Raw genomic sequence first — 57671 nt, forward strand, 5'->3', positions numbered from 1 at the left:
GACCCGCGAGCAGTTCGGCAAGGTCATCGGCGGCTTCCAGGCGGTCGCCCACCCGCTCGCCGACGGCTACGCGGCCGTGGAGTTCGCGCGGTCGCTCGCCTATCGCGCCGCGTGCGTGCCCGACGACGAGGCCGCCGTGGCCGCCGCCGCGCACGCCGCCACGAGCGCGGCCCTGCTGACGTGCGAGACGGCGATCCAGGTGTGCGGCGGGATGGGCGTCACGTGGGAGTTCCCGCTGCATCGCTGGTACCGCCGGGCGCTGTGGCACGCGGCCTACCAGGCGAGCGGGCCGGACGTGCTCGACATCGTCGCCACCGCCGCGTTGGCCAGGGGGTCGGCGTGACGCTCCGGTTGCACTGGTTCCTGCCGCTGCACGGCGACGGCAAGGAGCTCGCGAAGCGCTCCGACGGCTCCGGTTCGCCGGGCGCGCGGCGCGAGCCCGATCTGGCGTACCTGACCGAGGTCGCGCTGGCCGCCGAGCGGTTCGGGTTCGCCGGGATGCTGACCCCGTTCGGGATGTTCTGCGAGGACCCGTGGGTCATGACGGCCGCCCTGGCGATGGTGACCCGGCGGATCAACTTCCTGGTGGCGCTGCGGCCCGGGCTGGCCTCGCCGGTGCTGGTGGCGCAGGCGGCGGCGACGCTGCAGCGGGTCAGCGGCGGCCGGCTGGAGTTCAACATCGTCACCGGCGGCGACGCGGACGAGCAGCGACGCTACGGCGACCCCGTGGCGTACGCCCAGCGCTACGAGCGCACCGGCGAGTTCCTCGACGTGTTCCACCGGGCCTGGTCCGGCGAGCGCTTCGACTTCCACGGCGCGCACTACGACATCACCGGCGGCATGCTGGCCCGCCCGCACGACCGGCGGCCCCGCATCTACCTCGGCGGCTCGTCGGACGCGGCCCGGGCGATCGCCGCCCGCCACGGCGACGTGCTGCTCAACTGGGGCGAGCCGCCGGCGGCGACCGCGCGGTTCGTCGCGGCGGCCCGGGAGGCGGCGGAGGCGCACGGGCGGCCGCTGGAGACCGGGGTGCGCTTCCACGTCATCGCCCGCGACACCGCCGACGAGGCCTGGTCCGTCGCCCGGCGCCTGCTCGAGACCATGGACCCGGCGCGGATTCGCCAGGCCCAGCAACGGTTCCAGGCGTCGGACTCCGAGGGGCAGCGGCGGATGGCCGCGCTGCACGGCGGCCGGACCGACGAGCTCGAGGTGTACCCGAACGTCTGGGCCGGCTACGGCCTCGTTCGCCCGGGCGTGGGCACCGCGCTGGTCGGCAGCCACGAGGACGTGGCCGACCGGATCGAGGAGTACGCCGCGCTCGGCGTGGACCACCTGATCCTGTCCGCGCAGCCGCACCTCGAAGAGGCGCACGCGTTCGGCGAGGGCGTCCTGCCCCTGCTGCGCAAGCGCGGGGTGGTATGAAGAACGGGCCGGTCCGCTGTGGACCGGCCCGCCTCCCGTTCGCTCAGCCCTCGGCGAGGGTCTTCTGCACGATCTCGCCGATGCGGTTGAAGGTGTCGAACTGGCCGAAGGTCACGTTGTTCTTGCCCACGGCGATCGTCATGCCACTGCCCTTGTCGGCGTACCCCGCGGTGCCGGCGGTCCCCGCCATGCCGAACAGGGTCGGGCTGTTCAGCGGGCCCATGAAGCCGATGTCGTAGCCCAGGCCGCGGGAGGCCGGGAAGCCCATGATCTGGTCCTGGCCGGTCTGCGCCACCGTGGTGATCTCGTCCAGGCGGGCCTTGGAGACGAGCCGGACGCCGTCGACCTCGCCGAGCAGGGCCGCATACATCTTGGCCACGGCGCGGGCGGACATGACGCCGCCGGCCGGGATGTCGGAGGTCAGGATGTCGGTGCGGTTGGCGAACTCCGCGGTCGGCAGCACGGCCGGCGGGGCGGCCTTGAACAGCGGGAACTCGGCGGGCATGCCCGCGCGCATCTGGGCCGCGTACGGCGGCTCGACCGACTTCGCCACGTGCTTGAGCGCGGCCTTCGGCGCACCGAAGAACAGCTCGTCGGCGACGCCGAGCGGGGTGGCGACCTCCTCGTGCAGCACCTCGGAGATCGGCTTGCCGGTGACCCGGCGGACGATCTCGCCGATGATGTAGCCGTAGGAGATGGCGTGGTACCCGGTCGCGGTGCCCGGCTCCCACCACGGCTTCTCGTCGGCGATGATGCCGGTCATCTTCTGCCAGTCGGTGAGGTCCTCGGGCGTGAGGTCGCCGGGGAGCCCCGGGACGCCGGCCGAGTGGGTCAGCGCGTGGCGGACCGTCGCCTTCTCCTTGCCGTGCGCGGCGAACTCCGGCCACACCTCGGCGATGCGGGTGTCGTAGCCGATCGCGCCGCGCTCGGCGAGCACGTGCAGCACCGTGGAGGCCACGCCCTTGGCCACGGACGAGGTGTAGAACAGCGTCTCCGGCGCGACCTGGGCACCGGTGTCGGGGTCGGCCGCGCCGGCGACGGCGTCGACGACCTGCTCGCCCTTGTGGTACACCGCGACCTGGACGCCGACCTCGGCGCCGGAGCCCACGAGATCGTCGAGCGCCTCCTGGACGCGCTGCTGGACCTTGGTCGAGACATCGCTCATGACAGAGTTACCTTCCGTGCGATTGTCTTGCTCTTACTGATCGACCTTTTCGGTGACACTTTCGACGGGCGGGCCCGGCTGGGCGCCGAGCGTTCCGACGGCGCGCAGGCCGAAGAAAACCACCGCCGCGAGAAGTACGAAACCGGCCGTGTTGATGCCGGCCACGACGTTCAGGCCCGTCGTGAAGGCGTCGCGGGCGGCGGTCAGCACCGCGTTCGCGAGGTCGCTGGGCAGCGATCCGGAGACGGCGACCGCCCCGGCCACGCTCTCCCGGGCGGCGTCGGCGGCGGGTGCGGGCAGTCCGGCCGGGAGCGTGTCGTCGATCTGGACGCGGTACACCGCGCTGCCGATGCTGCCCAGGGCGGCGATGCCGAACGCGACACCGAGCTCGCCGCCGGTGCCGGACGTCGACGCCGCGGTGCCGACCTTCTCCGGCGGGACGATGCTGAGCATGATCTGGTTGACCAGGGCGCCGGCCGGGCCCATGCCGAGGAACACGATCGCGAGCGCGATCAGGACGACGGCGAGGGCGGTACCCGGGCCGACCTGGCTCAGCACCAGCTGCCCGACGGCGGCGACGAGCAGGCCGACCGCCAGCACCACGCCCGGCTTGATCTTGCGGGCCAGCTGCGGGGCGAGGTTGATGCCGACGACGAGCGCGATCGCGGGCGGGATGCCCCACAGGCCGGCGGCGAGCGGGGAGAGGCCCTTGACCATCTGCATGTACAGCGAGACGAACAGGCCGGTGCCGGACTGCAGCGCGCCCACCAGCATGCCGGTGACCATGATCGTGGTGAAGGCCTTGTTCGCGAACAGGCCGATGTCGAGCATGGGCACGGGGAGGCGGCGCTGGCGGTACACGAACAGGAAGGCGAAGGCGAGTCCGGCGACCACGGCCAGGATCGGCACCGTCTCCCAGCCGTGCCGGGCGAGCTCCTTGAGCCCGTAGATCACCGGCAGGATGGCCAGCAGGGACAGCACCACGCTGGGCGCGTCGAGCGGCCCCGGCTGCGGGTTCTTCATCTCCGGCAGCACGAACGGGCCGGCGATGAACAGCACCGCCATGAACACGGCGCTGACCAGGAACACCGAGCCCCACCAGAACGCCGACAGCAGCGCGCCGCCGACGGCCGGGCCGAACGCGACGCCGGCCATGAACGCGGTCATCCAGATCGCGATGGCGGTGCCCTGCTGCCGCTGGTCCCGGAACATCATGCTGATCAGGGCCAGCGAGGACGGGGCGAGCGTGGCGCCGGCGATGCCCATGCCGGCCCGGGCGGCGATGAGGATCGCGGGGCTGCCGGCGTACGCGGCCAGCAGGGAGGCCAGCGCGAACACGGCCGCGCCGATGATGAGCAGCTTGCGGCGGCCGATCCGGTCGCCGATCGAGCCCATGGTGATCAGGAAGCCGGCCACCATGAACGGGTAGATGTCGGTGATCCACAGCTGCTCGACGGTCGAGGCGTGCAGATCGGCGACCACGTGGGGCAGGGCGAGGAACAGCACGCTGATGTCGACCGACACCACGAGCGTGGGCAGCGCCAGCACGGCGAGGCCCAGCCACTCGCGACGTCCGGCGCGCGGCGCCACCTCGGCCTCGGCGCTGAGGGTCACGCGGGTGCTCCCTTCGGTCAGCCCGCGGGGCCGCCGGTGAAGTCCGGCAACCCAGCAAGCTTGCTAGAAACAAGTATGGTTCGTCAACTGCAGAAACTACCCCGCCTGGGTGATCTTCCGTGCGGCGAGGTCCTCGAGCGCCGGGACGATCTGCACCGGGGTCGGGTTGCTCGCCCACGCCGCGTGCAGCCGCGCCGCGCCCTCCCGGAAGGCCGGGTCGCCCACCACCTGCTCGATCTGCTTGCGCAGCTGCTCGGGGCTGCTCTCCCGGTGGTTGAGCCGGGCCCCCGCGCCGAAGCCGATCACGTAGTCGGCGGTCGGCGTGGCCTCCAGCTTCTTGGCCGGCAGGGTCCAGCGCACGCCCGGCGCCTCGGGCATCGGGGCGTCCTCGTCGAACCCGAGCGCCATGCCGATCTCGCCGACCGCCGCGACCTCCTCAGCCGGCACGACGACCTTGCGGATGAGGTTGGACTCCTCGGTGTCGCAGACCAGCTGCGGTACCGAATAGGCCGAAGCCGCCGAAAAGGTGCCCATGCCGCCGTGATGGATCAGCGCGGAACACGTGGGCAGCAGGTGGGTCAGCGGCACCCATTCCACGGTGCGCACGTTCGGCGGCGGCTGCAGCCCGGCGAGCTGGGTCGCGTTGAGCGTGGCCACCACCTCGACGTCCAGGCCGTGCAGCGCCTCCATGAGGCGCGGCGTGCGATCCCAGTCGCCGCGGGTGAACCGGCGGGTCGACTCGCCCAGCGTGAACGCGATGCGGGGCTGCCGCGGCGGCTCCGGGCGGCGGTGCAGCCAGGCCTCGAAGTTGCTGCCGCCGGTGTACGGAACCCAGCGCACCGGCACGTGCCCGGCGACCTCGATCGGCAGCCGCATCGGGGCGGGCGTGGGGTCGATGGTGCGCTGGCCGAGCAGCAGCTCGTCGTCGATCGTCACGCCGTAGCGCTCGGCCGCCGGGGCCAGCAGCTCCGCGAGCGGGTTCGCGGCCTTGCCGCTCAGCTTCTGCATGCTCCAGGTGACGTAGTCCAGGCCGAACACGAACCGGGCGTGGGCCGCGCCGGACACGCGGGCCGCGATCGCCCCGCCCGGCATCGTGCCGTCCCAGATCACCAGGTCCGGCTTCCAGTCCTTGGCGAACTGCACGAGGTCGGCGAACTCGGCGCGGTCCAGGCGCACGTAGTCGCCGGCGGCCGCGGTCAGGTACTGGTGGAACACGTACCAGTGCTCGCGCTCCGGCCCCGCGAGCCCCAGCTCGTCGGCGGCCCGCTCGACCTCCTCGGCGCTGCGCGGCGGCGGGGTGTCGCCGGCCAGGCGCACCTCCGGGATGCCGGCGTCGCCCAGCGGCACCGGGGTGAGCCCGGCGGCCGCGATGTCCCCGGCGAACCCGGCGAACGTGGCCAGCCGCACCTCGTGGCCCGCGCTCTGCAGCGCCCACGCGGTCGGCGCGACCGGGTAGAGGTGGGCGCGGGACGGATAGACGGCGAACAGCACCCGCATCGGGACTCCCCCTGCTGGTCTCGGTGGCCGGCGGCAGCGCCACCGGCGTCGCGGCCATCGTCGGGCGGGCGGGCGCGGGGGTGCATCTCCCAGCGTGCGGAGCGCGCCTTTTGGGGGCTTTTACGTCAGCAGTCTGAGATAAGACTTCCGCACATCGGCTGACACATGCTGCGTCCACGACCTCCGCCACCACCGAAGGGGTGACCGGCATGGACCTCAGCAAGACCCTGCCCACCATGGTGCCCTGCCGCATCTGCGGCGGCACCGTGTACGAATGCCTGGACTTCGGCCGCCAGCCGCTGTCCAACGGGTTCCTCAAGCCGGAGGACGTGCCCCACGAGCGCTACTACCGGCTGGCGGTCGGCATCTGCACCTCGTGCACCATGGTGCAGCAGGTGCACGAGGTGCCCCGGCAGCTCATGTTCCACGACGGCTACGTGTACCGCGCGTCGGGCTCGTCGCTGATGCGCAAGCACTTCGAGCACTACGCCGAGCACCTGCTGGCCACGGAGCTCAACGGCGAGGACAAGTTCCTGGTCGAGATCGGCTGCAACGACGGCGTCATGCTCCGGGCGATCCACGAGGCCGGCGTGCGCCACCTCGGCGTCGACCCGTCGGGCGGGGCGGCGCGGGTGGCCGAGGAGAACGGCATCCGGGTCCGCATCGACTTCTTCGAGCGCGCCACCGCCGCCTCCGTGCGCGCCGCCGAGGGCCCCGCCGACGTCATCTTCTCGGCGAACACGATCAGCCACATCCCGTACCTCGACTCGGTCTTCGGCGGCGTCGACGCGCTGCTGGCCCCGGAGGGCGTGTTCATCTTCGAGGACCGCTACCTCGGCGACATCATCGCCCGCACGTACTTCGACCAGATCTACGACGAGCACTTCTACCTCTTCAGCGTGGAGTCGGTGCGGGCCGCGGCCGAGCAGTACGGCTTCCAGCTCGTCGACGCCGAGCACATGCCGGTGCACGGCGGCTCGATCCGCTACACGGTGGCCCGCCCGGGAGTGCGCGAACCCAGCGCGTCGCTGCTGGCGCTGCTGGAGCAGGAGCGGGAGATGCAGCTGGGCCGGCACGAGACGTTCGCCGGGTTCGCCGGCCGCATCAACGGCATCCGCGACGACCTGGTGCGGCTGCTCAAGGAGCTGCACAACGACGGCAAGCGGATCCTCGGCTACGGGGCGACGTCGAAGAGCGCGACGGTGACGATGTTCTGCGGGATCGACTCGGGGCTGGTGCCGTACATCTGCGACACGACCCCGGGCAAGCAGGGCCGCCTGGCGCCGGGCTCGCACATCCCGGTCCGCACCCCGGACGCGTTCCGCGACCCGTACCCGGACTACGCGCTGCTGTTCGCCTGGAACCACGCCGACGAGATCATGGCCAAGGAGCGGACGTTCCGCGAGGCCGGCGGCCGCTGGATCCTCTACGTGCCGGACGTGCACGTGATCTGAGCTCCTGCGCACGGACGAACGAGGGGGACCGCGCCCGGGCGCGGTCCCCCTCGCCGATTTTCCGGCCGGCCGTCGTGCGGGGTCACCGGTCACGCGGCACCGCCAATGGTCGCGAGCCGTCCCCGGGGCGGGCATCTTCGCCGTTGCTGATTGCCGCGGGGGTCCTTCCATCGGGTGCGAAATTGCGCGGTACGATCGACGCCGTTTCCGCCGGACCTACCGGTGAGTTAACATACGGTCCACGCCGCATCAAATGGCATTCCGAAATCGGCGCGGAGCACTTTCGGCGCACTGTTTGGGTATGGTGCAAATCGTGAATGGGTCCAGTCAGAACCGGCGCGAACGACTGCGGGCGTTCACGGTCAAGGAGATCAAAACCGTCGCGACGACGCTGATGACCAGAGGCGGGCCCGACGCCGTGACACTGCGGGCCATCGCCCGGCACATGGGGCTGACCCCGAGCGCGCTGTACGCGTACTACCCGACCCGGGACGCCCTGATCACGGCCCTGACCATCGACGAGAGCCAGGCCATGGTCGACGCCATGGAGACCGCCCGCGACGCGCTGCCGGCCGACGACAAGTCCGGCCGCCTGCAGGCCTGGGTGACCGCGTTCCGCACGTGGGCGATGGCCAACCCGGCCGGGTTCCGGCTGGTGTTCGGCGATCCGATCTCCGGCTACCGGCCGCCCAACGACGGCACCGTCGCGCTGATCGAGAACCGGGCCTGTGCCGGCTTCATCGCGCTGGTCGCGGCGGCGTGGCCGCTCGACGGCGGGCCCGCACCCACCGAGCACGAGTGGACCGACTTCCCGACCGCGCTCGTGCAGGACGTCCGCGCCGCGTTCCCGGCCGTGCCGCCGGCCGCCGCCGCCCTCGCGCTGCGCCAGTGGGCCGCCCTGCACGGACTGCTGGCGCTGGAAATCCGCGGCCGGCTCAGCACGCACACGCGGCGGCCGGAAAAGCTGTACAAGGCGGCGATCATGGAGATGCTCGCGGCCCTGCGGCTGTCGTTATAAGCCGAACCACTGCCTATCGGGCGGGCATCTGTCATCTTTCAGCGTGCGGAGTTCGTCGCATTCACCCCGCGTTGAAACAACGCACGATCGAAGACGCCCCGGCGCATTCGGCGCGGTAAACAATTGGCATGACTGCTCTGCCGATGCGCACCGCGACCCCGCAGGACTGGGACGCCATCGCGCACCTGCTCACCATCAACTACCACAACCCTTCCGGTGAGGAGTTCCGCGAGCAGTTCCGGCCCATCTTCGAAGCCGACCGCTCGCTCGTCATCACCGACGAGGACCTCGTGGTCGGCCACCTCTCCGCGCGCACCCGCGACCTGAGCATCCCCGGCGCCGTCGTGCCGGCCTCGCACTTCACCCTGGCCGCGGTCGCCGCCACGCACCGCCGGCAGGGCCTGCTGACCCGCCTGTTCCGCCAGGAGCTGCGCGACACCCGCACCGCCGGCGAGCCCCTGGCCATCATGTGGCCGAGCGAGGGAAGGATCTATCCGCGGTACGGCTGCGGCATCGCCAGCCAGCGCCTGACCCTCGCCATCGAGAACCACGAACTGAGCCTCCCGGACCGCGAGGTCCCCGGCCGGATGCGCGTCGGCGCCCCGCACGACCTGCTGCCGACCCTGACCAAGGTGTACGACGCCGCCCGCCAGGACCGCCCCGGCTACTCCAGCCGCAGCGCGGTGGACTGGGAGCACGTCCTGGACGACAGCCCGTCCCACCGCGGCGGCGCGGGCGCCCGCCTCTGCGTCGTCCACGAGGTCGACGGCACGGTCGATGGCTACGGTTTGTACCGCACGAGCTTCAACTGGACCCCCACCGGCCCGTCCTGCGAGGCCCGCGTCGACGAGGTGGTCGCCGACTCTCCCGACGCCTACCTGGCGGTCTGGCGCTTCCTGCTCGCGATCGACCTGACCCGCACGGTCCACTACGACTTCGCCGCCGTCGACGAGCCCCTGCTGCACCTGGTCAACGAGCCCAACCGGCTGGGCGCGAGGCTGATCGACGCGCTGTGGGCCCGCATCGTGCACGTGGAGCAGGCGCTGACCGCCCGCCGCTACAGCGCCCCGGTCGACGTGGTCTTCGAGCTCACCGACACCGTCATCGAGGAGAACGCCGGCCGCTGGCGCCTGACGGGTTCGCCGGACGGCGCGGAGTGTGTCGCCACGACGGACCCGGCCGACCTGGCGTGCGACATTCGCGACCTCAGCTCGGTGTACCTGGGCGGGCCGCGGCTGACGGCCTTGGCTGCCGCGGGCCGGGTCCGCGAGCTGCGGCCGGGCACGCTGTTGCCGGCCTCGGACGCGTTCGGCTGGCCGCTGGCCCCGGCGGGCCCGGAAATCTACTGACTTCCATGTGACCGATCAGTCACCTATCCTCGGGCCGATGAGCGACAACCGGGTGTTCCACGCCCTGGCCAACGCCGACCGCCGGCACATCCTGGACCTGCTCCTGGAACGCGACGGGCGGACGGCTTCGGAGCTGGAGCACTATCTGCCGATCAGCCGCTTCGGCGTGCGCAAGCACCTGATGGTCCTGCGCGCGGCGGGCCTGATCACCACCCGCACCCACGGGCGCCGCACCACCCACCACTTGAGCTCGGCCCCGATCGAACTCATCCGCGCCCACTGGCTCGGCAAGTACGTCGGCACCTGAATGGTCCGTTTGGCGACTCAATACCGGCTCGCCGAACCGGTACAGTCGGTCGATCCGATCACGGAACACCCGAATCGGACGGCCGGGACCCGTACCGAGGAGCCGATCATGGGAGCCGACGCGCCGCACTTAGCCGTCGTCGCGAAGCACGACGAGTTCGACCCCGCCGACGAGTTCTGGCTGGACCAGGTCGCCGACCTCTACCAGGACCTGCGCAACGAGATCGACGGCTTCCAGCTCCAGTCGGCCGACACCCCCGGCACCAAGGGCAACGTCGACTCGGTGATCATCGCGCTGGGCTCGGCCGGCGCGTTCTCGGCGGCGGTCACGTGCTTCAAGGCCTGGCTGGCCCGCGACAAGCACCGCCGCATCGTGGTGACGGTCAAGTCCGGCGACCGCGAGGAGCAGGTGACCCTCGACGGTCTCGATGAGGCCGCCATCGCCAAGCTGACCGATGCGGTGGCGGAGCAGATCAGGGACCCGCGGTGGTTCGGTACCGAGCACTCCTGATCGGCAACTCCCGGTACGACGAACTGCGGCCGCTCGGAGGACCTCGCAACGACCTCACGCTGCTCGGCGCGGCCCTGCAGGATGGCGACTTCGGCATGTTCGCCGGTGCCGACGTCATGGTCCGGCCCGAGACGACCATCGCCGACATGCGTGACGCGTTGGAGGGGTTCTTCGCCGACGCGCACCGCGAGGACGTGCTGCTCTTCTACTTCAGCGGCCACGGTAAGATCGATATCCGGCACACGCTGTACCTGTGCGCGCGTGACTCGCGCGTCGGGCGGCTCAACACGACGGCCGTCAGCTCCCGCTGGCTCAACGACCTGATCGAGTCGTCCCCGGCCCGCCAGAAGGCCATCATCCTCGACTGCTGCCACAGTGGGGCCTTCAAGGGCGAGGACATCGCCACCCCTGTCGCCGGCCGCGGCCGATTCGTCATCGCCGGATGCAGCGCCAAGGAACTCGCGGCGGACGCCCTCGAAACCGACCACGCCAGCCCGTTCACGACCTGCCTGGTAGCCGGCCTGCGCGGCGGCGTGACCCGGCCCCGCACCCCCGGGCAGGTCACCATCGAGGAGCTGTACGACTACGTCCACGAGCAGCTCAAGGACCAGCCCGGGCCGACTCCGGAACGCCGTTTCGACGGCGCGGGAAGCCTGCTGATCGCGCGCCGGCCCATCCCCGTCGCGCCGCCGGTCCTGAGCCTGTCCCGCGATCGCATCGACCTCCAGGACATCGACGCGGGTGAGGAACTGCCGCCGGAACGCATCCGCCTCGTCGGCCTGGACGGCGCGACGCACGAGTGGACCGCGACGACCCAGGCGCCGTGGGTCCGGCTGGAATGTCACGACGACTCCTTCGACGTGCATCTCGTCCCGCCGGCGGGGCGGTCGCGCGCCAACGTCGAGGTCTTCGACCGCACCACCGGCAAGTCGCTCGTCGTGCGGATCAGCACGATCGCGACGGCTCCGCCCGCGCCGTCCCCGCCGCCGCACATCGCCGCCGTCACCCTGCCGCCTCTCGTTGTCTGGGCCGACGAGGGCCGGGGTTTCGCGCCGCAGCGGACGACCGACGGGACACCCGCCGCTGCGGAATTCCGGGCCGCCGCGCAGCGCCTCATCGAGGACGAGGTCGTCCAGCCGGCGGTCCGCTCGACCGTCGGCCACCCCGTCTACAGCCTTCGCGTCGTCAAGGTCGGCCGGCGCCCGCACTGGTGCTTCGCGGAGCAAGGACGCGGCGGGCCGTTCGGGGTCGCGGGCACCTGCCGGTTCCAGTTCCTGCCCTACGAGTACGACGCCGGGCGGGCCTGGGCCGAGGGCATCGCCGCGGTGGGTGGCCGCGAACTGCGGGCCGCTCGCACTGACGAGGCGGCCGTTCGCCGACTGTTGACCGGCCTGCTGCTCGGCCAACCCTTGGTAAGGATCCCTGGCTCCCCGGCCGAGGCGGCGGTCACGATCTTCGCCGTGCTGAATGTCCTGCCGCGGACGGTCGCGGCTTCCTACACCTGGTCGACCTGTCCGCTGCAGGAGCCGCGGCCGAAGCTCGTCACGGCCGAGCTGCCGGCCGAGATCCGCATCGGCACGGCCCTCGGAAGGGTCCTCGACCGCGTGCAGTGGTCCCCTCCGCCGAGTGCGGAGGACCTGCGACAGTGCCTTCCGTCGCCGGCCCAGCGCTCGGCGTTCGAGCTGCTCGTGAGCCTGGCAACGCGCCTGGAGGTCGACGCCGACCTGCATGTCTCCGGACCCGAGACGCTGCAGGGCCTGGTCGACTTCGCCGCCGCCGCGAAGGTGTTCCCCACCGTCGAGACCGTGCCCGGCCTGTTGCGCGACCCCGCCGGGCTGCGGCGGCTCGCCGGATCACCGCATCTCGTGCGGGAGTGGGCGATGCGGGACCCGGCGGCCGCCCTGAAGGCGCTGGAGGGAATGCGAGAGCAGCGGGTGCGCCGTGCCATGCTGGACGCACTTGCCGACCGGTTGGCCGACGGGACCCGACTCGCCGGGAGTGAAGCCGCGGCCGCCCTCGTCGACGAGGTCAATACCAAAGGCTACACGTCGGCGGTACGGGAGATCGTCGAAGCCCGCGGTCCCCAGTTCGCCGTGAACGTCCTGGAGCACCTGCGGACCGTCGACCCCGCCACGGCGGCCGGGATGGTCCGCGCGGCCACCGCCGGAGCTGTCCTCGACACGGACGAGCTGCTCCGTCTCGGGCAGCTGCTCGCGGACCGCGCCGACGACAAGGATGCCGGTGCGTGGCTCATGGGCTTCGAGTCCGCCGCGCGTGCGGCCGAGGTCCCGATGGAGGCGGTCCGCCAGGTCCTCTACGGCGCTGTCGCCGCGTTGGTGCAGCGTGGCCAGTCGCCGTTCCTGCGCGACGCCGCGGTCGTCGACATGGTCGCCGGCGCCGCTCGCGTCTCAGGTGAGCAGGGCGAGCCGGTGCCCGCCGCGGTACGGGGCTCGCTCGGGTCGGCCGCGGTGTGGTGGGACCCGCCGGACACCGGCCGGCCGTTGCCGATCGGGCTGTCACCGGGCGCGCGGGCAGTGGTGGCGCTCATGTTCATCGTGCTCGCCACCGTCGTCGCGGTGGCCATCTACAACTCCTCGCACTAGTCATTGCTGCCGGCGGCGGAGCCACCAGAAGCAGGTGGCGGCCAGGGCTCCGGCGAGGGCGAACAGCAGGCCCGTCTCCATCCACTGCAGCGGCCAGTACTGGCCGGCCGGGTGGTAGGTCACCGACTGGTGGAGGTTGTCCCCCGCCAGGCAGGCGCCGATGCGGCCGAAGTCCGGTTCGCCGGTCGAGCCGTCGCCGTCCAGGCCCGGGAAGCAGGCGGCGTGGGCGTCCATGCTGACCGCCTGGCCCGACGCGTTCTGGACGGGTGGGCGGTCGGTCAGCCACGCGCCGCGCGGGGTCGGCAGCGCGAAGTGGTAGTCCGCCCGGGTGCCCGTGTAGCCCTGGAAGCGGGTCGCGGTGGCCTGGTCGATGGCGTAGGTGGTCGTGGTCGCCGGGAGCAGGTGGGGGCGGACGAAGCCGGGCACGAACAGCTGGACGGCCACGAAGACGACGAGCGTGACGGCCATCGCGGGCAGGGTGCGGCGCAGCAGCAGGCCAAGGGTGGCGGCCAAGGCGAACGTAAACGCGGCGTAGCCGAGCGGGACCAGGTCGCGGGTGGCGAAGGTCGTCGCGGGCCAGCGGTTGCCGTTGAGGTCGTCCAGCGGGGCGGCCCACCAGGTCATCAGCCAGCTGAAGACGGCCGCCACGGCGATCGCGGCGGCGCCGACGACCGCGAGCTTCGTGGCGAGCCAGCGGGTGCGGGTCACGGTCTGGCTCCACGCGAGCTGGTGGGTGCCGGTCTCCAGTTCGCGGCCGATCAAGGGGGCGCCCCAGAACATGCCCAGCAGCGCCGGTACCGCCAGCACCAGCACCTGCAGCAGCTCGAACGCGGGCTGGGCGCTGTCGTAGACCTGGGCGACCCTCGACCCCAGCTCGCGGGCGGCGGGGGTGGAGCCGTCGCAGGCGTTTGCCGGGGCGCAGGCGGCCAGGGCGGCGGCCAGCCGGTGGTGCAGCAGCAGTCCGCTGATCAGGAAGCCGGTCGCCGCCGCGGCGGTCAGGGCCAGGACGGTCAGGGCCTGGGTGCGGAACTGCCGCCAGGTCATCCAGATCATCGGGGGCGCTCCATGTAGGTCAGGACGAGGTCTTCCAGGCCGAGCTGTTCGGCGGACCAGTCGCCGGCCGGCAGGTCGCGGCCGGTGCGCACGACGAAGGTGGACTGGCGGTCGGTGTGCTCGGCCGCGATCACCTCGAGGCCCGCGGGCAGGTCGGCCTCCGAGCGGCGGGTGCACACGAGGCGGTGGTGCTGGGCGAGCAGGTCGTCGGTCTCGCCGGTGAGGCGTACCCGGGAGTCGACCAGCACCACCAGGTAGTCGCAGACGCGTTCGAGGTCGGAGACCAGGTGGGAGGAGAGGATGACGCTGGTGCCGTGCTCGGCGACCGACTCCATCAGGTGGCGCAGGAAGTCGCGGCGGGCGAGGGGGTCGAGGCTCGCCACCGGCTCGTCGAGGATGAGCAGTTCGGGGCGCTTGGCCACGGCGACGGTCAGGGCCAGCTGGGCGCGCTGGCCGCCGGAGAGCTTGCCGGCCTTCTGGTTCGGGTTGAGGCCGAGCCGCTCGATGCGGTCGCGGGCCAGGTCCGCGTCCCAGCCGGGGTTCGTCCGGGCGCCGAAGCGCAGGTGGTCGGCGACGGACAGGCTCGCGTAGGTGGGGGTGTCCTGCGCGACGTACCCGACGCGGGCCAGGTGTGCCGTCGTCCCGCTGGGCGCCTCGCCGAGCACCTCGATCCGCCCCGTGGTCGGAGCGAGCATGCCGCAGGCGAGTTTCAGCAGGGTGGTCTTGCCGGCGCCGTTCGGGCCGACCAGGCCGACGACGTGGCCCGGCGGGAGCTCGAGGGTGCAGTCGGACAGCGCCTGGCGCTGCCCGTATCGCTTGCCCAGCGCCTGGGCCTGCAGGATCGCGTTCATTGCTCCTCTTCGGCGCTCGCGCGCAGGGTGTTCTGGAACATCGCCTCGATGCCCGGCTCGGTCAGCCCGGCGGCGCGGGCCTTGGTCAGCCACGCGCGCAGCTCCTGCTGCAGCGGGCCGTGGTCGGTCAGCGACGCCTCGCCGAGCGAGCGGGTGATGAAGGTGCCCACGCCGGGCTTGGCCGAGGCGAGGCCGAGGTGCTCGAGTTCGCGGTACGCCTTGCTCACGGTGTTCGGATTGATCGCCACCCTGGCGACGACCTCCTTGACCGTGGGCAGCTTGTCGCCCTCGGCGAGCAGGCCCAGCAGCAGCGCCTGGCGCACCTGCCGGACGAGCTGCAGGTACGGCGCGATGCCCGAGCGCGGGTCAAGGTGGAACTCGATCACCCGTTATCCCGTTTCACTAGGTTACTAGTGGAACCCTAGTGAAGGGGCGACCCGGCCCGCGTCAAGCCGTGACCGGCGGCACAGGGCGGTGTCGTTCGCGTGTCGCCGCCGTGTCGGTGGCGGCGCGCAGGCTCGCAGGCATGAGCACTCCAGTCACCATCGTCGGCGCGGGACTCGGCGGCCTCACCCTGGCCCGGGTCCTGCACGTGCACGGCATCCCGTCCGTCGTCTACGAGGCCGACGCCTCGCCCACCGCGCGGGCACAGGGCGGATTGATCGACATTCACGAGTACAACGGGCAACCGGCCCTCGAGGCGGCCGGCCTCACGGAGCCGTTCCGGCGGCTCGTGCTCGCCGGGCGGCAGAGCATCCGGGTCGCCGATCGGGACGGCACCGTGCTGCTCGACAAGCCCGACGACGGGTCCGGCGCGAGCCCCGAGGTGCAGCGGGCCGGGTTGCGCGCGATGCTGCTCGACTCGCTGCCGGCCGGGACCGTGCGCTGGGGGCACAAGGTCCGCGAGGTGCGGGCCCTCGGCGGCGGGCGGCACGCGGTGCGCTTCGCCGGCGGCGGCGAGGCCGTCACCGACCTGCTCGTCGGGGCGGACGGCGCCTGGTCGCGGGTCCGGCCGCTGGTGTCGTCCGCCACGCCGTGGTACACCGGGCGCTGCGCGGTCGAGACGTTCCTGTCCGACGGGGATCGCCGGCATCCGGACACGGCGCGGGCGGTCGGTGGCGGGTCGCTGTTCGTGTTCGACCGGGACGAGCCCGGGAAGTGGTTCCTGGCGCACCGGGAGACCGGCGGGAACCTGCGCGCGTACCTGGTGCTGTCCCGGCCCCTGGACTGGTTCGCGACCGCCGACGTCGCCCGCGAGGTGGACGGGTGGGCGCCCGCGATCGCCGCCCTGTTCACCGCGAGCGACACCGCGCCGGTGCGCCGGCCGCAGTACGCGCTGCCGGTCGGGCACCGGTGGGACCGGGTCGCCGGCGTGACGCTGCTCGGGGACGCGGCGCACCTGCAGCCGCCCGACGGGGAAGGGGCGAACCAGGCGATGCTGGACGGGGCCGAGCTCGGAGCGGCGATCGCGGCACATCCGGGGGACGTGGAGGCGGCGCTGGCCGCGTACGAGCCGGCGATGTTCGCGCGCAGCGCCGCCACGGCGGCCGAGGCCGGCGAGCTCAACGAGATCCTGGCGAGCGACGACGCCGTCGACAAGCTGATCGCCGTCCTCACGTCATGATGGGAGCGTGCGGATCACGACGCTCGGCTCCCTGGCGGTCGACGGCCGCCCGGTGCGGGGCGAGCGGCTCGCCGCGCTGATCCGGGCGCTGCTCGACGCCCGGGGGCGCACGGTGTCGCTCGGCGGGCTGGCCGACGCGGTGTGGGCCGGGTCGGAGCCGCCCGAGGACACCGCGGGGGCCGTGCAGGCGCTCGCCGGGCGGGCGCGGCGGCTCGGGCTGGCGGTGGAGGCGGCGCCGGGCGGATATCGGATCCCCCTCGACGCCGTGGAGATCGACGCCGTCATGGTTCGGGAGGCGGCCGATCGGGGCCGCCGGGCGCTGCGGGACGGCGAGGTGGACCGGGCGGGCGCGCTCGCCGCGGAGGCCCGGGCGCTGTTCCCGCCCCGGCCGGAGCTGACCGAGGCGCGGCTCGTCCGGCTGTTCGGCGAGGTCGTGACGTTGCAAGCGGAGGCCGCGCTCGCCGGTGGACGGCCGGCCGAGGAGGGCGACCTGCACCGGCTGGCTTCTTTGGTACCGCCCGATGAACGCGCGGCGGCGCTGCTCGTGCGGGTGCTCGCGGCGCAGGGGCGGGACGGTGAGGCGCTGGAGCTGGTGGAGCGGGTGCGGGGCGGGCTCGCCGAGCGGTACGGCGCGGGCCTCTCCCCCGCACTCGCCGACGCGCACCTGGCCCTGCTGCGCAGACAGTTGCCGGCCGAACGACCGCGGGCCGGCGGAGCCCTTCCCGCCTCGTGGCGGCGGGCGCGGACGCCGCTCGTGGGGCGGGACGCGGACCTGGCCGCGGTCCGGCGGGCGCTGCGGGAGGCGCCGCTCGTCACCGTCGTCGCGACCGGGGGTGCGGGCAAGACCCGGCTCGCCGCCGAGATCGCGCGGGCGGAGAGCGGGAGCCGGCCGGTCCGGGTGGTCGAGCTGGCCGGCGTACGCGCACCCGCCGAGGTGCTCGCCGCGCTGCCCGCCGCCGGGCCCGAGCTCGACGGGCTGCTCGTGCTGGACAACTGCGAGCACGTCCTCGACGCCGCCGCGGGCGGGGTGGCGGCGCTGCTCGATGCGGCGGCGCCCGGGTTCGGGGTGCTGGCCACCAGCCGGGCGCCGCTCGGGCTGGCCGGCGAGGTCGTCCACCGGCTGCCGATGCTCGACGACGACGCCGCGGTGGCGCTGCTCACCGCCAGGGCCGAGGCGGGCGGGGCGGTGATCGAGCGGGGCACTGGACGTACCAGCGCGCTGTGCCGTCGTTTGGACAACCTGCCGCTCGCGCTGGAGCTGGCGGCGGCGCGGCTGCGGCACATGCCGATCGGGGACGTCCTGGGCGGGCTGGACGACCGGTTCGGGCTGCTCGACCACGCGCTGCGCGGGCTGCCCGAGCGGCACGCCGGGCTGTGGGCGATGGTCGACTGGAGCCGGGAGCTGCTCGCGCCGGCCGAACAAGAACTCCTCGAACGGCTGGCCGTCGTCCCGGGGCCGTTCACCGCGGAGCTTGCGGTTGCGCTCGGAGGCCGTCCCAGAAGCCTGGCCGCGCTCGTCGAGCAGTCGCTGCTGCGGATGGAGGACGGGCGGTACCGAATGCTGGAAACCGTCCGCGAGTACGGTGAGGCCCGCCTCGACGCGTCCGGCGGCCGGGACGCCGCGATGGAGGCGCTGGCCGCCTGGGCCGTGCCGCACGCGGTCGCCCTCGCCGGCGGGTTCATGGGGCCGGGCCAGCTCGGCACCCTCGAGCGCACCGCGGCGGAACAGGACACGCTCGTCGCCGCCCTGCGCTGGAGCCTGGAGCGCGGCGACGAACCGGCCGCGGCGGACCTCGCGCTCGCGCTGTTGCAGCTGTGGACCGTGCGCGGGCGGCACGCCGAGGCGACCGCCTGGGCCCGCCGCCTGCTGCACCTCGACGACCCCGGCGCGCGCCGCCGGTCCGCGATCCTGCACGGCGCGGCGAGCGGCCGGCCCCGGCCGCACGCCGACCGGCTCGCGCAGCTGTGCGTGCTGATCGCGCTCAACGCGGGCAGTACCGGGCCGGTCCGCCTCATCGCGCTCGCCCGGCGGGCCCTGCACACGCTGTTCGCCGAGCGGCCGCAGGACGTCTCGCCCCGCCACACGGCGCTCGCGGCGGCGCTGCCCGGACTCGAACACGCCGACCCCGACCGCAGCCTCGCCGACGCCGCGAACCTCGTCGCGCACCCCGACCCGTACGTCCAGGGCATGGGCCACTTCATCCGAGCCGTCCTGACCGAGAGCGCCACCGAGGACGCCGCCGGGGACGCGGTCCTGGCCTATCGGCGGTTCGAGGCGGTCGGCGACCACTGGGGCATGGGCATGGCCGCCCACGCCGCCGGGCACACCACCGGCGGCGGACAATGGCTGCGCCGCAGCGAGCGGCACCTGAACCTGCTCGGCGCCGCCCAGGACGCCCGCGAGACCCGCGTCCTGCTCGACACCCAGCTCGCCCTCGCCGGCGACGAGGCGGCCGAGCGGCGGCTGCTCGGCGTCGACCCCGAGGACGAGGCCGCCGGCCAGGCCGATCTCGGGCTGGCGGAGCTGGCTTGGCGGCGTGGGCGGTACGACGAAGCCCTGGCATTCGCCGACCGGCCCCAGCCGGACCCGGCGCTGCGCATCGCGGCCGCCGTCATCCATTTGTGGGCCGGCGGCGCTGAGGCGGCCGGCGAGCTGCGGCGGGCCAGGGCCGAGGTGCTCGCCGCGCACGACCGGCCGCTGCTGGGCACGTGGGCGATGGGCGGGGCCGAGCTCGCCGCATTCCGGGGCGACGCCGAGACCGCGCGGGAGCTGTGGGCGCTGGGCACCCGGGCCGGCGCCAACGTCAGCCGGTTCTTCCCACCCGGGCGTGGCGAGCGCCTCGCGGCCGTGCTGGGCGATGACCGGCCGGCGCTGCTGGCCAGGGCGGCCACCATGACCGGCGGCACGGTGTACGCCCGGATCGAGGCCCTGATGACCGCGCTCCTCCCATAGCCCGGTGCCGGCCCCCCTTGTCCTTCGCGGAGGCGGCCGCCGAGAGCGCGAGCAGGGCGGCGAACGCGCCGAACAGCGCCGGCCAGTCCCCGGTGCGCAGCCAGAGCGCGGGCCGGCCCACCCACGGCACCCGCAGCCGGGCGAGTCCTTTGACATTCGCCGCCGGTACCGTCGTGCTGTCCTCAACCGCGTTCGCGTCGCCCTTGGTCACCAGCGTGCCGTCAGGATTGCGGCGGACCAGGCGGTGCATGAGCAGGGTGCCGGGGCGGGCCGGGTTCTCCACCACGACCACCTGGCCGGGGCGCAGGTCGGCGGCGCGGGCCGGGGAGGCCACCACCAGGTCGCCCGGATCGATGGCGGGCCGCATGGAGCCGGTCAGCACGACGCTGCTGCGCCACCCGAACAGCGCCGGGGCCAGCGTGGTGAGCAGGAGTGCGGCCAGGCAGGACAGGATCGCCCGCGCGGCCGTGCGCAGCAGTTGGACCATCCATGCCACCATTCGGCAACCGGAACCGCAACCTGAGCCGTCCACGGTTGTCGAATGAAGTCGCTCGCATTGTTCGCGGGACTCTCGGTCGCCGGGGTGCTCATCTGGCAGGCGTCGTTCGCGGCGTTCTCGGCCACCACGACCAACGGGTCCAACACGTGGTCCACCGGGACCGTGTCGTTCGGGGCCAACTCGCCCGCCACCGCCCTGTTCACGGCGTCGGCGGTGAAGCCCGGCAGCACCGGCACCGCCTGCGTGAAGATCACCTACACCGGATCGCTGGCGGCCGTGGTGAAGCTGTACCTCAAGAACGCCGACCTGACCGGGACGCTGGGGCAGTACCTGACGCTGCAGATCAACGAGGGCACCGGCAGCGCCTCCGACTGCTCCGACTTCGTGCAGAGCGCCAACGACTACAACGCCACCGGCCTCGCCGACACCACGAAGACCCTCAGCACGTTCAACACCGCCAGCAACTCCTACGCCACCGGCGTGAGCTCCTGGGCGGCGGCCACGAACGCGACGAAGACCTATCAGTTCAAGTATCAGGTGCAGGACAACAACGCGGCCCAGAACAGTACCGCGTCGGCGACCTTCACCTGGGAGGCGCAGAACACGTAATGCGTCTGCTGCCGTGGTGCGTGCCCGTGCTCGCCGTGCTGTCGCTGGTCGTCCCGGCCGGCGTCGGCGCGGCGTTCACCGACGCCACGACCAGCGCGAACACCCTGTCGGCGGCGGCCTCGTTCGGGAGCTACCCGGCGACCGTGACCGCCGACGCCCCCTACGCCTACCACCGGGCCGAGGACGCCGTGTCGGCCGCGGCGAGCTCGCCGGCGGGGGACGCATCGGGATCGTCGCACCCCGGGACGTACACCGGCGCAACGGCAGGCGCGTCGACGTGGTGGCCGGCCGACGAGAACACCGGCACCACGGCCGGCGACTATTCCGGCGCGGCGAACCAGGCGACCCTCGGCAGCGCCGCGACCTGGGCCACCGGCCGCGACGGGGGGCACTCGGCCCTGTCCTTCGCCGGCAGCGCCGCGACCGGCTACGCCGCGGGCAGCCGGCCCGCCGTGCGGACCAGCCAGGCGTTCACGGTCATGGCCTGGGCCAACCCGCACAACCTGAGCGGCAACCGCGCCGTGCTGAGCCAGCCCGGCACCACCAGCAGCGGCTTCATCCTCAAGTACGACAACACGGCCGCGAAATGGCGCATGCTGCTCACCCGGACCGACGCGACCGGCCCCACCAGCGACTCGGCCAGCTCGACGACCGCGCCCGCCGTCGACACCTGGGTGCACCTGACCGGCGTCTTCACCAATGCGGGAACCATCCAGTTGTACGTCAACGGCGTCCTCGAAGGCAGCTACAGCGGCCACACCAGCGTCTGGGACGCCACCGGGGCGCTGCAGGCCGGGCGCAGCTGGTGGAACGGCGGGTGGACCGACGCGTTCGACGGCCGCGTCGACGACGTGCGCACCTATCGCCGCGCCCTGTCCGCCGCCGAGATCAGGGCGGCCTACGGCACCGGCGAGACCACCCACTGGTCGTTCACCGAGGGCACCGGCACCACCGCGGCCGACTCCGCCGGGGGCGTGACCGCGAACCCGGGCACCCTCGGCGCCGGGGCGAGCTGGACGACTGGTCCGGCCGGATTTGGCGCCGCGGTCACGCTTGACGGAAGTGCCAACGGCAGCGTCACCGGTACCGTGCCCGCCGCCCGCACCGACGCCCCGTTCACGTTCGCCGCGTGGGCCGACCCGGTGTCCACGGCCGCCGGCACGGTCCTGTCGATCGACGGCGGCACCGGCTTCGCGGCCGCGCTGCGGGTCAACGCGGCCGGCCGGTGGTCGTTCGCGGCCACCCAGGCCGACAGCGCGGCGCCCGCGGTCGACGAGGCGACCGGCGGTACACCCGCGGCTTCTACTTGGACGCACCTCGTCGGCGTCTACGACGGCGGTTCGACCCTGACGCTGTACGTCAACGGCGCCCAGGCCGGCACGGCGATCCACACCCTGCGCTGGAACGGCACCGCCGCGCTGCGGGCCGGCCCGTTCACCGGCGGCGTCGACGACGTGCGGGTGTTCGGCCGCGCCCTGGGCGCCGCGGAGGTCGCCGCCCTCTTCGCCGGCACCGGGCCCGACGTGGGCGCGGGCACACCGCCGGACCCGTTCACCGCGGGCCTGCCGGGCGCGCTGCAGGGCGCCCAGGGCGGGCAGACCGCGGCGACGGCGATCGGCCTGCGGGGGATCACGAACCTGTATACGAACGCGGCGGTCACGAACCCGGCCGCCTTCACCGTCGAAGGCTGGTTCCGCACCCGCTCCGGCGGCGCCCTCATCGGCCTGCAGGACGCCCCGACGGGTCCGTCGGCGAGCCGCGACCGCGTGCTGTACGTGGACGCGGGCGGGCGGTTGTCCTTCGGGGCGTACAACGGCGGCAACGTCGTCGTGCGCTCCCCGGCCGGCGCCGTGTACACCGACGGCGCCTGGCACTACGCGGCCGCCTCGCTCGGCCCGGCGGGGATGCGGCTGTACGTCGACGGCGCCCTGGTCGGGTCCTCGGCCAACACCGGCGCCCAGAGCTACACCGGCTACTGGCGCTACGGCGGCTCCGACCTGACCGGCTGGCCCAACCGTCCCGCGAATGACGTTCTCGTGGGTACCCTCGACGAGCTCGCCGTGTACTCCGCCCAGCTCAGCGACCAGCAGGTGGCGTGGCACTACCACGCGAACCACTGACGTGTCTGGTGCGTCGCCGCGCGGACTTCGGCGGACGCGCGTAGCCTCGGTCGCAGGGACGGTCAATTCGGGCGAGGCGGTGATGAGCACGCAGCACGCCTCCGCATCCGCCGCCGGGCGGACCCTGGACCCGCAGCCACGCGGCGCCCACCAGGGTCTGATCGACGCCGAGATGCGCGCCAGCCGCCGTGCGGTGCTCGACGCGTACCGCCAGCGCCTGCTCGTCGACGTCACCACCCTGGCCGCCGCGGACTTCCTGGCCCTGGCCGACCCGCGGACGGTGCACGAGGCCGTCATCCTCGCCGCCGGAACCGTGGCCGACGCGTGCACGCTGCAGCAGTACGATCCGGACATCCGGATGCTGCGCGTGGTCGCCAGCCGCGGTGTCCCGGACGTCCTGCTGCGCCACCTGGCCTCGGCCGACGCCTCCGCCGACGCCGTGGCCCTGGCCGACGAGGGCCCGCCGCTGCCCGCGAACGGCTTCAAGGCCGTCCACGCCCACCCCCTGCGCGGCGACGACAACGAACTGCTGGGCCTGCTGTGGCTGCTCTCGGCCACCGCCGCCAGCCGCCGCGACCAGGAGCGCCTGGCCCGTGCGGCAGCCCGCGCGATGGCCGCGATGGCCGCCCTGCGCCACTCCTCCCCCGCCGCCGCCCCGCCGAGCCCGGCCGCCGCGACGTTCACCGTCCACCGCACGGGCGACGCGGTCACGCTGGCGGTGCACGGGGCGCTGGATTCGGCGACGGTACCGGCCTTCGCCGACCACATCCGCCAGGCCGTCTTCGCCGAGGCCCCGACCCTGCTCATCGACCTGCGCGAGGTCGACCTGCTGGCGGTGGCGGGGGTGCGCGCCCTGCTGGACGCCTCCCGCCTGTGCGCGGCCCGCTCGACGGCGTGCTACCTGGTGGCGGGGGCGGACCACACGGCCCGCACGGTGATCGACCGCCTCGGCGCGACGGCACTGCTGCGCATCGTGGAGGACGCCGCCCTGATCACGCCGGACCGCGCTCCGCGCCGCTGATACGCTTCGCCCAGGACGCCGGCCACCGAGGAGGCAGGGTGGCACGACGATGGTCCCTGGCCGCCATGCTCACGGCCGTGGCGCTGCTGGTCTACCTCATCTCCACCGATCACGTGCCCCGGTCCACGGCTCGTGCCAGTGCCACTGCCGCTGCGTCCGCAGCTTTTGCCGGTGCCACTGCCGCTGCGTCCGCAGCGGCTCACCTGAGCTCCGACCAACTCACCGTGGCTCCCCGCGACCTCGGCCTGCCCGGCGCGGCCGACCTCCCGCTGCCCGCCATCGACCGCATGCCGCTTTCCGGTGTCGCCGCCGTCGCTCCCATCGTCGACGTACCCGTCCCCGACCTCGCGGTGCTTCGCTGCTGATCGGCCGCTTGCCCCCAAGCGTCCCCGTCCGATCCGCACACCCAGAGGTTGATCTTGCTGTCCTTCGCCGTCATCGGGCAGGCCGTGGGCCTGTTCGCCGTCACCAACGTCGACGACATCGTCGTGCTCGCGCTCTTCTTCGCCCAGGGCGCCGGGCACCGCCACGCCGCCCGGACCATCGCCGCCGGCCAGTACCTCGGGTTCGCCGCCATCCTGGGCGTGGCCGTCGCCGCCGCGTTCGGCGCGACCTTCCTGCCGGAGCCGGCCGTCGCCTACCTCGGCCTGCTCCCGCTGGCCCTGGGCATCCGAGCCGCCGTCCAGGCGTGGCGCCACCGCCGCGACGCCGACGAGTCCCCCGATGCGCGCCCCGGCGGCCCGCGCACCCTGGAGGTCGCGGCGGTCACCTTCGCCAACGGCGGCGACAACATCGGCGTGTACGTCCCGGTCTTCGCCACGGCCGGCATCGGCGGCATGAGCGTCTACGTCGTGGTCTTCCTGGCGCTGCTCGCGCTGTGGATCGCGGCCGGGCGGTACTTCGCGACCAGGCCGCTCGTCGCCCGCGCGCTCAGCCGCTGGGGGCACGTCCTGCTGCCGGTGGTACTGATCGGCATCGGCCTGCTGATCCTCGTCGAGGGCGGCGCGTTCGGCCTGTAGCCGCGTTGTTTCGCGCTCAGCGCGAGCCCGGGGTGTAGTAGATCGTGTACCTCCACTTCGCGTCGACGGTCGCCCTGGGCACGCCCAGCTGTGCCGCGATCTCGTCGTGGCACGGCTTCAGGTACGGATCGGAGGTCTTGTCGTCCACGGGTGCGGCCCCGCCGTAGCCGATCGTGACCGCCGCGACGAACTCGGCGGCGTGCGGCCTGTCGCAAGGAGCCGAGGTCAGGCTGTGCACGTCGTCCGGGCGCACCAGCGTGTAGCAGTGCGGCTCCAGCGGCACCTGTCCGGCGGCGTGCGAACCCTGGACCGTGGCCACCGCGATGACGTGGGGCGAGGCATCGGCGATGACCAGCTCGCAGGCGAACCAGCGCGCCCCGGCGTGCCACGCTCCGGCCGCCGGCACGCTCAGCTCGTAGGTGGCACCGCGGCGCCCGAGCGGTACACCCGCGAAGGCCGCGGTCTTCGTCCGGCACTCGGCATCCGCCCCGGCGAACTCCTTCGCCCCGGCGGCCGGCGGCTCGGCGGCGGCGAGGTCGAGCCGGCCGACGGCGGCGACCTCCGACTGGTGCGGCTGCGCGCAGTCGATCCGCACCGCGCCCATGATGGCCATGGCGATCGGATGCACGTAGCACTGCCCGGCCTCGGGCACCGCGCTCACCGCGGACGCGGACGCCGAGGGCGGCGCCGAGGCCGAGGCCGACGGCGCAGAGCGCACCGGGACTGGAGCCGGGCTGGAACAACCACTCACGACGAGCAGGGCGGCGAGGGCGGACGCCGTGCGGTACCGCTGAGGAAGCACCGGCGCACGGTACATGATCTCCGGCGCATCGGGCTGCCGATCCTGGTCGAGGGGCGGCGCGCTCGGGCTGTAGGGTCGTTTTGGCTGGTCACGATATGTCGGGCGCTTCGCTAGCCCGACATATCGGACTTATCGCCTGACGGGGCATATGTGCGAAATGTCGCGGCGCGCCAGCGCCCGACATTTCGTTCGGCCCCAAACGTTATAAGGAGCCGCATGACCGCGCTGTGGGTCACCGACCGGCCGTGGTCGGCGGCCGACACCGAGCGGTACAACTCGGGGAACTTCGACGGCATCAACCTGATGTGCAGCCGGGCCGCCTACAAGGCCGCGAAGGTCGATCTCCGCTTCCTCGCACAGATCGAGCGCCCGATCCGCTCGCTGCACGTCGACGTGCCGATGTACGACGACACCGCCGTCTTCGACCGGCCGGAACTCGAGGAACTGGATCTCCTCACGATCGGCAAGAAGCCGCTGCGGCTCGAGCAACTCCCGAACCTGTGGGGTCTGTCGGTGCGGGCCCGCCCCGGTGTGGAGGAGAGCATCCCCAGCGCGACCGGCCTGACGCAGCTGGGTCTGGTCAACTTCAAGTACGCCGATCTGCGCTGCGTGCAGAGCCTGCCTCGGCTTCGCACGCTGCGGATCCACGCCCGCCGGGCCCGGTTCGCCCTCGACGGTATCGAGGACTGCGGCAGCCTCCGGTCCATCATGTCGCAGGGCGCTACCATCGAGAATCTCGAGCCGCTGGCGAACCTGCCCGAACTCACAGACGCCTTCCTCAGCGGCGTCCCCGGCCAGAGCAGCGCTCGAGAGTGTCGCCATCGGCGAGGACGTGCTCGACCGCGACCTCACGCCACTGATCGAGCTCATCCGCCGGAACGTCCGCGTCGGCCTGTTCGTGGACTACCCCGGGTACACCCACACCAGCAAGCAGATCCAGGACGCCCAGGACTAGTCGCGCGGCCGGCGGCCCAGGCCGGCCTCGCGTGCGGCCACGATCGCCTGGCCGCGCTCGGTCAGGTGCAGCTTCGCCAGGATCGTCGAGACGTTGTTGGCGACCGTCTTCACCGACAGGTACTCCTGCTGCGCGATCTGCGCGTTCGTCAGCCCCGCCGCGATCCCGTTGAGAATCACCCGCTCCCGCGCCGTCAGCTGCGGAAACGCGGCGCGCTCCGGTGGCGGGGGTGCGGCGAAGAACGTGCGCAGGCGCAAGGCCAGGGCGGCGCCGAAGACGGCCTGGCCGGCCCCCGCGGCGCGTACCGCCGTCACGATGTCCGCCCCGCCCGCCCCCTTGAGCAGGTAGCCGACCGCGCCCGCCGCCACCGCCGCGAAGACCATGTCGTCGTGCTCGAACATGGTGAGCACCAGGACCGCGGTGCCGGGGTGGTCGGCGGCGATCCGGCGGGTCGCCTCGATGCCGTGCAGGCCCGGCATCTGCAGGTCCATCAGGACCACCCGGGGGCGCAGCGAGGCCGTCAGCGCGACTGCCTCGGCGCCGTCCACCGCCTCGCCGAGCACCGTGATGTCGTCGGTGGCGGCGAACACGGCCTGCAGGCCCTCGCGGACCATCGGGTGGTCGTCGGCGATCAGGATCGAGATCATGGGGCGGCCACCAGCGGGAGGCGGGCGTGGACGCGGCCGCCGGACGGGCTCGGGCCGGCGGTGAACGAGCCGCCCAGCTCGCCCGCGCGTTCGCGCATGCCCAGCAAACCTACGCCCGGCGTCCAGCCCGTGCCGCCCGGGTCGTCGTCGGTCACCGCCACGGTCAGGCTCGGGCCGCCGACGCGCTCGAAGGCGACCGTGCACGTGCTCGCCCGGGCGTGGCGGACGACGTTGCTGATCGCCTCCACCGCGATGCGGAACGCGGCCACCTCCACCGCGGCGGGCAGGTCGCCGGCGTCGTCGGGAGTCACCGTCACCGTCAGGCCGGTACCCTCCGCGAGCCGCGCCGCGTTCGCCCGCACCGCGCCGACCAGGCCCAGGTCGTCCAGGGCCGGCGGGCGCAGGTCGTAGACGATGCCGCGCAGCTCGTCGAGGGCCCGGGTGGCCACATCACGGGCGCGGGCCAGAATCACGTCACCGGCGGCGGCGGACGGTACCGCGGCAAGGCGAACCCGGGCCGCGTCGACGTTCAGGCCGAACGCGGTGAGCATCGGGCCCAGGCTGTCGTGCAGCTCGCGGCGCAGCCGGCGGCGCTCGTCCTCGCGCGCGGTGACCAGGCGCTGCCGGGACTCGATCAGGTCGGCGGTCAGCGCCTCCGCGTGCACCGCCGCGCCGAGCTGGGCGGCCAGGTCGCCGAGCACGGCGCGGTCGCGGTGGCCGAACTCCGTCTCGCCGGAGCGCGGGAAGGCCAGCAGCTCGCCGACGGGGGCGCCGCGGTAGGTCAGCGGCCAGCGCTGCGGCGAGACGCCGGTCGGGGTGCCGTGGGCGGCGACGAGCTGGCCGTCGCGCTCGATCGCGACGTACGGCAGCCGCAGCGACCGCGCCACCCCGCTCACGGCGGCCGGGAGCACCGTGCCGGGCTCGGCGACGGCGGCCAGGCGGCGGTTGAGGTCGCTCAGCGTCCGGTACGGGTCGCTGCGCCCACCGTAGAAGCGCCGGTCGAGCCAGCGCTGGGTGGCGGTGCGGGCGGGACCGTACGCGATCGCGACCACGAACCCGCCCGCCACGATCCCGGCCCACTGCGACGCGACGGCGGCCCCGAGCGCGGCCACGGCCAGGTAGGCCACGGCGAGCAGGACGGTCACCGCGGCGTACCCGATGGAACGGCGGATGACGGTGTCGATGTCCCACAGGCGGTACAAGAGGATGGGCATGATGAGGGTGGCCACGAAGACCGTGCCGTCGGCGACGAACGCCGCGGACGGCACGAGGTCGAACACGACCAGCGGGAACAGCAGCAGGGCCTGCACGACGCCGACCGCCCGCCACAGCAGCTGCTGACGCTCCACGCCCCGGGCCCGGCGGGCGCGCACGACGATGTGCAGCCCGGCGAGCAGCCCGATCAGCACGACGAGCGGCCCGCCGAGCTGCGCCCAGTTCGCGAGGTGCGCGAGCGCGCCGTCGCCGGTGAGCGGGTTGCGCACGGGCCGCCCGGCCTCCGCCGAGATCGTCTCCGCCGTCCCGGAGCCGAGGAACCCGCCCAGGACCAGGAGCGCCAGCCCGCCGACCATGAGCGCGTTGAGGACGCGCCCGGTGCGCGACCCGATCCGTCCGCCGGGGAACCGGACATTGATCAGCCCTTGTACGGCCACCGCCACGAACTCGAACCCGCCCGTCTCGACCAGCAGCACCGGCCAGTTCCCGCCCCGGCCGTGCAGCAGCGCCCAGCCCCCGGCCCCCTCGGCGGCCGCGCCGACGGCCAGGAGCACCGCCGACGCGCCCAGCAGCCAGCCGAACGGAAGATCGGGGCGCCGGTGGATGAGGAAGGCACCGGCCGGCCCGTACGGGACGAGGTAGGCGACGCAATCGATCATGCTCTCCCGGAACTCGGGCGACGGCACCGGCACGGCGACGAGCGCGACCACGGCGGCGGCGATCCCGAGCGCGGTGACCCCGAGGCAGGCGGCCGCCCAGGCGGTGCGCGACCCGGTGACTGCGCTCATGCCGCTGACGATGCCGGACGGGGTGCGCCGCCCGCAATCGCCGCCGTTCCCGGACCGCCCGGGAGATCGTCCCGCCGACCCGGGAACCGGCCGAGACCGTGGCCTCTGGTCCCGGGAACGGGCCGGCACGGAGCCTGGTCCGGTGCTGGCACGGAAGTCAGTGCCACACGTGGACCAGTACGAATGGATGAACGCCCCCGACACCTCGAAACGGAGTGCCCCATGCGCCGCCTGCTGCCCTTCGCCGCCGCCCTGTTCGCCCTGGCCGCCTGTTCCACGGACCACGCCGCCCTGCCCCTTCCCGCGCCCGCACCGCCGTCGGCCGCCTCGACCTCGGACTCGACCTCGACGTCCGCCGCCGCCCCGGCCCTGGACGACTACAACGGCGACGGCACCCCCGACCCCCTCTGCGCGACCCAGGACTTCGGCGGTGGCCTGGTCCTGAAAATCCCCTGCAGCATCGGTACCGCCCACGAGCCCGAGGAGGGCACCCGCCTGGTGAAGGACTCGCTCTACCGCCTGCCGGGCGTGGACATCGACCTCACCGGCATCTCGGCGGAGATGATCTTCGCCCGCGCCGCGAACACCGACGAGCGCGTGTTCATCCTGGTCTTCAACAGCGACAACCTGTTCGCCACCGGCCACGCCGAGCTCAACGCCCCCGACCAGCTGGACCGCGCGATCGCCGTGCTGAACGCCAAGCTCCCGGGCGGCGCCGTCCAGGTCCGCGGCCACACCGACTCGACCGGCGACGCGGCGGGCAACCAGACCCTCTCCGTCCAGCGCGCCACGACCGTCCAGCAGTACCTGACCGCCCACGGCCTGAAGGCTTCCCGCGTGGACGCGGTCGGCTTCGGCCGCACCCGCCCGCTGGTCGAGGAGACCAATCCGGACGGGAGCGTGAGCCTGAAGGGCCGGGCCTTCAACCGCCGCGTGGAGATCGCGATCCGCCTCCCTCGCAGCTGACATGACCTGCGGCACAATCTATTTGTCCAACAATTGGCTCAATGCTTGACTGGGGCACGTGCCCCGACTGATGCCCAACGTGTCCCTCGCCGAGCAGGTCGCCGACCAGCTGCGCCGCCGCATCGCCGACGGCGAGTTTCCGGTCGGCACCCTGCTGCCCACCGAGCACGAGCTCACCCGCGAGCTCGGGGTCAGCCGCAACAGCGTCCGGGAGGGGCTGCGCTCGCTCGTGCACGCCGGGCTGCTCGGGGCGCGCGCCGGGTACGGCACGTTCGTCGTGGCCACCAGCGACCTGGCGCCCGCCCTGGCGCGGCGGCTCGAGCACGACCGGGCGGACGACGTCGCCGAGGTGCGGCTCCTGCTCGAGCGCGAGGGCGCCCGCCTGGCCGCGAGCAGGGCCACGCCCGAGCAGCGCGGCCGGCTCGGCGAGGCGCTCGCCGCGCGGGCGGCCGCGACCGACGGGGCCTCGTACGCGGCGGCCGACATCGCCTTCCACCGGCTGCTCATGGAGGCCTCCGGCAACGCGCTGCTGGCCGAGCTGTACCGGGGCGCCGGCGGCAACGAGCAGTCGCTGATGCGGCTGAACGCGCCGGGCGTCGACCTGGCCGCGTACGCCGGCGAGCTGCCCGAGATCGACGCCGCGCACGCCGAGATCGTCGCGGCGGTCCAGGCCCGCGACCCCGATGCCGCGGCCGCCGCGGCCGAGCGCATGGCCGTCCTCGCCCACGCCTTCGCCGGGAACGTCGGCCATGACGACCACTGACCGCGCGCCCGCCCCCGTCCGCGGCGCGGCCCGCGCACTCAGCCCGGCGCTGGTGCTGGCCGGGCTGCTGCTCGTGGCCGGCAACCTGCGGGCCGGCATCACGACCGTCGGCCCGGTGCTCGCCGAGCTGCGCGACGACCTCGGGCTGCCCTCGCTGACCGCCTCGGCGCTGATCAGCCTGCCGCTGATCGCGTTCGCGGTGGTGTCCCCGTTCGCGCCCGCGCTGGCCCGCCGGACCGGCATCGAACGGGCCCTCGGCGCCGGCCTCGCCGCGCTGGCCGTCGGCCTGGTCCTGCGCTCGCTGCCGGGTCCGGCGCTGCTGTGGATCGGCACCGCGCTGCTCGGCATCGCCGTCGCGGTGCTCAACGTCGTCCTGCCCGCGCTGGTGAAACGCGACTTCCCGACCCGGATCGGGCAGGTGACCGGCGCCTACTCGGCGGTGCAGTCGGTCTTCGCGGCGACGGCGGCCGGGGTGGCGGTACCGGTGGCGGCATGGACGGCGGCCGGATGGCGACTGCCGCTGGGCATGTGGGCCGGCCTCGCCCTGATCGCGATCGCCGTCCTGGCCCCGCAGCTCGGCCGGCGCACCACCATGCCCGCGGACGTCCCGGTGCACGCGCCGCCGGCCGGGCGCACCCCCTGGCGGACCGCCCTCGGCTGGCAGGTCACCGTCTTCATGGCCCTGCAGTCGACGGGCTACTACATCCTCATCACCTGGCTGCCGTCGATCGAGTCCGCCGCCGGCATCGGCGCTACTGCGGCCGGCGTCCACCAATTGCTGCTCAACGGCTTCGGCATCGCGGGCAGCATCGCCTGCTCGGCGCTGATCGCCCGTTTCCGGGACCAGCGTTTCCTGGGCGTCATGACCCCCGTGTTGTACGGCCTGGCAACCGGCGGCATCCTGCTCGCCCCGCAGTACAGCGCGCTCTGGAGCAGCCTCGCCGGCATCGCGGGCGGCTGCGGCATCGTGCTCGCCCTGTCGTTCTTCGGCCTCCGCACGGCGAACCACACGCAGGCGGCGGCGCTGTCGGGGATGGCGCAGTCGATCGGGTACCTCGTCGCGGCGGCGGGGCCGATCGCGGTCGGCGCCCTGCACGACGCCACCGGCTCCTGGACCCCGGCGCTGGCCGGCATCATCGGGCTGGACGTCGTCCTGGTGGTCTTCGGGTACCTCGCGGGACGGCGCCGGGTCATCGGCTGACCGGTCGCCGGCACCTGTGCGCCGCCTGGACCCGCACCGGCCGTTCCCGCGTAGCGGCACGGGCGAGGACACCAAGTAGGACGAACGCGGCGCCGTACGCGGCCAGCGGCACCACCGGCGCCCCGGTGACCGGCAGCGTGCTGGTGCTCGCCACCTTGACGGCCAGCGTGAGTACGCGCGCGGCGCCGCCGGGCGCGATGCCGGCCAGCGCCAGGGTGTGGTCCCCGGCGTAGCTGTTCGGGATGACCACCTGGAGCTCGGCGTGCCCGTTGCCGTCCGCGGTACCGGTGGCCAGCGCGACCGGCGCCGAGTAGATCGCGATCGTGACCGGCGAGTTCGGCGCGAACCCGTCGCCGCTGACGGTGATCGTCCGCGACTGCCCGGTGGCCGGCCCGCGGCTCAGGGTCCCGTCCCCGGCCGGCACGGTGGCCGGAATCTGCGGGCTGGCGGGCGTCGCGGTGACGGCGGCGCTGGGCGCGGAGGTGCCGGCGGCCCCGGTGGCCGTGACCGTCACGGCGTACGGCGTCCCGTCCGTCAGCCCGCCGATCTCGCACCCGGTCCGCGGCGCCTGCACGGTGCACTGGCGCGCGCCGGGCTGTGCTGTGGCGACATAGCTTTCCGCGTCGGTACCGCCTGAGGCCCACGACACCGCAATCGTCCCCGGCCCGCCCTTCGCCGTCACCCCCGTCGGCGTCATCGGCTTGGACGACGTCGGCGTCGGGGTCGTCGGGGTCGGCGCCGGCGTTGTCGGCGTCGGGGTCGGTGCCGGCGTCGTCGGGGTCGGGGTCGGTGCCGTGGATGCTCTGTTGTAGACGGTGATCTCGTGGATCGAGTAGCCGAGGTCGGTGACGGTGAGCATCACGCCGCCGTCGCGCTCCTCCACGGTCACCGGCACGCTGACCTTCTCGCCGGTCTTCGCGTCGGTGCTCTGCACGTCGAACCCGACCGTGGCCGCCTCGTGCGCGGTGGTCCCGGTCGCGGTGAAGTACGCGGCCGGCATGAAGGCGTTGAACCCGCCCCGCACCGGATTGCCGTCGATGTCGAGGTGGGGATTGCCGAGGTACGGCAGCGACCAGTACGGCTCCGGATAGGTCCCGAACATGATGGTCGTGGGCCGGGCCTGCGCATCGGAGGCGAAGGAGAACCCGTCGAGGGCCGCCCGCTCGGGTGCGTCCCAGGTCGCCATGTCCTGGGTGTTGCCCATGAACCGCATCCCGCTGCCGAGCGCATCGGCCCGCGTGGTGTCGTCCCCGCAGTCCCGCGCCGCCACACACGCGGCCGCCTGGTCGCCGCTGATCCAGTCGATGTGCGTGTTGTGCCCCTCGATGACCAGCTTCCCCGCCGAGCGCGTGAGTTCCAGCCCTTCGGCGAGCGACATGGTGTACCGAGGCTCAAAATCGCCGGTGCGCACGGTGAGCCGGATCAGGCCGTCGCCGTCGTACCCGCTGACCGCCCAGTTGAACGACTTCACCACCCCCGGCAGCGTGGTGACACTGCCGTTGACCTCATGCGCCGGGTCCCCGTTGCCGGGCGTGACCGAGGCGGACTCGATGCAGTAGCGGGCGAGGTCGCTCGTGCAGTAGGGCCAGGCTCCCGCCGGCCAGTCATCAACCGCACTCGACGAAGGCTGGACGCTCGGCGACTCGGACGGTGACGCGGAATCGGAAGCCGCCACGGTGGCCGACGCAGTGGCCGACACGGAGGCCGAGGGGTCCACCGTCGGGTCCACGCCCGGCGCGGCGAAGGCGAGCCCCGGAACAGCGGCCGCGGCGAGGCTCAGTCCGACCAGCAAACGTGCGCGCACAGGCGATCCCTCCCGGGGAGAAAACCGCAAATGCGGCAATACGGGCGATCGTACGCAATCGCCTGCCCCACCCCGGATGAGTTCGGCAAATCCAGCGGTCCGGGTCGTCGTCGGTTCGCGATCGGTCCGGCCGCGGCCGCCCGCTGGGCCCAGGAGCGCGTCGCGGCCGACCTGGAACCCCCGACGCCGTCGCCGGGCGGCTGGCGGCCATCGTCAGCGCGCCGCCCGCTGCTGGACCTGGCCCTGGTGCACGTCGTTGACCCACTCCCAGCCGGCCGGGGCGTTCGGGCCGATGCGCGGGTCGTCCGGGGTGCGGCCGTCGCGCAGGGCGAGGACGTACGCGCGGTCGAGGTCGATGCGGGCCTTGACCTGACCGGGACCGCCGACCGAGCCGTGCCCGGGCACGACGACCTCGGCGCCGCCGGCCGCGCGCTCCAGCAGGTCGAGGGCCGCGAGGTACGCCGCGATCGGGTCGCCCGGGTCCTCCCAGTCCAGCATCGGCGGCAGGACGTCGGAGAGCATGTCGCCGGCGAGGAGTACGCCGCGCTCCTCGATGAACAGTGCCGCATGGCCCTGCGCGTGGGCGCGGTGCTCGAGGATCCGGACCCGCGGGCCGTCCCAGGGGAACTCCGTGGTGCCGGCGGGCAGCGCGGTGATCTCGCCGAGCAGATCGAGCGGCACGTCGTCCTCGATGCCGGTGCCCTCCAGGTGGTCGCGGATGGCGGTCTTCGCGTCCGGGTCGGCCAGCTGCTCGCGGATGGCGGCGGCGCACTCGGCGGTGCCGTAGCGCGGAGCATTGCCGAGGCTCGGGAGCCAGAGCACGTGGTCCCAGTCCGGGTGGGTCGAGAAGCCCGCGACGACGGGCCGGCCCGCCAGGTCGGCCGCGAGGCAGGTGATCTCCTGTTCCACCACGCCGGGGTCGACGAGCAGCACGCCGTCGCGGCCCTGGACGGCGATGCCGTTGCTCTTGATGAACTCGCTCTCGTGGACCAGCACACCGTCCGCGACCTGCGTCAGCACGGGCTCCCCCTCCGAAGTGATTGCGATCTGCAACCACTATAGCCACGTGTCAAGCGGGGCGGCGGGCCGGCGGGATGAGCAGGTCGACGGCGATCGCCACGCGGGCCAGGAACTCCTCCCGAGTGGCGGCCTCCTGCTTGATGCCGATCGCGGTGCTGCGCAGCGTGCGGGCCAGGTCGTCGGCGCGGGCGGACCGACCCGGGCGCTGGGTCGCGATCGCGCTCGTGACCAGGGCCAGGAAGCGCGCGGGGTAGTCGGCGGTCAGGTCGCCCAGCAGGTCCGGGTGGGTGTCGACGAGGGTCGTGACCTCGCGGGCCATCGGGCCGATGTAGCGGCCGGTCCACGCGTCGAAGGCCTCGATCAGCCGGTCGGCCAGCGGGCGGCCCGTGTCGGCCAGGACGCGCTCCGCTGCGGCGAGGTCGCGGTCCAGGGCGTGGATCGCCGCCGCGCGGAAGAGGTTGGGCTTGGAGGTGAACAGGAAGTACAGGCCGGGGCGGGAGATGTCGGCGGCGCGGGCGATGTCGTCCATCGAGGTCTTGCGGTACCCGAACCGCGCGAACGTGCCCAGCGCGACCTCGAGCACATGATCCCGGCGGTCACCCTCGTCGCTCACCGGTCCAGCGTATACCAACTAGACAGACTAAGCCGACTCTGTATAGTCAGGAGCATGGCAGCAGCACACGGCGGCATCACCGCCGACGAGGTCGTCGGCGGGATCGATCTGCGGGGCACGCGCGCGATCGTCACCGGGGCCTCGTCGGGGCTCGGGGTCGAGACGGCGCGGTCCCTCGCGCGGGCCGGGGCCGAGGTCACGCTCGCGGTGCGCGATCCCGGCGCGGGCGCGCGCACGGCGCGGGACATCGCCGCCACGACCGGGAGCCGGGCGCTGCGCGTCGAGGCGATCGATCTGGCCGACCTGGACTCCGTCGCCGCGTTCGCGCAGCGGTGGACCGGGCCGCTGCACCTGCTCATCAACAACGCGGGCGTGGTGGTGCAGGCTCTGCACCGTACGAGAGAAGGCTTTGAACTGCAGTTTGCGACGAACCACCTCGGGCACTTCGCGCTCGCGAACAGGCTGCACGCAAAACTGGCCCACGGAGCGCGGGAGCGGGGCAGCGCGCGGATCGTCGCCGTCAGTTCGACCGCGCACATGCGCTCGCCGGTCGTGTTCGACGACGTCCACTTCTTGCGGCGGGCCTACGATCCGCAGGCCGCCTACGCGCAGTCCAAGACGGCCAACTCGCTGTTCGCGGTCGAGGCGACCCGGCGCTGGGCCGGGGACGGGATCGTGGCCAACGCGGTGAACCCGGGCGGGGTGGCCACCGGGCTGCAGCGCGACTTCTCCCAGCAGCAGAAGGACTCGCTGGCCGCGGCCGAGGCGGCGGGAATCTTCCGGTACAAGACGGCGCAGCAGGGCGCGGCCACCACGCTGGTCGCGGCGGTCGCCCCCGAGTACGCGCACAGCGGCGGGCACTACCTCGACGACTGCCGCGAGGCGCGCACCGTGCCGGACGACGCCGACCTGCTCGGCAACAGCGACGGCGTGAAGGCGTGGGCGCTCGATCCGGTCGCGGCGGCGCGGCTGTGGGACTACAGCGTCAGCAGTACCACCGCGCGCAGCCGGGAGGCCGGGATCGGGCCCTCCTGACGCGAATCGTAGCTCTCGGCAGGGTTGTCGCCCGTCACCACCAGACAGCCCGCCGGCACCGTCGCGTGACCGGCCAGCGCCGCGAAACCCGTCAGCGCATCCGGCACCGGCTCCCCCGCCGTGGCCACGAGCCGCTTCACGAACCACAACCTTCCGGCATTTCCCGGTTGTACCGCTCCAGCCTCCGCCGGCGGCGCCAGCAACACCAGCCGCCCGGTGGCGGCGCGGGTCGTGCGGCGGGCCAGGACCTGGGCGCCGTCGGCGAGGGTGGGCAGCATGCTCGGGCCGTCGATGCGCACCAGCACCAGGTTGCGCCTCGCCCAGAGCAGCGCGGCGAGAGCGACGACCACTATGGACAGAACTATCCACATCGGACTCACGCTCCGGCCGGCTGGTAGCCGGAGGCCTGCAGGGCGAACAGGGTCGCGTACTCGCCGCCCGTGGCCAGCAGCGTGGCGTGGTCGCCGCGCTCGTGGACGGTACCGGCGGACAGGACCACGATGTCGTCGGCCTCGCGGATCGCGTTGAGGCGGTGGGAGATCAGGACGCTGGTCAGGCCCTCGCGTTGCGCGCGCAGGCGGGCGTGCACCTCGTGCTCGGCGGCCGCGTCCAGGCCCGCGCTCGGCTCGTCCAGGATGACCAGGTCGCGGGAGTCGCGCAGGAACGCGCGGGCGATGGCGATGCGCTGGCGCTGGCCGCCGGACGGGTTGACGCCGGTGGTGTCGGTGCCCTTCGCGTCGGGGGCGTTGAAGCGGCGGCCGAGCATCGTGTCGTACCCGTCCGGGAGCCCGTCCAGCAATTGGTGGATGCCGGCCCTTTCGGCCGCGGCGTGGATCCGCGGGCGGTCGTCCAGGGCGGGCAGGTCGCCGACACCGATGTTCTCGGCCGCGCTGAGCTCGTAGTTGACGTAGTCCTGGAAGACCGCGCTGATCCGGGCGCGCAGGTCGGCCGGGTCGAGCTCGCGCAGGTCGACGCCGTCCCAGAGGATCGCGCCGCGGGTCGGGTCGTAGAAGCGGCACAGCAGCTTGACGAGCGTGGACTTGCCGCAGCCGTTGCGGCCGACCAGGGCGGTGGCGCGGCCGGCGGGAATGTGGAGGTCGAGCCCACGCAGTACCCACGGATGGTTCGGCCCGTAACGGAACCACACGTCACGCAGTTCGATGCCGGTGCGCAGCGGTGGGGGTTTTCGTGGAGCAGCCGGGACCGGCAGGTCGGGCGGGTCGGCGAGGACCGACCGGTAACTGTCGAACAGCAGCAGCGCCTGGATCGCCTTGGCCGCCTGGGTGGCCGCGGTCGCGAGGGCGGTCTGCACGCCGAGGACGGCGGCCAGGAACATCGCGATGTCGCCGACGCTGTGCGCGCCCGTGCGGGACTGGGCGGTCACGATCAGCAGGGCGGCCCCGGCGACGACGGCGGCCGTGGTGGCCAGCCCGGCCTGCACGAGCATGGCGCGGCGGTCGGTGGTGTGCTCGGCCGCCTGGGCGGTGCGCCGTTCGCGCAGCATCCGCTCGCGCAGGAAGCCGCCGAGGCGGAACAGCCGGACCTCCTTCGCGGCCTGCTCGGTGGCGAGCATGTCGCGGTAGAACAGCTCGCGGCGCTTGGCCGGGCTGATGTCCCACTCGGTCCAGGCCCGCTCTCGGCCCAGGATCAGCTCGGCGGCGAGCACCGGCAGCCCGGACAGCAGCACGGCGACGGCGACGGCCGGGCTGACCGTCCACAGTGAAGCGACCAGGCCGCCGACGGTGAGCACGGCCCCGAACACGCCGAACGCGCTGTCGATGACCTGGCCGGGGCCGCGGCCGCCGGACTCGTCGGCGAGCATGAGCCGGTCCAGGTACTCCGGGTCCTCGAACCGCGCCACGCCCACGACCCGGTCGACCGCGCGGAACAGCCGGTCCTTGGCCAGCAGGGCGACGGACCGCTCGACGTCGGCCCGCACGTACGCGAGCACCGCCGGTCCGAGCCCGACCAGCACGCCGACGCCGGCCAGCGCGGCCACCGCCCCGGTCCAGCCGGGTCCGGTGGCGCCGCGGGCGATCCCGTCGACGACCGCCCGGGTCAGCAGCGCGGCGGCGACCGGCAGGCCCGCGGTGAGCAGGGTGCCGGCGGTCAGCACGGCGGTCCGGCCGGGCGCCGCGGCCACCGCGAGCCCCACGGCGGCGCGCACGTGGGCGGCGATCCTGCCCGGCGCCAGCCCGAGCCGCTGTGCTCCGCTCATGCCGGTCAGACCAGCGCCGGCTGCTGGTAGTCGTGGCTGGCGATGGTCTGGCCCGGCCCGACGGTGCAGAACGACGGTGTCGCCATCACGTGGAAGGCCCGCGCGACCGGCCCGCGGCGCCGCTCGACGACGGTGCGGACGCCGGGCCCGAACGCCGCGACCATGAGATCGGCCTCCTCGGCCTCGCGGATGACGGCGAGGGTCCGCGCCCGGTCGCCGAGCGCGGTGGCGGCGGCGGTGAACGCGACGACGTGCGACTGGCAGACCTCGCAGTCGGGGTCGAAGAAGCCGATGACGGTACCGTCGGAAAGTTCGTCGCGGGTGAGCATCTCCCCCGCGGTCGTGGTGGCGGCGAAGTCCTCGATCCGCTCGCCGATGTCGGACATCGTCGGCACCCCCCGCTCGAGGGTGGCCAGCCGGGCCTCGCTGCCCGCCACCCGCTTCAGCAGGGCGAAGGTCAGCACGATGTTCAGCGCGACGGCGATCGTGAGCACCACGGTGAGCGTGATGAGCATCGGGACTCTCCTTCGTCGGAGGGGCCGGGCCCGGCGGTGCGCACCGCCGGGCCCGGGTTTCGGGGAAATCGTCAGCAGCAGGGCCGGCGGCCGTCGGCGCCCTTCGCGCTGAGCACGCCGTTGCTGCCGCAGCCGAAGCCGCACGTGCCGCGGACCGGGGTCGCCTTCGCGTCGGCCGTGGGCACGACCAGCTTGAGCAGGCTGTTGGTCAGCTTCTTCATGTCGATCTCCTCCTTGTGGGATGAGCACTCCCCTGCCGGATGGCAGAAGTCTTTGCCGGCGGGATCAGCAGGGTGCGCACGTCGTCCAGCACGGTGACCAGCGCGCCGCCGAGGACTCCGGCGAGCGCGGCGAGCAGCGCCCCGCCCAGCTCCGCGCCGCCGTCCCCGATCCAGGTGACGACGGCCGCGATGGCGGCGATCGCGATCAGCACCAGGTTGCGTCCGATGTGGAACGTCCCCAGCGGCATCGCGCTGTGCCCGAAGCACTGGCACGTCGTCACCGTCCCGCGCCGCACCACGATCCCGATCGCCGCGGCCAGTCCGGCCAGCAGTGCGGCGGCCAGGGCCAGTCCCACGATTCCCGCCATCCGCGCCGGTACCGCCACCAGCGCGACGATCGCCACCTCGCACCCGACGACCAGGGCCGCGACGGGCCGCACGAGCCGCTCCGGCAGGATCCCCATGCGCCGCGTCGAGCGCCGGAACGCCCCGAACGCGCTGCGGCTCCGCAATTTCGTGAACGCCGAGACCGCGAAGACGGTGGCGACGAGCAGCCGGCCGAACAGCGCGACGTACAGCACCCGACCTCCCCGTGAACAGCCGTCCGTCGATGGTGCCGGTGCCGCGTTGGAAATCCGTTAACTTTTTGTTGGATCCCTGCTCACCCACGGTGACGGCACCTCCCGGGCGCCCTTCACTCTCGCCGAGTCGGATCATGTACATCGCCGCCCGCCGGCGATCGATAGGCTCCGGTTCCTGAACGATCTCGTGGCGGTGCCGCGGGCCGAGCGACCGGGGAGCCGCGCCGATGACCTGGACGCTGGAGATCCACCACCTCGACGTCGTCGGCTCCGGTGACGCGACGCTGATCGTGGCCCGGGACGACGGCGTGGGCCACGCGCACGGGCCGTCCATGCGCACCTGCCTCGTCGACGGGGGCCGGGCCACGGCGGGCCCCACGGTGCACGGCTACCTGACCACCACCGCGAATCTCGGCACCGGGCCCGGCCAGCACCCGCTCGACATCATCGTGGTGACGCACTACGACGCGGACCACATGAACGGCGTCCGCAACCTCCTGCAACGCCGCGGCGCCGGGATCTACGACCACACCCTCGTGTTCGACCAGGGCGAGCCGGCCGGGGACGAGAACAGCTACTTCCTCTACGCGGACGCGATCGGTGTCCGGCCCGGACGGGTCCGGGTGACCCGCAACGTCGCCAACGTCCAGCCGCCGGTCAAGGAACGGAAGGGCAAGCTGCTGCGCCCCGGTCCGGTGAACAACGTCCGCATCCAGCCCAGGACGTTCCTCACGCACGGCGCCGTTCCGAACAACCCGGCGGTCAACGCGCCGCCGCCATTGGTGGTGCCGGGCGCCGCCGTGATCAACCCGGCCAACCTGGCCGAATGGTGGCATCCGTACTGGCTGGTCGGCCGGGAGATCCTGTGGACCGGCACCGGCGGGGAGCCGATCAACCAGCCCCGGCCCCACGCGCCCACGATGACGTGCATCGCCGCGAACCGGTTCGTCCGCGAGGACGCCGGCCACTCGCTCTACCGCGCCGTCGCCCCGCTCGGCAACCCCGAGAAGATCAAGAACGAGATGAGCCTGGCCTTCGAGCTGCGGTTCGGCACGTTCCGGTACTACATCGGCGGCGACATCGAAGAAGCCCAGGAACGGACCATCGCCGAATACCTCAACGACCAGAACTCGGTCGCCGGCCGCGTGCACGTCGTGAAGGCGAGCCACCACGGCGCCGACACGGCCTCCACCCGCTCGTTCATCAGGCGGATGCGCCCGGAGGCCGTCATCATCTCCTGCTCGACGAGCAACCAGTACGGGCACCCGGCCCCGCGGACCGCCGCCATCCTGGACGGCTATCCGGACGCCGCCACCCCGCCGCCACCACAGTTCCGGCCGATTCCGAACTATCTGACGGGATACGAGTTCCCGCACGCTCCCGGTGGGCCGAACCACGGGGGCGGAGCCTCCTCCGAGATCGCGGGCGACCCGGTGCCGCTCGTCGGCGCCGTCCAGCGGGGACACGTGCGGCTGGACGTCACCCAGGCCCAATCGCAGTACGACGCCCGGGGCCTGCTCGCGACCACGCTCGTCACCGGGGCCGACCGGACGGCCAACGTCCTCGGTCTCGCGCCGCCCGGCGGGCTGCTGCCGGCGTTGGCCAAGGCGGTGCTCTCGGTCGGCCCGCCCGTCGCCAGGATCACCGCCGTCGTCCAGGCGGCCCTCGGTGTGGCGCCCGGCTTCGGCGCCGCACCGGCGACGATCGCGGCGACCGTCACGGCGGGCACGGCGCCGGGGACGATCGCCGGTGGGATGCCGGCCATCGTCGCGGCCGTCCACGCCGCCGCGATCGGTGCGGCGGCGCCAGTTCCGGCGGCCCAGGCCGCGGTCGTCGCCGTCGCCGCCGGCCTCGCGGGCTCCCTGGGCGGGGTCGTGCACGCGGCGGTGCTGCAGCTGGTCCAGCAGGCGACGCACGCCGCGGCGTTGCTGGGCGGGGCGGGCGCCGGGGCGGCGGCCGCCGCCGGGGTGGCCGCGGCCGCGGCGACGAATGCGGCCACCCCGGCCGCCGGGCGGTTCACCGTCACCTGCTGGATCCGCTACCTGGCGGTTCCAGGAGCCCACACGCAGACGATCTACTGAGGGGCAACGGATGGACATCGCCGGCCTTCCGCTGACCGAACTCAAGACCCGGCTGGAGTCGCAGGTCGCTGCGGGGCGCCTGATCCTGGAGCCGGACACGATCGACGACACCCGGCTGGCCGGCTTCCTGCGCGGCCTGCCCGGCGGACGGCTCGAACTCGCCGCCCCGTCCTTCGCGCTCACCGACACCGCCGTCTGGCCGCAGCGCCTGACCGTCACCGGCCGGGCGAGCGGCGCATGGCCGGTCAGCGCGCTCGGCCCGGACGCGCTCGCGCCCGGCACGGTCACGCTGACCGTCGCGCGGGCCGCGGCCGGCGGCGTCGCCGAGCTGAGCGCCGGCCTCGACGCCGTCCTGCACCTCGGCCCGCTGGCGCTGCCGGTCGCCGGGGAGGTCACCGACGACGGGCTGCGCTGCGGCCTGAGCGCGGACGGTCACCCGCCCCGGAGCCTCGCCGACCTCGTGACGCTGCTCAGCGGCGCGCCCCCGGCCGTCGCCCTGCCCGCCACCGGACCCCTCGCCGCCGCGGTCGGCATCGACGGGCTCGACCTGCTGGTGCACAACGGCCCGGTGACGGTGAGCACCCTGGCGCTGCGGCTGGGCGGGGCCGTCGACTGGGTCGTCGTACCGGACCTGCTCGTCCTGCGCTCCGTCGGCCTCACCCTCAGCCGGACGCACCGGTCGAGCCCGAACGGGCTGTCGTCCGCCTGGTTCGGCGCGCGGTTGCAGGCCGCGCTGACGATCGGGCGCGAGTTCACCGTCGCGGTCGACTTCGGCTCCCCGGGCCCGTGGGAGCTGCGGATCATCCCGGCCGACGGCACCCTGCCGAGCCTGGCCGATGTCGCCGGGTTCGTCGGCGGCGAGGCGTTGCAGGAGGCGGTCCGCACCGGCACCGATGCGGTCGGCCTCGGCGAGATCGGGATCGACGGGGTCGTCATCGGCTTCGACCCGTACGCCATGGCGCTGCGCCACGCCGTGCTGGCCGGCCACGTCACGCTCGCCGGCGTCCGGATCGACGTCAGTGCCGGCCTGCCCGACTTCCGGTTCGGCGGGCGGCTCGCCGACGGCAACAGCATCCGGCTCAGGCACCTGTTCGAGTACTGCTTCGGCACCGCACAGGGCTTCCCCGACATCGTCATCACCGAGCTGGCCCTGAGCGCGCAACCGGACCCGGGGACCTACACGTTCGAGCTGACCGCCGCGGACGACGACCTCACCATCGGCCCGCTCGCGTTGCGCGAACTGAGCCTGACGGTGACCAAGGGGCCGGCCGGCTTCTCCGGCGCGCTCCTGGCCGGCCTCGAACTGGGCGGCGCCGCCCTGCTGATCGAGGCGCGCCGCCCCGAGACGGACGACGTGTGGGTGTTCACCGGCGCCACCAGCCAGCGGCAGAGCATCACGGCCGGCGCGCTGATCGCCGACCTGGCCGGGCGGTTCGGGGCCGTCACCCTGCCGCCCGCCCTGACCGGCCTGCTCGTCGACGAGCTCCTCGTGCGGTTCGACACCGAAGGCAACTTCACCTTCACCGCCGGCATACGGCTGCCGCTCGGCGAGACCGGCGATCTCGGCCTGCGGCTGAACATCGTCGCGGACGGTTCCCCGATCCGGTGCACCGGCACGCTGACGATCGGCGGGATGGTCTGCACCGTGGCGCTCGACGGGCACGGCGACACGCGCATCGAGGCGCACTGGGCGGCCGATCCGCAGCAGCCGCCGCTCTCCCTCAACGACCTGGCCGCGGGTCTGGAGCTGCCGGTACCGCAGCTCCCGCCCGGCCTGGACCTGACCCTGACCGGCGCGAACCTGACCTACGACTCGGCCTCCCGGCGGCTGGTGGTCGCCGCCCGGTCGGCGGCGCACGGCGCGGCGGTCTTCGTCGCGCTGCCCGCCGCGCAGGGTGACGGGACCCGCTACCTGGCCACGGTGTCCGTCGGGGGTTCGGTCGGGCTGTCCGACCTGCCGCTGGTCGGCGGCGCGCTCGGCGGCGACGAGACCTGCGCGGCCGAGCAGCTCCAGGTGGTGCTGTCCGGCGCCCCGATCACCCCGGAGCTGGCGGTCGAGACGAACGACCTCGTGCGGGCCGGCTATCCGCGGTTCCCGGAGCAGGGCACCGGCGCCGCCCTCGCGGTGTCGGTGGTGCTGCGCTTCGGCGCGCAACGCATCCCGATCGCCCTCGGTGCCGCCCCGGCCCCCGGTTCCGGCACCGCGCCGGCCCGGACCGCTTCGACCGTCGGCCCGTCGTCCGGACCCGGCGGGGTGGTCGCCGCGCCGCCGAGCGACCCGGACGGCACGGTGTGGTTCACGGTGCAGAAGGCGTTCGGGCCGCTCACCCTGGCCCGGGTCGGGGCCCGGTTCGCCGACGCGGCCGTGTGGTTCCTGCTCGACGGCTCGCTGGATGCCGAGGGATTCTCGCTGGTCCTGCAGGGCGCGGCGATCGGCGTGCCGGTGACCGACTTCTCGCCGCGGTTCGCGCTGCGCGGCCTGGCCCTGTCCTACGCGAACCCGCCGCTGGCGATCCTCGGCGGCTTCACCGCGGTCCCACCGGCCGACGGTGCCGCGTTCCGCTACGACGGCGGCGCGGCCGTCACCGCGCAGTCCTGGGGCGCCCTGGCCTACGGCTCATACACCGAGGTCGAGGGCCTGCCCTCGATGTTCCTGTTCCTGCGCGCCGGCGCGGCGTTCGGCGGCCCGCCCGCGTTCTCGGTCACCGCACTGGCGGCGGGCTTCGGCTACAACTCCACGATCCGGTTGCCCGAGATGACCGAGGTGGCCGAGTTCCCGTTCGTGGCGGGCCTGGCCGAGGCGGCGGCGGACGGCGGCGCGGCGCAGGCGCTGGCCGCGCTCACCGGCGGCCCGCGGCCGTGGCTGAGCCCCGCGGCCGGACAGACGTGGCTGGCCGCCGGCGTGCGCTTCCACACGTACCGGCAGTTCGACACGACCGCCCTGCTGGCCGTGGAGTTCGGCAACGCCCTGACGGTCCTGCTGCTCGGGGTCACCACGGCCCGGTTCCCGTCGACCGGGGCGGCCCGCCCGTACGCGCAGCTCCAGCTCCAGCTGCGCAGCGTGCTCCGGCCCGGCGAGGGGGTCTTCGCGCTCTCCGCGTCGCTGACCCGCAACTCGTACCTGCTCGACCCGGCGTGCGTGCTCACCGGCGGGTTCGCCTTCTACGCCTGGTTCGGCGAGCACCGCAACGCGGGCGACTTCGCGATCACCGTCGGCGGCTACCACCCGGCGTTCGACGCGCCGGACCACTACCCGGTGGTACCGCGGGTCGGGTTCAGCTGGTCGCTCGACGCGGCCGTACGCATCTCCGGCACCGCCTACTTCGCCCTGACCCCGTCGGCGATCATGGCCGGCGGGACGCTGGACGTGCGGTACCACGACGGCAGCCTGACCGCCTGGTTCACCGCGCAGGCGGACCTGCTGGTCGCGTGGGCCCCGTTCCGGTTCCGGACCAGGGTCGGGGTCAGCGTCGGGATCGAGTACACGGCCAGCCTGCTGTTCACCTCGAAGACCCTGCATCTGGAGGCGGGCGCGCAGCTGGAGCTGTGGGGACCCCCGACCGGCGGCACGGTCACGGTCCGGCTGTGGGTCGTCACGTTCACCGTCGCGTTCGGCGCACCCGGGGAACCGGGCGGGGCGCCGCAGCTGGACTGGGCCGGTTTCCAGGACCTGCTGCCGGCGCCCGCGGCGAGCACGACGTTCGCCGCGACCGCCGGGCTGGCCGCGCCGCAGACCGATCCCGGTGACCCGGCCGGTGCGGCGGAGCCGGTGCCGTGGCCGGTGCGCGCCGACGGCTTCGCCCTGACGCTGCGCAACGCCGTGCCGGTCACCGAGGTGCTGCTCGGCTCCGCCGCGCGCGACGCCGTCCTGGCCGGGCCGGCGGTCGACATCAGGCCGCTGCGCCGGACCGGCCTGACGGTGCGGCAGACGGTGGTCCTGCGGCGCGTCGCCGGCGGTACCGCCGCCGAGATCGACCTGGCCGCGACCGGCTGGCACGCGACCGGCGTCACCGCGGACGTGCCCGCCGCGCTGTGGGGCACCGGCACCGGCGCGACGCTCGACCCGGGCGATGCGCAGCTGGTCCCCGACCGGCTCACCGGCCTGACCCTCACCGCGCCGGCCGCGGTCGCCGGGTGGAGCGGCGGACCCGTCGACGCCGCCGGCACGCTCGGCGTCACACAGGTCCCGGCCGGCGCGGCCCTGCCCCTGAGCACCGCCGCGGAGCCCGTCGGCGCGGTGGCCGCACACGCCGGGGCGGTCGGCGCGATCGCGGCGCAGATTGCCGGCCCGGGCGCCGTGGCGGCGCGCGCCGCCCTGTTCGAGGCCCTCGGCAAGCTCGGCGCGGCACCGCCGGCCAACGGCCCGCTCGACGCCTTCGCCGCGGCCGCCGGGACGCTGTTCACCGACGAGCCGATGCTGACCGGCGCCGCGCCCTGACCGGACCGCGACGCGAGCGGACACCAGCCGCCCCGGTGGACGCCGGGGCGGTACCAGCTGGAGAGGAAAAGTCGATGAGCGAGCCGACGCTGCCGCCAGGCGCTGTGCAGTTCTACGACGGGTTCCGCCCCGGCCTGGAGGCGGGGACCTACGAGCTGACCGCCGTGCAGCGCATCGACGATGTGCCCACCGGCGCCTACTTCGGGCCGCGGACCCAGTCCTTCACCGTCGACGCCCCGCGATTCGTGCTCGACGCCGGCGACGTCGGCGAGGTGTACCCGCCCGCGAACAACTCCGGCGACTTCGGCGCCACGCTGCCCTCGGTCGTGCTCAACCGGCGCACCCTGCCCTGGGAGCGCCGGCTCGGCGACGACCCGGACGCGCCCTGGCTGGCACTGCTGGTGCTGCGGGCGGACGAACTGGGGTCCGGCCCGGCGCTGCACAGCGGTACCGTCGCGCAGTTCCTGGACCGGTCCGACCCGGCGGTGCGCCCACCGGCGATCGCCGCGGACGGCCTGTCCGCGCAGGTGCTCGCCACGGAGATGACCAGCCTGACCCTGCCCCGGCAGCGCTTCACCGCGATCGCACCCACGGCCGGGGAGGCGCGGCTGCTGGCGCACGTGCGGCGTACCGACACCGCGTCGCGCGCGGCCGGCCAGGCGGCCCGCGACGGCTGGCACGCCGTCGTCGTGGCCAACCGCCTGCCGGCCGGCGGTTCGGCCAACCTCGCTTGCCTGGTCTCCCTCGAGGGGCTCGCCGCCTACCTGCCGGGTGCCGGCGGCACTCCCGCGGACGGCGCGGACGTCCGGCTGCGGCTGGCCGTGCTCGCCTCCTGGACGTTCACGTCGAACCCCGCCGCCGGTGGCGACATCGGGCGGCTGCTGGCCGGTCTGGCCCCGGCCGGGCCCACCGCGTTGCTGCCGCTGATTCCGGTGCCGGCGGATGCGGCGCCGTCCGCGGCCCTGAGCCGGCTCCGGCAGGGCTACGCGGCCCTGGACTACCGGCTGCCGACCGGGGAGCGAACCTTCGCCTGGTACCGGGGGCCGTTCACGCCGTACCCCGCGCCGGCGCTGCCCGGACCGGTCGACGGGACGCCGCACTATGCGACCGCCGCCGAGGTGACCATCTACTCGCAGTCCGAGGGCGTCTTCGACGTGTCCTACGCCGCGGCGTTCGAGGCGGGGCGGCTCGCGGCGCTGGCGGACCGGGGGTTCGCGGTGGCCATGGTCAACGCCCGCCGCGCCGCGTTCCAGATCGTGGGTACCCTCCAGGCGCGGGCCGGTTCGCCGTTGTTCGCCGATCTCGCGCCGGCCTCGCCGCCCGCCCCGACACCGCCGGCGGCACCACCACCGGCGACACCACCGGCGACACCACCACCGGCGACACCACCGGCGACACCACCGTCGGCGGCACCGCCGGTGGCCGCCGCGGACCTGCTCGCCGTCCGCAGCCGCGACGTGTTCGCGAGCCTGCTGACCGGCGGCATGGGCGATCGGCTGAACGCGACGCTGTCCAGCGCACCCGCCGTGCCCGCGGCACCCGCGGCGCAGCTGCCCGCCGCGGCGGCCGTCGCGGCGCTCGGACTGCCGCTCCCCGCGCTGTACCTCGAGGGCGCCGCGGACGGCATCGACGGCAGCTACGGCGACGCGGCGGCGCCGCCCGCCGAGGCGGCGAACGAGGCGGCGGAGGTCGTGCCACCGCGGCCGCCGGAGCCGGACCTGCCGGGCGGGTACGTCCCGCGCCGGCCGGGGCGCGGCGGCGGGTTCGATCCGGTCGAGCAGTTGAAGGATCTCCTCTCCCGCGCGGACGTCCAGCAGCTGCTGGCCGAGCACGCCCGCGGCCCGGCCACCGACACGGCCATCGGCTGGCTGGCCGAGCTCGCGCTGCTGCACCGGGTCCCGTTCCACCATCTGATCCCGGACGAGCGCATGCTGCCGGTCGAGTCGCTGCGCTTCTTCTACCTCGACAGCGGCTGGATCGCGGCGCTGATCGACGGGGCGCTGAGCATCGGCGTCGAGGGCAGCCGCGACCTGGAACTGCACCAGGCGATCAGCCGGCCGCTGGTCGAACTCGTCGCCGCGAAGGTCGGCGCGGTGCGCGCGGCCGACCGGGGCCGCCCGGATCTGCGGGTGCCCACCGGTGGCGCCGCACCCGCCGGGATGGGCGCCTCCGCAGCGGCCGCAGCCTCCGCAGCGGCCGGTGCGGCCGGCTCGCCCCAGCGGCGCGCGGGACTGCTGCTGCGCTCGGCCGTGATCGCCGGATGGCCCGGCCTCGCCGTCGAGGGCCGCGCCGGCGGCGAGCCGGTGCCGCTCCTGCGCCTGGACCGGCTCGCCGACACGATCCTGCTCGCGCTGTTCGACGGCGTGCCGGACACGGTGACGCTCACCGAGCCCTGGCACGGCCTGCACTTCGCCTTCGACGCCGACGACGGGGTGGTCCTGCGCCGGCCCGACGGCACCGAGCTCGGCACCCGGTTCCCGGCGCCCGGTCAGCCCGGCCTGCGCACCGCCTTCACCCGGGCCGCCGACGCCTCCGTCGTCCGGGTGCAGGATCTCGCCGAGGCCGTCCACGGACGGCTGCGGGAGGCGATGCCCGGCACCGCGGTACCGATGGGATCTGCGTTGTTCGCCACCGAGATGCTCGCCGCGGCACATCGGCTCACCCTGCACACCACCTCGAACAGCGGGAAGGCGTGAGCGCTGTGTCCGTTGCGCTGTTGGTACCCGTTCAGCTTCAGGCGCTCCTCGTCAACCCGGGCGTGCGGGCCCAGGGTTTCACCCGCTGGGACATGGACTACGCCCAGCTGCCCGGCTTCGGTTCGCCCGAGCCCCGGCCCTTCGCGGAGACCGACGCCGGCTGGGCCGCCCGCCCCGACCGCGACGGCGTCCACCTCCAGTGGGTGCTGCCCGCCGCGCTGCGCACCGGGCGGCACGACCCGGCGGACGGCACGACGACCTATCCGCCGGCGCCGGACCGGTGGCTGGTGACCCGGATCGCGACCCGCCCGGACCAGCCGCCCGGCGTCGCGGACCGGACCCGCGGCTGGGTCGTCGAGAGCGACTACCTCGGCCCCGACGGGGCGTCGCCGTACCTCGACCCGGAGGCACCGACGCCGACCCCGACCCGGATCGGCCGCGTGCACTCCCTCGCCGCCTGGCGCGAGCCGCGCACCCGCCGGGCCCCGTTCCTCACCGCGGTGGCACCCGGAAACATCGCCTTCGCGGCGTACCAGCCGCATGCCGCCGGGGTGTTCTCCCTGCACGACCCGGCGGACGACGTCGAGGACGGCACGATCCTGTCCTATCAGGTCATCGGCTGGTACGCGGACCCCGCCGCCGACGTGCTCGCGCCCGCGCGGCAGGCCGCCGGCCTCGCCGCCCGGCTCGCCGAGCTCGGCTGGTCCGCGCCGCCCGGGTGCGAGGCCGACACGACGGTCTGCCACGGGGCGATCCGCGCCCTGACCTACTCGCGCACGGCCGTCGCCGCCCGGCCGGAGGCGGCCGCGATCGCCGTCGGCAACACCACCATCGACGCCGTCACCGCGCTGCTGCGCGCCGCCGACCGGCCCGGATCCGGGTTCGATCCGGACCTGCTCGAGGCGTTCCAGTACGACCTGCTGCACACCCTCGACGAGCCGGACGGCCCGGCGCAGCTCGGCGCCCGCATCCACGACGCCTGGTTCGGAGCGCGGCCCGGCGGGTCGGTGTGGCAGGTGGTACCGGCGCAGGGCGGTGACGACGGGGCGGCGCCCGGCACCGGACGCCCGCCCGCCGACCCGGACTGGCTCGCCGGGCTGAACGAGGTCCAGCGCGCCCACGATCAGGCCGCGCGCCGGCTGGGGGCACTCCAGCGCGACCTGTACGAGCTGTGGTGGAAACGCGGCCGCCGCAACGCCGCGCCGACCCCTCCCCCGGACCTGACCGACGCGCAGTTCGCCGCCGAACTCGACCCGGCCCGGCCGCAGAGCCTGGCCGGGCGCGTCGCCGCGCTGCGCCGGCAGGTCGAGCAGGCGCGGACCCGGATGCCGTGGGGTGCCACGGCGCAGGAGCTGGCCGCCGCGATCGACGCCTACACCGCGCGGCACCCGCTGCCCACGGGAACCGTCCTCAAGCGCGCCGAGCTGCCCGCGTTCCGCATCGCGGAAGACCCGGTCGTGGCGATCGCGGGCGTCCGCGCCGGCACGTTCGACGAGCACCTCGGGGCCGACCCGCGCGGGTTGCTGCCCTGCCGCACGGCCACGGTCGGCACGCTGTCCCTGCCGCTGGCCGTCCGGTCCGCCGAGGGGGAACCGGCCGGGCCGGACGGGCGGTTCCCGGACGGCACGATCGCGCCGCCGGGCATCGACGTCCTGGTGACCGTGAACATGCTCCCGACCCCGCCGGCGGTCGCGTCGTTCCCCGTCATGTCCGGGATCGCCGGCACGGTGGTGTCCGCGTTCGTCGCCCTGCAGATGGAGACGTACCTGCTCGACCCGGTGCACGCCGGCGCGGTCGCCGCTGTCGCGGCCCGCGAGGCCGGGCAGCCGGCGGCCGAGGCCGAACTGGCCGTCGCGGCCGGACGGCTGATGGCGAGCGGGGAGGGCACGGCGGGGCCGCTGCCGGCGATCCTGCCGCAGCGCTGGACCCAGCCCTGGGCCCCGCTGTTCCTGGAGTGGCAGGTCAGCTACCACCCGCTCCCGCCGGGCCTGTGGAGCTTCGACGGGAGCGCGTACCGCGCGAGCTGGCCGACCGCCTGGGCCTATCCCGGGCCGCAGCCAGGTCAGGTCCCGGGCACGCCGGTGGTGCTCAGCGGCCGCAGCCTGCTGACCCCGCAGCCGTCGGCCGGTTTCAAGGCCCGCTTGGACACGTACCTGACCACGCTGCCGGAGCCGACGGCGGCCGCGCTGTCGTCGTTCGCGGCCGCCGTCGACTCCTGGGACCTGCTCTCCCAGGCACTGAGCGGCTTCAACGAGCAGCTGGCCCTGCGCGACCCGGCGAGCCTGCGCGCCCCCGACGCCACCGGCGTCGTCCTGCCGCCGGACCTCACGATCGCGGACCTGATCGGCGGCGGGGCGATCGCGATGCCGATGGCGGACCAGCCGGGCGGGTTCCAGCAGCTGCGGGCCGGTCAGTTCACGTTCCTGCGGGTCAGCGTCGTCGACCGGTTCGGGCAGCGCGTCGACGTCTTCGACGCCCCGGTGCTCGCCGCGGGACTCGTCCCCCAGCAGCCCCTTGGCCCGCGCTTCGCTCAACTGCCGCCGCGGCTGCTGGAACCGGCCCGGCTCGACGTCAGCTGGACGCCCGGCGGCCCCGGCACCGCGCCGGGCGACCACGACCCGGGCTCGGCGGCGGATCTGGTGTGTGCCTGGATCGTACCGAGCCCGCTCGACGAGGCCCTCGCCTGCTACGCCCCGGACGGGGCCGCGCTGGGCGAGCTGACCGAGACGGCCGGGCCGGCCGGGCCGCGGCTCTCCTGGCTGCCCGCGCCCGGCTCCGCCGCCGGCTCCCTCGCCGCCCTCGCCGACCCGTTCCCGGTCCTCGCCGGTTTCCTCGGCGACCTGGTGACGGCCGGCCCGGCGGCCTTCGCGGACCTGCTGCGCACGATCGACACCACCCTGTGGACCATCGACCCGCCGGGCGGCGGCGACGAGACGTACCTGGCGGCGCTCGCGGGCCGCCCGCTCGCCCTGGTCTGCGCCGCGCTGCGCGGAACGCCCGGCCGGCCGCCGCGCACCGACCCGCGGTGGCCGCACACGTTCGCGCCCGTCCCGTCGACCGTGCCCGACCACCCGTTCCCGGTCCGCGTCGGCGACGCCGCCCTCCGCGGCGACGGCCTGATCGGTTACCTGAGCGGCGCCCAGTTCCGGGCCGCCTACCGCCCGCGCGACCTGGCCACCGGCTACGTCCAGCCGATCGCCCCGGGCACGTTCCCGGCCATCCGCTTCGACGAGGCGGCCCGCACCGACCTCACCCTGCTGATGGACCCGCACCTGCCGGTCCACCTGGTCACCGACATCCTGCCGGTGCAGACCCTGCGCCTGCCCCAGCGCCTGATCGCCGACGCGATGGCGGCGATGGCCCTGACCGTCCGCTTCGGCCCGCTGCTGAGCGAGCTGCGGCCGCCGGCCGCGCCCGCCGGCTCCCCCACGATCGCGCTGCCCAGGCCACCACAGGTCGGCGGCGTGTGGTCCTGGGCCGAACCGGACCCCAGCGGCGGCGTCACGGCCTACGACATCGCACCGGCCGACGACGTCGCCCGCTTCCCCGGCACCCCGCCGGCGGTACGCACAGGCTGGCTGCGCCTGCACAGCGAGGGTGCCGGCTGAGCCGGGCGGGCGGTCAGGCCCGGCCGACCGCATGGGCGATGGCGAGGGTGTGCTGGTACTCGCGCCAGCCCGCCAGTTTGCCGTCCCGGGCCCTGAGCACCCCGACGAACGGCGCCGACGCGGTCGCGCCGGTGGTGGTGTGGGTGCCGGCCAGCTCGTACTCGACCACGATCACGTCGGGGTCGGCCGTCTCGTGGACGACGACGTTGCGGCAGTCGTCGAAGCGGACCGGGAACGCCTCCCGGCCCGCCCGCGTGAAGTCGAGGACCCGCTGCCGGCCCTCCAGGCGGGTCGGGCGGCCGGGCGCGGCGAACGGCATCTCCAGCACCACGTCCTCGGCGAGCGAGTCGGCGTCGTAGGTCGGCGCGTTCGCGAGCCAGTTGGTGCGCATGCGGTCGAACAGCTCGTGCGGGGTCATGCCGCCTCCTGGATAATGAGTCGTGGCTCGACTTGCACCGAGAATAATGAGTGGAGACTCATCTTGCTAGAGGGGCAGCCACCGCTGCGGGCCGACGCACAGCGCAACCGGGCGCGCATCCTGGACGCCGCCGAGGCGGTGTTCGCCGAGCACGGGCCGCGCGCGTCGACCGAGGAGGTGGCCCGGCGGGCCGGCGTCGCCATCGGTACCGTCTTCCGCCACTTCCCCACCAAGGACGACCTGCTCACGGCGATCATGAAGCGGCTCCTGGCCCAGCTGATCGAGGACGCGGGGCGGCAGGACCTGTTCGCGTTCTTCCGGCACCTGGTGGCCCAGGCGGCGGCCAGGAAGACCGTCGTGGACCTGCTGGACGCGCGGCTCCCGGACCTGGTGGCCCGGCTCGAAGAGGCGGTGGGGCGGCTGCTGTCAGAAGCGCAAAACACCGGAACGGTCGCCGGTACGATACGGCGGCCCGAAGTGATGGCGCTGCTCACCGGCGTGTGCCAGGGCGCCCTGCACGGCGGCTGGGACGAGCGGCTGCAGGAACGGACGCTCGCGATCGTGTTCGCCGGGCTCGGCGCGGCTACAGCGCCGGCCGGAGGTGGGTGACGGCCCAGCCGGCGAGGGTGCTCGGGGTCGTCGTGGCGTACGAGCGCGGCTGTTCCGGGGTGAAGGCGGCCGACATGCCGACGATGCCCTCGACCGCAACCTCGCTCAACCCCGCGCCGCGCAGGGCCTTGCGCTGGTCGTCGGGGCTGATCCGGGCCGCCTCGATGGTCGTGCCGGTCGCTTCCGACAGCGCGGCGGCGGCCTGCGGCCAGGTCAGGTCGGCCGGGCCGTGCACCGCCTGGACCTGCCGGCCCGCCCACGCGGTGCTCAGCAGGCGGCCCGCGGCCACCGCGGCGATGTCGCGCGGGTCGACCCACGGCATCGGCTCGTCCAGGTCGCGGGTCGTGCTCAGCGTTCCGGCGCGCAGACCGTCGAGGTCCATGAGCAGGTTCGTCATGAAGTACCCGCAGCGCAGGTGCAGCAGCGCCGCGCCGGTGTCGGCCCGGGCCGCGTCCAGGCGCTGCTCGATGCGGGCCAGGCCGTCGATGAAGCCGGCCCCGCCGCGCAGTTCGGCGCCGATGCTGCTCTGGAAGACCACGCGCGGGATGCGGTTGCGGCGCATCGCCTCGGCCAGGCCGGCGGCGGTGTCCTCGGCGTCCGCATCGGGATCCGGCAGCGTCCAGTCGTCCGGGTGTACCCAGAACAGCGCGTCGACACCGCTCGTCGCCTCGGCCACGTATGCGGCGTCGCGCTGGTCGCCCACCGCCAGGTCCACGAGCTCGCGCAGCGCCGGGTCGAGCCGGTCCGGATGGCGCAGCAGCAGGCGGGGCCGTTCGCCCGCCTGGCACAGCATCCGGACCACGTGCGCGCCGACATTGCCGTTCGGGGTTGTGACCGCGATCGTCATGCCCTTCGTCGTACCCACGGGCCGCCCCCTCAAGCTACGGCAGCAGGTTGCGCTGCCGGGCCTGGCGCACGGCGTCGCGGCGGCGGTGGACGCCGAGCTTGTGGTAGATGGCGGCGATGTGGGTCTTGACGGTGTTCGCGGACAGGTGCAGCAGGTCGGCGATCTCGGCGACCGTGAGGAACCCGACCAGCAGGCGCAGCACGCTGATCTCGGCGTCGGTCAGCACAGGGCCGGGCGCGTCGTCGGCGATGTGGGCCAGCCGGATGAACGGGCTGCGCAGCGACTCCGGCGCGGCGAGCGTCACGGCGGCGTGGTGGCACCGGCGGGCGCGGCCGTCGTCGCCGGCGCGGCGGGCGGCGGTGGCCAGCAGGAGGTACGCCTCCACGGCGTGCGGCAGCGCCGGCGCCTCGAGCTCCAGGAACGGCTCGAGCACGCGCTCGACGGTGCGGTCACGGTCGCGGGCCCGCGGATCGGCGACGGCGGCCCTGGCCGTGGCGAGCGCGGCGACGATCGGCGGGAACCGGCCGGCGTCGTCGTCCAGCCGGCGCCGGGCGTCGCCGGGCCGGCCGTGGGCCAGCAGGAGCTCGATGCGGGCCGCGCGCGGCGCCCAGGCCGGGACGATGAGCGGGTCGGCGTCCTCGGCGATGAGCGCCTCGAGGGCGGCGAGCGCGGCGGCGACCCGGCCGTGGTGGTAGTCGGCGAGCAGGCGGTGGAAGGCCTCGCCGGCGTACAGGTCCGGGTGGGCCGGCCAGTGCTGCACGAGCAGGTCGTCCAGCAGGGCGTGGGCCCGGGCCGGCCGGCCCTGCAGGACCGCGACGGCGGCCAGCGCGAGCAGCGCCCAGGCCTCCTCCGGCGAGTCGGCCACGCCGGCGCCGTGCAGGTCGGCCCGCACCGCGGCGGCGGTGCGGGCCGCGGCGCCCAACCGGCCGAGCTGGCACTCGGCGAGGGCCCGGATGCGCGCCGCCGACGGTTGCGCGGCGGCCTGGGCGGCGGCGGCTAGCGCAGCGGCGGCCAGGAGCCCCATCGCCGCGACCGGGTCGCCGGCCTGCAGGGCGAGCCAGGCCCGGCCGAGCGCGGCGCCGCCCGGCGGCGGATCGGGCGGCGGTCCCGGGCGGGCCGGCGAAGCCCCGCCGGTGGCCGCGACGTGCCGGCGGGCCTCCGCGGGCCGGCCGTGACCGGCGTACCAGCGCGCGGCGGCCAGATGCAGGCCCGCGAGCCGGTCGGGCGCGTCCACGAGCATCCCGTGGTGCAGGGCGGCCCGCCACAGCCGGGGCATCACGAACCATCCGGTGCCGGCGCCGAGCGGGATCAGCCGGCCCTGCCGGGCCAGCGCGTCGAGCACGGCCGCCCCGTCCCTCCGGCCGGTCACCGCGCCGAACAGCTCGGCGTTGCACGAGGTGAGGATGCCCGCCGCCCTGGTCGCGGCCCGGGCCTCGGCGGGGAGGTCCGCCAGCACGTCGCGGTCGAGGTAGGCGTCCAGGCCGGCGCCGGTGCGCAGGACGTCGTCGAGGGCGTGCCGGGTGTCGTACGGGTCGCGGAGCAGGATCTCGATGGCCACCGCGACGCCGGCCGCCCAGCCGCCGGTGATCGCGTACAGGCGGCGCAGCTCGGCCGGGAGCAGCCGCAGCCCCCGCTGCCGGCCCAGCTCCGCGGTCTCGGCGCTGGTCAGCCGGAGATCGGCGGCCGTGATCACGGTCCGGCCCCGGGGTTCGAACCGCTCCAGCTCGGCGGCGCGGGGCAGGGTCCGCCCGGCCAGGATCAGCCGGCCGTGCGAGCGGGCCGGGGCCACCGCGCGCAGCAGCCGGCGCCGGACCCGGGCGCCGGCACCGGCGTCGAGGCCGTCGAGGACCACCGTCGCGCCGTCCAGCAGGTGCGCGCCGGCGGCCCGTTCGAGCAGCGCGGCCGCCGACGACAGGCTCAGCCCGGCTCCGGGATCGAGGTCGAGGGCGGCCGAGGTGCGCAGTCGTGCGGTACCGGAGCCGTCGAGCGCGACGTGGACCGTGCGGCAGGTGTCCGGCAGGTGCGCGAGCCAGTCGAGCAGGACCGTGGTCTTGCCCGCGCCCGCCGGGCCGCCGACCACGGCCACCGCCGGCGCGCCGACCGCGTCCAGCAGGCCCAGCAGCCGCGGCCGGGGCAGCGCGGCGCGCGGCGGCCACGCTGCCGTCACGAGCGGCGGTCCATCGCCCTGGTCCTTCCCTCGGCCGGTGACGGACCTGCCGCAGGTCACGAGCGGGGAGGACGGGCGGTCACGTCGAGGATCCAACCCTGCCAAACGACGGGCGGTCGCCGGGATCGATCGGCGGCACTCCCGTCCGATCGGTGACGATCAATAGCTGGACGGCGGCGGAGACGGTCTGAACAGCCGAGACCTGAAGAGTGTGGAAGCCGGCCGGACGGGTACGGCACGCCTGAACGCTGCCCGGCCGGTGCCCGGTTCGTGCCGGTATGGCAGCTAAACGGCGGATGACAGCGTGTGCCCGATCCCATTACAACTGATGGATGCCAAACACTCCGCATGCGCCGCGACCCGGCCGGCAGGAGGTGCCGTGATCGACGTGCTCACCAGCGCGGCGGCGATCCGGGACGAGGCCAGGCTGCACGCGGTGGCCAGGACCGGCCTGGGCGCACAGCCCGTGCAGTGGTGCGACCGGCTCGTGCAGCTGGCCGGCCGCGCCCTGGGCGTCCCGGTGGCGCTGCTGGTCCTCGTGGAACGGTACCGCCAGATCCTCCCCGGCGCCGTCGGCCTGCCCGAACCGTGGCAGCACCGGCGCGAGACGCCGCTGACCCATTCCGTCTGCCAGTACGTCGTCGGCGCCGGCGCCCCGCTCGCGCTGGCCGACGTCCGCCGCGATCCGGTGCTGCACACCAGCGAGGCGATCCGCGACCTCGGTGTCGTCGCCTACGCCGGCGTCCCGGTGCACGACCGCGACGGCCACGTCCTG

General features: G+C 74.2%; 47 protein-coding genes and 1 pseudogene (2 of these 48 only partly in view). 26 read left to right on the forward strand and 22 right to left on the reverse strand.

All coding sequences use genetic code 11. The annotated features are described in order from the left end of the window. Positions 1–343, forward strand: partial view of an acyl-CoA dehydrogenase family protein gene (locus ACQPZ4_RS29770; protein ID WP_433042445.1) — the final stretch only. 671 nt of this gene lie to the left of the window's left edge; 343 of the gene's 1014 nt are visible here — the last part of the coding sequence; its start codon lies beyond the left edge, outside the window; it ends in the stop codon at positions 341–343. After that, complete coding sequence (locus ACQPZ4_RS29775) at positions 340–1422, forward strand: LLM class flavin-dependent oxidoreductase (RefSeq protein ID WP_433042448.1); 1083 nt, start codon at positions 340–342, stop codon at positions 1420–1422. Before ACQPZ4_RS29770 ends, ACQPZ4_RS29775 begins: the two co-directional genes overlap by 4 nt. 43 nt (positions 1423–1465) lie before the next feature. Here the strand turns inward: ACQPZ4_RS29775 and ACQPZ4_RS29780 are convergent, their stop codons facing one another. From ACQPZ4_RS29780 to ACQPZ4_RS29790, 3 genes are all read right to left on the reverse strand, one after another. Further along, on the reverse strand, positions 1466–2587 hold the full coding sequence (locus tag ACQPZ4_RS29780; protein WP_433042451.1) for a serine hydrolase domain-containing protein: 1122 nt from the start codon (positions 2585–2587) through the stop codon (positions 1466–1468). Between the two features lie 33 nt (positions 2588–2620). Next, a complete protein-coding gene (locus tag ACQPZ4_RS29785; protein WP_433042454.1) occupies positions 2621–4201 on the reverse strand; it encodes an MFS transporter in 1581 nt (526 codons plus the stop codon). A gap of 96 nt (positions 4202–4297) precedes the next feature. Beyond that, on the reverse strand, positions 4298–5698 hold the full coding sequence (locus tag ACQPZ4_RS29790; RefSeq protein ID WP_433042457.1) for a nucleotide disphospho-sugar-binding domain-containing protein: 1401 nt from the start codon (positions 5696–5698) through the stop codon (positions 4298–4300). A 209-nt stretch (positions 5699–5907) separates the two neighbouring features. Here ACQPZ4_RS29790 and ACQPZ4_RS29795 point away from each other — a divergent pair, with 209 nt between their 5' ends. From ACQPZ4_RS29795 to ACQPZ4_RS29820, 6 genes are all read left to right on the forward strand, one after another. Continuing rightward, positions 5908–7152, forward strand: a complete 1245-nt coding sequence (locus ACQPZ4_RS29795; RefSeq protein WP_433042460.1) for a methyltransferase domain-containing protein — start codon at positions 5908–5910, stop codon at positions 7150–7152. Between the two features lie 313 nt (positions 7153–7465). Then, on the forward strand, positions 7466–8170 hold the full coding sequence (locus ACQPZ4_RS29800) for a TetR/AcrR family transcriptional regulator (RefSeq protein WP_433042463.1): 705 nt from the start codon (positions 7466–7468) through the stop codon (positions 8168–8170). A gap of 128 nt (positions 8171–8298) precedes the next feature. Continuing rightward, positions 8299–9519, forward strand: a complete 1221-nt coding sequence (locus ACQPZ4_RS29805; protein WP_433042466.1) for a GNAT family N-acetyltransferase — start codon at positions 8299–8301, stop codon at positions 9517–9519. A 37-nt stretch (positions 9520–9556) separates the two neighbouring features. Continuing rightward, entirely contained in the window at positions 9557–9826 is a 270-nt protein-coding gene (locus ACQPZ4_RS29810; protein ID WP_433042469.1) for an ArsR/SmtB family transcription factor, read from the forward strand. A 108-nt stretch (positions 9827–9934) separates the two neighbouring features. After that, positions 9935–10336: an effector-associated constant component EACC1 gene (locus ACQPZ4_RS29815; protein WP_433042472.1), complete on the forward strand. Its 402-nt coding sequence runs from the start codon at positions 9935–9937 to the stop codon at positions 10334–10336. Beyond that, positions 10312–12939 (forward strand): caspase, EACC1-associated type, encoded by a 2628-nt coding sequence (locus ACQPZ4_RS29820; RefSeq protein WP_433042475.1) that lies wholly within the window; start codon positions 10312–10314, stop codon positions 12937–12939. Before ACQPZ4_RS29815 ends, ACQPZ4_RS29820 begins: the two co-directional genes overlap by 25 nt. On the opposite strand, the gene ACQPZ4_RS29825 is transcribed toward ACQPZ4_RS29820, so the two are convergent. Genes ACQPZ4_RS29825 through ACQPZ4_RS29835 form a run of 3 tightly spaced genes read right to left on the reverse strand, consistent with a single transcriptional unit; the run spans position 12940 to position 15229 of the window. Then, a complete protein-coding gene (locus tag ACQPZ4_RS29825; RefSeq protein WP_433042478.1) occupies positions 12940–13992 on the reverse strand; it encodes an ABC transporter permease subunit in 1053 nt (350 codons plus the stop codon). Continuing rightward, a complete protein-coding gene (locus ACQPZ4_RS29830) occupies positions 13989–14843 on the reverse strand; it encodes an ABC transporter ATP-binding protein (RefSeq protein ID WP_433042481.1) in 855 nt (284 codons plus the stop codon). Before ACQPZ4_RS29830 ends, ACQPZ4_RS29825 begins: the two co-directional genes overlap by 4 nt. Then, positions 14840–15229, reverse strand: a complete 390-nt coding sequence (locus tag ACQPZ4_RS29835; RefSeq protein ID WP_433042484.1) for a GntR family transcriptional regulator — start codon at positions 15227–15229, stop codon at positions 14840–14842. Before ACQPZ4_RS29835 ends, ACQPZ4_RS29830 begins: the two co-directional genes overlap by 4 nt. A 140-nt stretch (positions 15230–15369) precedes the next feature. Here ACQPZ4_RS29835 and ACQPZ4_RS29840 point away from each other — a divergent pair, with 140 nt between their 5' ends. Continuing rightward, a complete protein-coding gene (locus ACQPZ4_RS29840; RefSeq protein WP_433042487.1) occupies positions 15370–16467 on the forward strand; it encodes an FAD-dependent oxidoreductase in 1098 nt (365 codons plus the stop codon). A gap of 7 nt (positions 16468–16474) precedes the next feature. Beyond that, positions 16475–19420 carry an ATP-binding protein gene (locus ACQPZ4_RS29845; protein WP_433042490.1) on the forward strand — a complete coding sequence of 982 codons (2946 nt, stop codon included), beginning with the start codon at positions 16475–16477 and terminating at the stop codon, positions 19418–19420. A gap of 169 nt (positions 19421–19589) precedes the next feature. Here ACQPZ4_RS29845 and ACQPZ4_RS29850 read toward each other — a convergent pair. After that, positions 19590–19919 (reverse strand): annotated as a pseudogene (locus tag ACQPZ4_RS29850) (signal peptidase I); the annotation flags it as partial. A gap of 42 nt (positions 19920–19961) precedes the next feature. Here ACQPZ4_RS29850 and ACQPZ4_RS29855 point away from each other — a divergent pair. The 5 genes from ACQPZ4_RS29855 to ACQPZ4_RS29875 all read left to right on the forward strand — a co-directional run bounded on the left by ACQPZ4_RS29855 (position 19962) and on the right by ACQPZ4_RS29875 (position 24688). Beyond that, the gene (locus tag ACQPZ4_RS29855) at positions 19962–20528 is read left to right on the forward strand and encodes a hypothetical protein (RefSeq protein ID WP_433042492.1); all 567 of its coding nucleotides are present in this window, start codon (positions 19962–19964) and stop codon (positions 20526–20528) included. Next, entirely contained in the window at positions 20528–22648 is a 2121-nt protein-coding gene (locus ACQPZ4_RS29860; RefSeq protein WP_433042495.1) for a LamG domain-containing protein, read from the forward strand. Before ACQPZ4_RS29855 ends, ACQPZ4_RS29860 begins: the two co-directional genes overlap by 1 nt. Before the next feature lie 82 nt (positions 22649–22730). Further along, positions 22731–23669: an STAS domain-containing protein gene (locus ACQPZ4_RS29865; protein ID WP_433042498.1), complete on the forward strand. Its 939-nt coding sequence runs from the start codon at positions 22731–22733 to the stop codon at positions 23667–23669. A gap of 77 nt (positions 23670–23746) precedes the next feature. Further along, positions 23747–24034, forward strand: a complete 288-nt coding sequence (locus ACQPZ4_RS29870; RefSeq protein WP_433042501.1) for a hypothetical protein — start codon at positions 23747–23749, stop codon at positions 24032–24034. Between the two features lie 48 nt (positions 24035–24082). Further along, positions 24083–24688 carry a cadmium resistance transporter gene (locus tag ACQPZ4_RS29875; RefSeq protein ID WP_433042504.1) on the forward strand — a complete coding sequence of 202 codons (606 nt, stop codon included), beginning with the start codon at positions 24083–24085 and terminating at the stop codon, positions 24686–24688. A 16-nt stretch (positions 24689–24704) separates the two neighbouring features. Here the strand turns inward: ACQPZ4_RS29875 and ACQPZ4_RS29880 are convergent, their stop codons facing one another. Then, positions 24705–25490 (reverse strand): septum formation family protein, encoded by a 786-nt coding sequence (locus ACQPZ4_RS29880; protein ID WP_433042507.1) that lies wholly within the window; start codon positions 25488–25490, stop codon positions 24705–24707. A 129-nt stretch (positions 25491–25619) separates the two neighbouring features. After that, positions 25620–26312, reverse strand: a complete 693-nt coding sequence (locus ACQPZ4_RS29885) for a hypothetical protein (protein WP_433042510.1) — start codon at positions 26310–26312, stop codon at positions 25620–25622. A 10-nt stretch (positions 26313–26322) separates the two neighbouring features. Here ACQPZ4_RS29885 and ACQPZ4_RS29890 point away from each other — a divergent pair, with 10 nt between their 5' ends. After that, positions 26323–26445 (forward strand): hypothetical protein, encoded by a 123-nt coding sequence (locus ACQPZ4_RS29890; protein WP_433042513.1) that lies wholly within the window; start codon positions 26323–26325, stop codon positions 26443–26445. Here the strand turns inward: ACQPZ4_RS29890 and ACQPZ4_RS29895 are convergent. Both ACQPZ4_RS29895 and ACQPZ4_RS29900 read right to left on the reverse strand, forming a co-directional pair. Next, positions 26442–27092 (reverse strand): response regulator, encoded by a 651-nt coding sequence (locus ACQPZ4_RS29895; protein ID WP_433042516.1) that lies wholly within the window; start codon positions 27090–27092, stop codon positions 26442–26444. The two genes, ACQPZ4_RS29890 and ACQPZ4_RS29895, sit on opposite strands and share 4 nt — an antisense overlap. Next, positions 27089–29095 carry a sensor histidine kinase gene (locus tag ACQPZ4_RS29900; RefSeq protein WP_433042519.1) on the reverse strand — a complete coding sequence of 669 codons (2007 nt, stop codon included), beginning with the start codon at positions 29093–29095 and terminating at the stop codon, positions 27089–27091. The genes ACQPZ4_RS29895 and ACQPZ4_RS29900 overlap by 4 nt, the downstream gene beginning before the upstream one ends. Positions 29096–29317: 222 nt before the next feature. Here ACQPZ4_RS29900 and ACQPZ4_RS29905 point away from each other — a divergent pair, with 222 nt between their 5' ends. Genes ACQPZ4_RS29905 through ACQPZ4_RS29915 form a run of 3 tightly spaced genes read left to right on the forward strand, consistent with a single transcriptional unit; the run spans position 29318 to position 32025 of the window. Continuing rightward, positions 29318–30061 carry an OmpA family protein gene (locus ACQPZ4_RS29905; protein WP_433042522.1) on the forward strand — a complete coding sequence of 248 codons (744 nt, stop codon included), beginning with the start codon at positions 29318–29320 and terminating at the stop codon, positions 30059–30061. A gap of 58 nt (positions 30062–30119) precedes the next feature. Continuing rightward, a complete protein-coding gene (locus ACQPZ4_RS29910; RefSeq protein WP_433042525.1) occupies positions 30120–30824 on the forward strand; it encodes a FadR/GntR family transcriptional regulator in 705 nt (234 codons plus the stop codon). After that, positions 30811–32025, forward strand: a complete 1215-nt coding sequence (locus ACQPZ4_RS29915) for an MFS transporter (protein ID WP_433042527.1) — start codon at positions 30811–30813, stop codon at positions 32023–32025. Before ACQPZ4_RS29910 ends, ACQPZ4_RS29915 begins: the two co-directional genes overlap by 14 nt. On the opposite strand, the gene ACQPZ4_RS29920 is transcribed toward ACQPZ4_RS29915, so the two are convergent. The 3 genes from ACQPZ4_RS29920 to ACQPZ4_RS29930 all read right to left on the reverse strand — a co-directional run bounded on the left by ACQPZ4_RS29920 (position 32015) and on the right by ACQPZ4_RS29930 (position 35462). Continuing rightward, positions 32015–33829: a fibronectin type III domain-containing protein gene (locus tag ACQPZ4_RS29920; RefSeq protein WP_433042530.1), complete on the reverse strand. Its 1815-nt coding sequence runs from the start codon at positions 33827–33829 to the stop codon at positions 32015–32017. The genes ACQPZ4_RS29915 and ACQPZ4_RS29920 overlap by 11 nt on opposite strands. Positions 33830–34042: 213 nt before the next feature. Further along, positions 34043–34849 (reverse strand): MBL fold metallo-hydrolase, encoded by an 807-nt coding sequence (locus tag ACQPZ4_RS29925; protein ID WP_433042533.1) that lies wholly within the window; start codon positions 34847–34849, stop codon positions 34043–34045. Between the two features lie 49 nt (positions 34850–34898). Beyond that, on the reverse strand, positions 34899–35462 hold the full coding sequence (locus ACQPZ4_RS29930) for a TetR/AcrR family transcriptional regulator (protein WP_433042536.1): 564 nt from the start codon (positions 35460–35462) through the stop codon (positions 34899–34901). Between the two features lie 54 nt (positions 35463–35516). Between ACQPZ4_RS29930 and ACQPZ4_RS29935 the strand changes: the two genes are divergently transcribed. Next, the gene (locus tag ACQPZ4_RS29935) at positions 35517–36497 is read left to right on the forward strand and encodes an SDR family NAD(P)-dependent oxidoreductase (protein ID WP_433042539.1); all 981 of its coding nucleotides are present in this window, start codon (positions 35517–35519) and stop codon (positions 36495–36497) included. Here ACQPZ4_RS29935 and ACQPZ4_RS29940 read toward each other — a convergent pair. The 5 genes from ACQPZ4_RS29940 to ACQPZ4_RS29960 form a co-directional block, all read right to left on the reverse strand. Further along, positions 36440–36868, reverse strand: coding sequence for a S26 family signal peptidase (locus ACQPZ4_RS29940; RefSeq protein ID WP_433042542.1), 429 nt, complete (start codon positions 36866–36868; stop codon positions 36440–36442). The genes ACQPZ4_RS29935 and ACQPZ4_RS29940 overlap by 58 nt on opposite strands. Before the next feature lie 5 nt (positions 36869–36873). Continuing rightward, a complete protein-coding gene (locus ACQPZ4_RS29945) occupies positions 36874–38715 on the reverse strand; it encodes an ABC transporter ATP-binding protein (RefSeq protein WP_433042545.1) in 1842 nt (613 codons plus the stop codon). A gap of 5 nt (positions 38716–38720) precedes the next feature. Then, positions 38721–39230 carry a hypothetical protein gene (locus tag ACQPZ4_RS29950; RefSeq protein ID WP_433042548.1) on the reverse strand — a complete coding sequence of 170 codons (510 nt, stop codon included), beginning with the start codon at positions 39228–39230 and terminating at the stop codon, positions 38721–38723. A 71-nt stretch (positions 39231–39301) separates the two neighbouring features. Further along, a complete protein-coding gene (locus ACQPZ4_RS29955) occupies positions 39302–39451 on the reverse strand; it encodes a hypothetical protein (RefSeq protein WP_433042551.1) in 150 nt (49 codons plus the stop codon). Then, a complete protein-coding gene (locus ACQPZ4_RS29960; RefSeq protein ID WP_433042554.1) occupies positions 39448–40032 on the reverse strand; it encodes a MauE/DoxX family redox-associated membrane protein in 585 nt (194 codons plus the stop codon). Before ACQPZ4_RS29960 ends, ACQPZ4_RS29955 begins: the two co-directional genes overlap by 4 nt. Before the next feature lie 227 nt (positions 40033–40259). Here ACQPZ4_RS29960 and ACQPZ4_RS29965 point away from each other — a divergent pair, with 227 nt between their 5' ends. The 4 genes from ACQPZ4_RS29965 (at position 40260) to ACQPZ4_RS29980 (ending at position 52855) form a co-directional block, all read left to right on the forward strand. Continuing rightward, complete coding sequence (locus ACQPZ4_RS29965) at positions 40260–42113, forward strand: ComEC/Rec2 family competence protein (protein WP_433042556.1); 1854 nt, start codon at positions 40260–40262, stop codon at positions 42111–42113. A gap of 10 nt (positions 42114–42123) precedes the next feature. Next, the gene (locus ACQPZ4_RS29970; RefSeq protein WP_433042559.1) at positions 42124–46551 is read left to right on the forward strand and encodes a DUF6603 domain-containing protein; all 4428 of its coding nucleotides are present in this window, start codon (positions 42124–42126) and stop codon (positions 46549–46551) included. Between the two features lie 74 nt (positions 46552–46625). Beyond that, on the forward strand, positions 46626–49247 hold the full coding sequence (locus ACQPZ4_RS29975) for a hypothetical protein (protein WP_433042562.1): 2622 nt from the start codon (positions 46626–46628) through the stop codon (positions 49245–49247). After that, complete coding sequence (locus ACQPZ4_RS29980; RefSeq protein ID WP_433042565.1) at positions 49244–52855, forward strand: hypothetical protein; 3612 nt, start codon at positions 49244–49246, stop codon at positions 52853–52855. The genes ACQPZ4_RS29975 and ACQPZ4_RS29980 overlap by 4 nt, the downstream gene beginning before the upstream one ends. Before the next feature lie 13 nt (positions 52856–52868). On the opposite strand, the gene ACQPZ4_RS29985 is transcribed toward ACQPZ4_RS29980, so the two are convergent. Next, positions 52869–53273, reverse strand: coding sequence for a nuclear transport factor 2 family protein (locus ACQPZ4_RS29985; protein ID WP_433042568.1), 405 nt, complete (start codon positions 53271–53273; stop codon positions 52869–52871). A gap of 63 nt (positions 53274–53336) precedes the next feature. Here ACQPZ4_RS29985 and ACQPZ4_RS29990 point away from each other — a divergent pair, with 63 nt between their 5' ends. Then, positions 53337–53882 carry a TetR/AcrR family transcriptional regulator gene (locus tag ACQPZ4_RS29990; RefSeq protein ID WP_433042571.1) on the forward strand — a complete coding sequence of 182 codons (546 nt, stop codon included), beginning with the start codon at positions 53337–53339 and terminating at the stop codon, positions 53880–53882. Here the strand turns inward: ACQPZ4_RS29990 and ACQPZ4_RS29995 are convergent. Both ACQPZ4_RS29995 and ACQPZ4_RS30000 read right to left on the reverse strand, forming a co-directional pair. Then, complete coding sequence (locus tag ACQPZ4_RS29995; RefSeq protein WP_433042574.1) at positions 53857–54729, reverse strand: NAD(P)H-binding protein; 873 nt, start codon at positions 54727–54729, stop codon at positions 53857–53859. The two genes, ACQPZ4_RS29990 and ACQPZ4_RS29995, sit on opposite strands and share 26 nt — an antisense overlap. A 34-nt stretch (positions 54730–54763) precedes the next feature. Beyond that, positions 54764–56896 (reverse strand): LuxR C-terminal-related transcriptional regulator, encoded by a 2133-nt coding sequence (locus ACQPZ4_RS30000; RefSeq protein ID WP_433042577.1) that lies wholly within the window; start codon positions 56894–56896, stop codon positions 54764–54766. 379 nt (positions 56897–57275) lie between these two features. On the opposite strand from ACQPZ4_RS30000, the gene ACQPZ4_RS30005 reads away from it, so the two are divergent. After that, positions 57276–57671: the start of a GAF domain-containing protein gene (locus ACQPZ4_RS30005; protein WP_433042580.1), read on the forward strand. 1032 nt of this gene lie beyond the right edge of the window; the window shows 396 of its 1428 coding nt (coding positions 1–396); it begins with the start codon at positions 57276–57278; its stop codon lies beyond the right edge, outside the window.

The organism is Dactylosporangium sp. CS-033363, from assembly GCF_050942475.1.
Lineage (GTDB): Bacteria > Actinomycetota > Actinomycetes > Mycobacteriales > Micromonosporaceae > Dactylosporangium.

Bases quoted from the DNA above. Each gene is read 5' to 3' on its own strand.
- ACQPZ4_RS29790 (WP_433042457.1), bottom strand. From the start codon at position 5,698: ATGCGGGTGCTGTTCGCCGTCTATCCGTCCCGCGCCCACCTCTACCCG.
- ACQPZ4_RS29945 (WP_433042545.1), bottom strand. From the start codon at position 38,715: ATGAGCGGAGCACAGCGGCTCGGGCTGGCGCCGGGCAGGATCGCCGCC.
- ACQPZ4_RS29815 (WP_433042472.1), top strand. From the start codon at position 9,935: ATGGGAGCCGACGCGCCGCACTTAGCCGTCGTCGCGAAGCACGACGAG.
- ACQPZ4_RS29805 (WP_433042466.1), top strand. From the start codon at position 8,299: ATGACTGCTCTGCCGATGCGCACCGCGACCCCGCAGGACTGGGACGCC.
- ACQPZ4_RS29935 (WP_433042539.1), top strand. From the start codon at position 35,517: ATGGCAGCAGCACACGGCGGCATCACCGCCGACGAGGTCGTCGGCGGG.
- ACQPZ4_RS29860 (WP_433042495.1), top strand. From the start codon at position 20,528: ATGCGTCTGCTGCCGTGGTGCGTGCCCGTGCTCGCCGTGCTGTCGCTG.
- ACQPZ4_RS29940 (WP_433042542.1), bottom strand. From the start codon at position 36,868: ATGTGGATAGTTCTGTCCATAGTGGTCGTCGCTCTCGCCGCGCTGCTC.
- ACQPZ4_RS29970 (WP_433042559.1), top strand. From the start codon at position 42,124: ATGGACATCGCCGGCCTTCCGCTGACCGAACTCAAGACCCGGCTGGAG.
- ACQPZ4_RS29795 (WP_433042460.1), top strand. From the start codon at position 5,908: ATGGACCTCAGCAAGACCCTGCCCACCATGGTGCCCTGCCGCATCTGC.
- ACQPZ4_RS29915 (WP_433042527.1), top strand. From the start codon at position 30,811: ATGACGACCACTGACCGCGCGCCCGCCCCCGTCCGCGGCGCGGCCCGC.
- ACQPZ4_RS29895 (WP_433042516.1), bottom strand. From the start codon at position 27,092: ATGATCTCGATCCTGATCGCCGACGACCACCCGATGGTCCGCGAGGGC.
- ACQPZ4_RS29865 (WP_433042498.1), top strand. From the start codon at position 22,731: ATGAGCACGCAGCACGCCTCCGCATCCGCCGCCGGGCGGACCCTGGAC.
- ACQPZ4_RS29965 (WP_433042556.1), top strand. From the start codon at position 40,260: ATGACCTGGACGCTGGAGATCCACCACCTCGACGTCGTCGGCTCCGGT.
- ACQPZ4_RS29840 (WP_433042487.1), top strand. From the start codon at position 15,370: ATGAGCACTCCAGTCACCATCGTCGGCGCGGGACTCGGCGGCCTCACC.
- ACQPZ4_RS29955 (WP_433042551.1), bottom strand. From the start codon at position 39,451: ATGAAGAAGCTGACCAACAGCCTGCTCAAGCTGGTCGTGCCCACGGCC.
- ACQPZ4_RS29780 (WP_433042451.1), bottom strand. From the start codon at position 2,587: ATGAGCGATGTCTCGACCAAGGTCCAGCAGCGCGTCCAGGAGGCGCTC.
- ACQPZ4_RS29995 (WP_433042574.1), bottom strand. From the start codon at position 54,729: ATGACGATCGCGGTCACAACCCCGAACGGCAATGTCGGCGCGCACGTG.
- ACQPZ4_RS29810 (WP_433042469.1), top strand. From the start codon at position 9,557: ATGAGCGACAACCGGGTGTTCCACGCCCTGGCCAACGCCGACCGCCGG.
- ACQPZ4_RS29830 (WP_433042481.1), bottom strand. From the start codon at position 14,843: ATGAACGCGATCCTGCAGGCCCAGGCGCTGGGCAAGCGATACGGGCAG.
- ACQPZ4_RS29905 (WP_433042522.1), top strand. From the start codon at position 29,318: ATGCGCCGCCTGCTGCCCTTCGCCGCCGCCCTGTTCGCCCTGGCCGCC.
- ACQPZ4_RS29985 (WP_433042568.1), bottom strand. From the start codon at position 53,273: ATGACCCCGCACGAGCTGTTCGACCGCATGCGCACCAACTGGCTCGCG.
- ACQPZ4_RS29950 (WP_433042548.1), bottom strand. From the start codon at position 39,230: ATGCTCATCACGCTCACCGTGGTGCTCACGATCGCCGTCGCGCTGAAC.
- ACQPZ4_RS29900 (WP_433042519.1), bottom strand. From the start codon at position 29,095: ATGAGCGCAGTCACCGGGTCGCGCACCGCCTGGGCGGCCGCCTGCCTC.
- ACQPZ4_RS29975 (WP_433042562.1), top strand. From the start codon at position 46,626: ATGAGCGAGCCGACGCTGCCGCCAGGCGCTGTGCAGTTCTACGACGGG.
- ACQPZ4_RS29855 (WP_433042492.1), top strand. From the start codon at position 19,962: ATGAAGTCGCTCGCATTGTTCGCGGGACTCTCGGTCGCCGGGGTGCTC.
- ACQPZ4_RS29885 (WP_433042510.1), bottom strand. From the start codon at position 26,312: ATGGCGACACTCTCGAGCGCTGCTCTGGCCGGGGACGCCGCTGAGGAA.
- ACQPZ4_RS29825 (WP_433042478.1), bottom strand. From the start codon at position 13,992: ATGATCTGGATGACCTGGCGGCAGTTCCGCACCCAGGCCCTGACCGTC.